Here is a 57,671-nt window from a genome sequence, read left to right as displayed (position 1 = left end):
GAGCACTATCGGCTTTTTTAACTGCCGCTTTAATTTCTTCTTTAGCTTTTTCAATTACTTCGTTTTCTTTTTCTTCATTCCAAATGCCTTTCGCTTCTAAATATTTACGGAAGCGGATAAGCGGATCTTTCTTTTCCCACTCGCTGTCTGTGTCAGAAGTACGGTAGCGAGTCGGGTCATCGCCAGCCATTGTATGCGGGCCATAACGGTAGCAAAGCGTTTCGATCAAGGTCGGACCTTCGCCTCTGATAGCGCGTTCGCGTGCATCGCGTGTTACAGAATAAACTGCTAATGGATCCATTCCGTCAACCAGGACGCCTGGGATTCCGGCAGCTACAGCTTTTTGTGCAATTGTTTTTGCAGAAGTCTGCAATTCACGAGGTGTAGAAATCGCATATTGGTTGTTCTGTACAAAGAAGATGGCAGGCGCACGGAATGAACCGGCAAAGTTGATGCCTTCGTAGAAATCTCCTTGCGAAGAACCGCCGTCGCCTGTGTAAGTGACAGCAACTGCTTCTTTTTTGCGTTTTTGCATACCTAATGCTACACCTGCAGCCTGGATGTACTGTGCCCCGATAATGATTTGCGGCGGCAAGATGTTTAAGCCTTCAGGCATTTGGTTCCCCATGAAATGTCCACGCGAGAACAAGAATGCTTGGTGCAATGGCCAACCATGCCAGATCAATTGCGGAACATCACGATAGCCCGGCAAGATGAAATCTTCTTTTTTAAGGGCAAAATGAGATGCTAATTGAGACGCTTCCTGTCCAGCGGTCGGAGCGTAGAAACCTAAACGGCCTTGGCGGTTCAATGAAATTGAACGCTGATCCAAAATACGTGTATAAACCATGCGGCTCATTAGTTCCTGTAATTCCTCATCGGATAACTTTGGATCTGCCTGTTCGTTGACGATTTCACCTTCTTCGTTCAGAACCTGGACCATTTCAAACTTTTCTTCGATTGCGTGCAGTGTTTCCACTGGATCAAATTGCTGTGATTTTTTCGCAGCCATAAAAGCAACTCTCCTTTTATCTGTATTAAGATTTCTTTATTGATATAGTAATACAATTGCACATTCCTTTTCAGTATACGTTACTTGAATTGCATGGTCAATCATTGCGAACCGTTAGTTATCAAGCCTATCCTATAGAAGGAAATGCTTTGCGCTTAAAAACTGTACTACCGTTTCCAATAGCCCTGTATTATATCACAGGAAGAGTTAATCCTTCCTTTTATAGGACAGAAAAAGAGCTGCCCAAGTCTATAAGGCAGCTCTTTTCGTCTCTCTATTTAGGGTTTCTAAGCATTTCTTCATTTCTCTTCTTTTTCAAGCTCTTCAATCACATTGTCTTTCATCTCATTGAACTGTTCGGTCCGTTCATTGAAAACTGCCACAGTTTCTTGGACCGCTGTGTTTTTCTCATTTACTTCCATCGCTTTTTCCTGCAAAGCTTGAAGTTCTGTTTCTTCGTTCAGGAGCATATCGTAAAGCTCTTTTTGAAGGGCTGTCAGTTCTTCATAAGCTTCTGCAAAATCCGCATGCGCTTCGAAGCGTTCCTGCATTTTCGTTTTCAGCTCCGTTAAATCCGTTTTCAGCGAATCTTCATCGGTTTCTTCGATTACCGTGTCAATTGCCTTAAATTCTTCTTCGGCATTCTGCATCGATTCGTTTTCATTTTTCAGGAGTTCTAAACGCTGATCAGCCGATTCCATCGCCTCCTGCGCTTGGCTGCTTACTTCTTCTTGCTGCTCCTGAGTCAAGCCCATAATGGACTCGAATAATTGCTGTTCGTTCTTTTCCAGCTTTTCCATTTCACTTTGCGTATCCCGGTACTCTTTTTCAGCAGAAAATGTGTCTTGTAATACATTATCCAATTGTTCACCGGCGTTTTGCCCTGAACAAGCACTTAGCAATAAAGCACTCGAAAAAATCGTTGCCATAAAAACTTTTTTCACAAAAAAACCTCCTTATTACATAAATTAACTATAATATTCGTGATAGAAAAGCGCAAGTAGCCGTGTAAGTTCGACGGGCATAAGACGGATTGCCGAAGCGGCGTATTCTGCCGCACAGGTGAGACGGCTTAAGTCCCGAGAACTTGGCTGCTGGAGTCTGGACAATGGAAAAGCGCAAGCGCCCGGAGAGCGCCGGCAGGCTTAAAACAGAGCAGGCAAATTTTTAGCCTATAAAATAGGAGCAAACGCAAATTCACGGGCAGTGTTGCTTTTTTCTTTCCGGCTTTCCCGTTCGTGCGTTATACTTAAGTGTAATGTGTCAGTACGAAAGGATGAATACACTTGATACTCATGAAAGATATAATCCGCGAAGGCCATCCTACGCTCCGTCAACGTTCGGAAGAAGTAAGCTTTCCGCTTTCCGAAGAAGACCGTAAACTTGCCGAGGACCTTTTGCAATATGTCATTAATAGCCAAGACGATGAAATGATCGAAAAATATGATCTGCGCCCAGGTGTTGGGATTGCAGCTCCTCAAGTCAACCAGGCGAAACGGATTTTCGCGCTGCATTTTGATGAAACAAGCGGCGAAAATCTAAGCTTGATTGCCATCAATCCTAAAATCGTCAGCCATTCTGTCGAAAAAGCTTATTTGACTGCTGGCGAAGGCTGTTTATCCGTAGACCGCGCTATTCCGGGATATGTTCCCCGCCATGCCCGCATCACCATCAAAGCTTTCAATCTAGAAGGCGAAGAATACAAAATGCGTTTAAAAGGGCTGCCGGCTATTGCTTTCCAGCATGAGCTCGATCATTTGAATGGCGTTATGTTCTTTGACCACATCAATCCTAAAAACCCGTTTGCCGAAATTGAAAATGCCATGCCAATAGGAAGAGACTCGGATGAATAATCCGAGCCTCTTTTTTTTGCTTATTCTATTTAAATTAGCTTCAAATGTTTGAATGCATTGGCGAGCCCGTCTTCATCCACATGATCCGTTACATGGGTTGCGCGCTTTTTCGTTTCTTCATGGCCGTTTGCCATCGCTACGCTAATGCCTGCCTTCTCCATCATCTGCAAATCATTCAAGCCGTCGCCAAAAGCAATTGTGTCTTCGAGGGTGTGGCCGGTTGCGCGGATTAAATGTTCAATGCCGCTCGCTTTTGTTCCGCCTTTCGGCAAGATGTCGCATGACACGCGGTGCCAACGGACAAATTGCATTTCCTTGAATGTATCATGATATTGCTGCTCTTCGTCTTCCTCACAAAAAACAAGCGCCTGGTAAATGTCATGGTCTTTATGAAAATCTTCCACCATTTCAGGATGAGGGAATTTTAAAGTTTTGATGCTTTCATCGATATCAGGATGGTAGTCAATGGATGAAACCATTTTTTTCTCATTCATGAAAACAATCGGGTGCGCGCGCTTTTCTGCAAATTCAACAATCGATGACAAAAGATCTGTATCTAGCGCTTCCCTGTGGATGCACTCATCTTCATGGACAATGTATTGGCCATTAAAAGTAATATATGTACGAATGCCCGTTTCTTTTAAAACTTTATTAATCATAAAAGGAGCCCGTCCGGTAGCGATAGCCAAATCATGTCCGTTTTCTTTCGCCTGGATCAATGCAGCTTTTGCACTTTCCGGAATTTCTTTTTTCGAATTCATCAATGTTCCATCAATATCCAATAACAATAATTTACTCATGCATCATTCTCCTATCAATTTTTTATTATAAAACAGCCCTCAATCTTTACATTTATCTGAAAATACAGTATAATGCACTTAAGGAGTGAGATAGCCATGCTGAAACTGAAACGTATGAAAAGAAGACTTCTCAGACAGCTAAACGGCATTATGAACAAAAAGAAAATCGCATAATCGGTTTAGCCCTTCTTAATAAATAAGGAGGGCTATTCTTTATTTTAAAACACGGTCATGATAATATAAAGAAAGTGAATTTAATTGAACGTGCAAAAGGAGAGCAAATTATGATTTTTAAAGTATTGTATCAAGAAAACCGTGCAGAGGTCCCAGTTCGCGAAAACACCAAGAGCCTCTACGTAGAAGCATCATCCGAGCGAGAAGTAAGATTCCACTTGAAAGACCGCAACTATAACATCGAATTTATCCAGCTGCTTGAAGGAAGCCATTTGGAATACGAACAAGCCAGCGAAAATTTCGAAGTTGAGAGCTTGGACTGACTATGAAATTTGTTAAGAATGATCAAACAGCTGTATTCGCACTCGGCGGACTAGGCGAAATCGGCAAAAATACGTATGGTGTCCAGTTCCAGGATGAAATCATTCTGATCGATGCGGGCATCAAATTTCCGGAAGACGATTTGCTCGGAATCGATTATGTTATTCCGGATTATACTTATCTCGTAAAAAACGCAGACAAAATCAAAGGCTTGTTCGTGACACACGGACATGAAGACCATATCGGCGGAATCCCTTACCTCTTGAAAAAGATCAACATTCCGGTCTATGGCGGCAAACTGGCTTTAGGCTTGCTGCGCAAGAAATTAGAAGAACATGGTTTGCTTCGCCAAACTAAAATGATTGAAATCGAAGAGGAAGATGTCATCAAATTCCGGAAAACTTCAGTCAGTTTCTTCCGTACGACCCACAGTATACCAGATGCTTTCGGAGTCGTCGTCAAAACGCCTCCCGGCAACATCGTCCATACTGGAGATTTCAAGTTCGATTTCACGCCGGTAGGCGAACCTGCCAACTTGTTGAAAATGGCTCAAATCGGAAGCGAAGGCGTGCTATGCCTGCTTTCTGATAGTACAAATGCTGAAGTTCCCGACTTCACGATGTCTGAACGCAAAGTCGGCGAGTCCATCAAGGACATTATGAGAAAAGTGGATGGCCGCTTAATTTTTGCAACATTCGCATCTAATATTTATCGCCTTCAGCAAGTGACAGACGAAGCTGTGGCTCAAGGCCGCAAAATTGCGGTATTCGGCCGAAGCATGGACAACGCGATAACAATCGGCCGTGAACTTGGCTATATTACCGCACCAGAAGATGCTTTCGTAGATACGCAAACATTGAACCGCCTGCCTGCCAATGAAGTGCTGATTCTATGTACAGGTTCCCAAGGCGAGCCGATGGCAGCTCTTTCAAGAATTGCCAACGGGACGCATCGTCAAATCCAGATCCAGCCGAATGATACGGTCGTTTTCTCGTCTTCCCCGATTCCGGGCAATACGAGCAGCGTCAACCGGACGATCAATTTGCTGTTCCGCGCCGGAGCAGATGTGATCCACGGCTCATTGAACAACGTCCATACTTCTGGACACGGTTCACAGCCGGAAAACAAATTGATGCTTCGTTTGATCAAACCAAAATTCTTTATGCCGATCCACGGCGAACACCGCATGCAAAAAATCCATGCCCAGTTAGCCGTGGATTGCGATGTGCCGCTGGAAAACACGTTCATCATGGAAAACGGCGATGTCTTGGCACTTAGCCAAAATGAAGCTTCTGTTGCCGGACGCATTCCTGCCGGAGATGTTTACATCGACGGAAGCGGCATCGGCGACATCGGCAATATCGTTCTACGCGACCGCCGTGTGCTTTCTGAAGAAGGATTGGTCATCGTTGTAGTCAGCGTTGATATGAAGAAAAACAAAATGGTATCCGGTCCGGACATCATCTCGCGCGGATTTGTCTACATGCGTGAATCCGGAACGATGATCTACGAGGCTCAGCAAATGCTGAACCGCCATTTAAACAAAAAGATCCATGGCAAAAACACTGAATGGGCTGAGCTGAAAAGCGATATCTCAGACGTGTTGGGGCCGTACCTATATGAAAAAACAAAACGCCGCCCAATGATCTTGCCGATCATCATGGAAGTCTAGAAAAGCGGAACCACCTGTTCAGCCCCGACAATCGCTGGAGGTTTTGAAGGCAATGGCATTCTTTGCCATTATCGGCAAGACCGAAGCGTCTCGTGGGGCTAGGTGCTGCAGACTGGACATCAGAAAAAAATTTCAACTATCATCAACTAAAAAAGCGTTCGTGTCAGGAATTCCTGACGCGAACGCTTTTTTTCTATTATCCTCCGTTTTCAGTTGAGGACTTTCTTTTCAAATCGGTTGATATCCGCATCCGACCCGATAATGATCAATACGTCGGCCAATTCGATTTCCATATCGGCCTGCGGCGATACTAAGATTTGGCCTTCTCTTTTAATGGCGACGATATTAATGCCGTATTTTGCGCGTATGTCTAAACCGATCAACGTTCGCCCTGCGAGCTTTTCATTGGCTTGGATCTCGGCAATGGAATGCTCATCCGATAACTCTAAGTAATCCAACACATTATTGGATAACATATTATGGGCGATTCGAATCCCCATATCCCGTTCCGGATGAACGACGTGATCCGCCCCTATTTTGTTCAACACTTTCGCATGATAGTCGTTTTGGGCTTTAACGGTGATCTTTTTGACGCCTATTTCTTTTAGCATTAATGTCGTAAGGATGCTCGCTTGGATATTTTCACCGATGGCGACAATGACATGTTCAAAATTGCGGATGCCGAGAGATTTAAGTACCGCTTCATCTGTCGTATCAGCGACAACTGCCTGCGTCGCGATGCTCGCAAATTCATCAACCCGTTCAGTATCTTTATCAATTGCCATTACATCTGCATCTTGTTCAATCAGTTCGCGGACGATGCTTCCACCGAATCGCCCAAGGCCGATGACTACAAATTCTTTCTTCATATACATCCCCCAAATTCTTTTATAGCCATTAGTTTAGCATATTCCCATCCAAAAATAGCGCTTAAAAAAAATAAACCCCCACTATGTCAGCGGGGATCCAATGGCCGTTTCGGCCGTTTTTCGCAGTATTCACAATGGATGTCGCTGCATTTTTCTTCACGCCACTCATTGCAGCTCGAGCAATAGCTTGCGTCGAATTCGTCGTCGAAAGTCAAAGCAGACAAACACGTATGGCAATAAGTATGGACATCCATCCAATTGATAAATTGTTTATTCGCTACTAGGTAAAGACCTTGCTGGTCCTGTTTATAATTCATGATTGAAGATTTTTGGACAATACGGTTTTTAGGGTCCAGGAAAAAATTCATTTTGCCGTTCAAATTGATCACTCCCGAAAGATAGGTTACACATGGTCATCTTTTAATTATCATATCATCATATTTCAAAGTTAAAAGTGTTTTCTTTGCGTATTCACGTTTTACTCCATTTCTTTATAATAATAAAGTTTTGCGGTAAAAAGCAATGTTTAAGAAAAATTTCTTTTAAATTATTTATTATACTTGAAAAACGAACGGGTTTTTGTATAATGATAATTGCTGTTAGTAAACTTAAAGTATATTTTTAATAAACTTAATTTATTCAAAGTTTACTATTACTATATAAAACGAGGTGAAGCTGCGTGCAAATCGGAATGAAAATAAAGCGGCTGCGGCTAAAAAATGGATTGACGCAGGAAGAACTCGGCGAGCGGACAGATTTGAGCAAAGGCTTCATCTCCCAGTTGGAGCGGGATATGAATTCCCCTTCGATTGAAACGCTATTTTCGCTGCTGGAAGTTCTCGGCACGACGCCGAAGGAATTTTTTGATGACTCCGATAAAGAAGTGAAAGTTGTTTATACACCAAGTGACCATACAATCCACACGGACACGGAATCCGGCTATGAAATTGATTGGCTCATCACCACTTCCAATGAAAAGGAAATGGAGCCTGTCTATCTGACACTGGAAGAGAATGGGCAATTCAAACACTTTGAACCTTCCCTTGCCGAAACCTTCATTTATGTGCTTGAAGGCCGGGTACGCCTCGTCCTTGGAGACAACGAGTATCTTGCAAGTGCTGGAGATTCCCTTTATTATGAAGCTTCTGACCATCATCAGCTTATTAATGCCCATTCTGGAAAATCAGAAATGATCATTGTTGCCACACAATCATATTTGTAAATTTGGAGGGATACCTATTGGATACATCAATTATTCGTTTTGAAAATGTTTCGCAAATCTATGACGGGGCTGGCCCTGTCTTGAACGATGTCAGCTTTGAACTTGAAAAAGGAAAATTCTATACCCTTCTCGGCCCTTCCGGCTGCGGTAAAACGACGATCCTGCGTTTGATCGCCGGGTTTATTACACCGACCAAAGGCGATGTCTATATTGAAGGAAAAAAAGTCAATAACATTCCCGCCAACGAACGCCAAGTAAACACAGTATTCCAGGATTATGCCCTCTTTCCCCACCTTAACGTATTTGAGAATGTGGCTTTCGGGCTCCGCATCAAAAAGTTAAAAAAAGCGGAAGTTGAACGCCGTGTGAAAGAAGCTTTGGAATTCGTGAACTTAAAAGGATATGAAAATCGGGAAATCAGTGAAATGTCCGGCGGGCAGCGCCAACGCGTCGCGATTGCGCGGGCGATTGTCAATGACCCGGAAGTGATTTTGCTTGATGAACCCCTCTCTGCGCTGGATCTGAAATTGCGGACCGAAATGCAGTACGAATTGCGTGAACTTCAGCAGCGCCTTGGCAAAACCTTTATTTTCGTCACACATGACCAGGAAGAAGCACTTGCCATGTCGGATGAAATTTTCGTTATGAAAGCCGGCGAGATCCAGCAAAGCGGTACGCCGATGGACATTTACGATGAGCCGATCAACCGATTCGTGGCGGATTTTATCGGCGAATCCAATATCGTCGCAGGTGAAATGATCGAAGACTACCGTGTCCGTTTTGCCAATAAAGAATTTGAGTGCGTCGACCAAGGGTTAAATCCCAATGAACAGGTTGAAATCGTCATTCGTCCGGAAGACCTTGAAATCACTTCCGTAAGCCAAGGAAAAATGGCCGTCACAGTCGATACCCAGCTATTCCGCGGCGTTCACTTTGAAATTTCCACTATTGATGAAGTCGGGAACGAATGGCTTGTACACTCCACCAAGAAAGCGGAAGTCGGCTCCCTGATCGGCTTGGATTTTGATCCGGAAGCCATTCACGTTATGCGCTTGAACGAATCCGAAGAAGCGTTTGATGCACGTCTCGAATCATATGGAGCAGAAGCCGATGAAAAGTAAAGGAGCACGCAGTTTCTATCTGATCCCCTATTATATTTGGATTGCGCTGTTTGTCATCGCGCCGATTGCATTGGTCGTCTATTACTCGTTCTTTGACCTGCAAGGAAATTTAACGCTCGAGAACTACCAGAATTTCTTTTCATCCGTCTATCTGCGGCTGACGCTGAGCTCGTTCTGGTATGCATTTCTGGTGACCTTCTTTTCGATTCTGATTGCTTACCCGACTGCCTACTGGCTGACGAAAACAAAGCATAAGCAATTGTGGCTGCTGCTGATCATTATCCCTTCATGGATCAATTTACTCTTGAAGACCTACGCCTTTATCGGAATCTTCGGCTTGTACGGCCCGGCCAATAAATTCTTGGCAGCCATCGGCATTGGCGAGCAGCAAATCCTGTTCACGGATTTCAGTTTCATTTTCGTATCGGTTTACATTTTTATTCCGTTCATGATTTTGCCGATCTTCAATTCCTTGGATAAATTGAATCCGGCGCTGATGGATGCATCACGTGACCTTGGCGCCTCATCCTGGATGACATTCAGAAAAGTGATTTTCCCGTTGACCATCAACGGCGTAAAATCCGGCGTCCAAGCCGTTTTCATCCCAGCGCTGTCGCTATTTGTCATTACGCGTTTGATCGCGGGCAATAAAGTCATCACGCTCGGTACAGCCATTGAACAGCAATTCCTGGTGACGCAAAACTGGGGGATGGGTTCAACGATTGCGGTGTTTTTAATACTCTTCATGATCATCATTATGATGCTGACCGGGCAGCGGGAAAAAGGAGGCTCTGCAAATGGGAAAACTAAGTAAAAAAGCAAAAGTCTATTTGGCAGTTGTCTTCTTTATCTTATATGCACCAATTTTTTACTTGATCTTTTATTCATTCAATAGCGGCGGAACGATGTCGAGCTTCGACGGGTTTACGATGGAACATTATGCAGCAGTCTTTAACGACACGCGGCTGCTCATCATTTTGATGAATACGGTCATCATCGCTTTGCTGTCGTCATTGATTTCAACAGCGATTGGTGTTCTTGGGGCCATTGGCATTGTGTTCTTGCGAAATCGTAAAATGCGCAATGCGGTGCTGTCGCTGAACAATATTCTGATTGTCAGCCCGGACGTCATTATCGGTGCATCGTTCCTAATCCTGTTTACAATGATCGGCGTTAAGCTCGGATTCGCTTCTGTCCTGATTTCACATATCGCCTTCAGCATTCCAATCGTCGTCATCATGGTCTTGCCGAAACTGCAGGAAATGAGCAGCACGTTAATTGACGCTGCAGCAGATCTGGGTGCTACGAAACGCGATATTTTGACGCGGGTGATAATTCCCTACATCAAGCCGGGGATTTTCGCAGGATTCTTTTTAGCGTTGACCTATTCATTGGATGACTTTGCGGTTACGTTCTTTGTTACAGGAAACGGATTCTCAACGCTTTCCGTTGAAATCTATTCGATGGCGCGTGCCGGAATCACATTGACGATCAATGCACTTTCCACCTTGATCTTTGTGGTAACACTCGGCCTTGTTGTCGGCTATTACTTCTTTAACCAACGGGCACGGAATAGCATCGGAACAGGAGGCCATTAAGATGAAAAGCATAATTCAAGCTACAGTCGCGATTCTGGTCGCTTCTGCCCTGCTTCTTTACGGCGTATCCGTCCTTGAGAAAAGTTCCGCAACCACTGGCGGAGGATCGATTACCGTCTACAACTGGGGCGAATACATCGACCCGGAATTGGTCCAGCAATTTGAAGATGAAACCAATATCAATGTCGTGTACGAAACCTTCGATTCAAATGAAGCGATGATGACAAAAATCGAGCAAGGCGGTACGTCTTACGATGTCGCAATGCCTTCGGAATATGCCATTGAAAAAATGAAGGAAAATGATTTATTGATCCCGATCGATCACGAAAAAATTCCGAACTTAAAAAACATCGATCCGTATTTCCTTGACCTTCCTTTTGATCCGGGCAATGAATATTCCATCCCTTATTTCTGGGGAACTGTCGGTATCGCTTATAATCCGACTTTGCTGGAAGGCCAAACGTTCGAAAGCTGGGATGATTTATGGGACCCTACGCTGAAACAGGAAGTTATTCTAGTGGACAGTGCACGTGAAATTATCGGAATGGGGTTGAACAGCCTTGGCTACTCCCTGAACTCGACAGATGTTTCAGAGCTCCGGGAAGCCACGGATAAACTGAAAACGCTCGGCCCGAACACAAAAGCCATTATCGGGGATGAAATCGTCGAAATGATGCGGCGCGAAGAAGCGGCTGTTGCTTTGACGTGGTCCGGACAAGCGGCAGATATGATGTGGATCAACGAAAACATCGATTATTCAGTGCCGGAGGAAGGCTCAAACTTATGGTTTGACAATATGGTCATTCCGAAGACTTCCAGCAATGTAGAAGGCGCCCATGCATTCATCAATTTCATGCTGGGAGCGGAAACGGCTGCCCAAAATGCAGATTATGTCGGGTATTCCACACCGAACCAAGCAGCGATTGAAATCATGGATCCGGAAGTGACAGGTGACGAGCGCTTCTATCCGCCTGAAGAACTTCGGGAACACCTGGAAGTGTACGAAAACTTAGGGCTGGAAATGCTCGGCATCTACAATGAATTATTTTTGGAATTCAAAATGGATATGGAAAATTAACAGGCAGCCAGCTGCCTGTTTTTTCTTTTGGCAAAAGGGTATGGTATTGAGTATCTTTGTGATAAAATTTAGGAACACGAAATATATACAGTGAAAGAAGGATACGCTATGGCCGCTAAATCAAATAAATTCGCGTTGTATGTATTGATGTTCAATATGTTTATCGCAATGAGCGGCATCGGCCTCATCATCCCGATCATGCCGGAATACCTGGCCACGTTCGGTGTCGCAGGCCAAGCACTTGGTACATTAATCGCCACTTTCGCTCTTGCCCAATTTCTTTTCTCCCCTTTATCCGGGCAATTGTCCGATAAATACGGACGCAAAAAGCTGATCATTGTCGGTTTGATCATTTTTGGGCTTTCGCAGCTTGTCTTCGGACTCGCTTCGGATTTATGGATCCTGTACTTGGCACGTTTCTTTAGTGGCTTGGGAGCGGCTTTCCTGATTCCTCCGATGATGGCTTTCGTTGCCGATATCACCACTTTCGAAGAACGCGGCAAAGGCATGGGCCTTCTTGGTGCATCCATGTCGCTCGGCTTTATGGTCGGACCCGGCTTTGGGGGATTCCTGGCTGAAGTCAGCCTGCAATTTCCATTTTATGTGGCCACAACCGTCGCGTTACTTGCAGCAGTCATTTCCTTTATCGCATTGCCGAACGTCGCACCGACGATTCCAGCGGCTCCAGCAAAATCGGAGAACCTCTTGCAGCAATTAAAAAGTTCGACCACAACTCCCTACTTCGTCATGCTATTGGTCATGCTGATTTTCGCTTTCGGATTGGCCAACTTCCAATCGACGATCGCTCTATATGTCGACAAGAAATACCAATTCACTCCGAAGGAAATTGCGGTCTTGATCACCATCGGCGGATTTGTCGGCGTCATCGTTCAAACTTTTGTCATCAATAAATTATTCAAGCGCTTCGGTGAAATGAAAGTCATCCTCGTCAACTTGCTCGTTTCTGCTGGAGCGATGATAGGGATTCTTTTTGTCAACACGTTTTGGACGATTCTTTTAGTCGCAGCTGTCTTCTTTACAGCGGCCTCGCTGCTGCGCCCGGCCATCAACACCTTGATATCAAAGCTTGCCGGGAATGAGCAAGGATTTGCCGCTGGCATGAACAATGCGTATATGAGCCTCGGGAACATGTTCGGGCCTGCGATGGCAGGAATTCTCTTTGATATCGACATGAGCTTCCCTTATATTTTCGGAACAGCTATTTTGATTACGTGCTTCTTTATTGCAAGCAACTGGTCAGCGAAAAAACAGCAGCTGCTCGCAACAAGCAGAAGCTAAGAAAAGCGGAAGCGCCCGTATAGATTCGAAAGGCGTAAGACAATCTGGCGAAGCGGCATCTTTTCAGCCGCATAGCCAGAGTGGCTTATGTCCCGAGAATCTGGGCGCTGGGAGTCTTGACAATAGAAAAGCGCAAGCCCATTAAAAAAGCGAAAAAGAGGTCACTCCCTCTTTTTCGCTTTTATTAATTGTTCGATTGTCTGCGGCGGTGCTTCTTGAATTGGCGAAGCGGCCGCTTTTGTTTTTTTCATCGAAGGAATCAATCGAAGGCCGAATCTGCGGATCGTAATATCCGCGAAAAATAGCAGCATCGCAAGCAGCAGCAGGAAATGCTGGATCGGCTGATTCGTCCCGCTTTCGTAGGGGATATCCCGAAGCGACTCTTCCAGCGATTCTAAAACTCTCCCTCCGCTTCTCTCAGCTATTGAAGCAAGCAAAGCGGTGTTCGGTCCACTCAGACGATATTCCTCGCCGTAAGGGATTGTCAGGCCGGTCTTATAAGCTTCCCGGTCTTCATTTCGGATGCTGAAGAAGACCAAGCCCGGATCTGCATCCAGCTTCACTTCCAATTTTCCTGGCGCCACCGGTTCACTTTGCAGAGGGATTTCCATTCCTGTTTCGTCGATAACGGCCACTTCCATAATGGCCGATTGCCGAGTCGGGTCTTCAATGGTGTAGACGCCTTGCTGCTTTCGGGCCACAGTAAAGGGGATTTCATCAAACGACGGCAAAAGTTCAGAAACGGAACGGTTCCAAAACGACGGCCAATTTTTCCAAGCTTGAAAATCTCCGCTCCATGCACTGCTTCCCGACGTATAGGCAATCGTTTTGCCAAGGCCGTAATTCCACGACGCAAGCACCGGGTCCCCTTCCTCACTTTCCAAAGCGACGGAAGCTGATGGCTTAGCCGTTGTGGCAATATATGCATTCATTTGCGGCACGCCATCAGAAAACAAATCACTCCAAGGGCTGTCATAGACGATCGGATAAAACGGTTCATCTACGATATAAGTCCGGGACATCATGATTGTTTCCCTCGAAAGAATGGCCGGAATCGTCGTGGCATCCGCCACTTCATAAAACCGGCCGTTGCCGGTTGCAGCCAATTCTTCGAGCAACCTGCTGTCCGCGTCTTGTCCGATTGAAACCGTCGATAACGTAATATTGTCCTCCTTGCCGCCTTCGATCAAGCTCGTGTAATCACTCGGCGGGGATTGTCCGTCCGTCAGCAAAATAATGTGTTTCCGCTGAAGCTCCAGCCCTTCCAACTGCCCGTAAGCTTCTGACAATGAACGATAGATTTCTGTACCGCCGCCTGGCGTAACAGAAAGAATCTTATCAGCTGCCTCCTTTGGATCCGCCAGTTTTTCCGTGTCGACAATTTGCCAAGGCTGATCGTCAAATGCGATTACGCCGACTGTGTCATCTTTCCGAAGAAGTTCGACAGAACGGGCGGCCGCTTCCTTCGCCAATTCCATTTTCACGCCAGCCATGCTTGCGGAGCGGTCCATAACGATGACGAGCCCAAGAGAAGGCAGTTCGTGTTTGCCTTTGACTTCCATTTCGACCGGCAACAGCCGTTCAATCGGCGATTTAAAATAGCCGCCTAGCCCGTAGCTTTGATCTCCGCCGATCATCATGAATCCGACACCGAATTGTTTGACTGCCTGTTCGATGACTTCCATTTGCTGGCCGCCGACGGAAGTTCCGGAAACGTTGTCAAAGATGATGCCGTCATACTGCAGGATCGAAGAAAGGCTCGTCGGAAGCTCGTTGGAGTCGATAGTTGAAGTCCGGATATTTTCACGATCCAGCAAACCCGGAATCGGACTCGGAGTGCTTCCACTCACGACCAATAATTCAGGCTTCCCTTCTACTTCCGTGACACTCACCAACGAATTATTTTCCAAATAGCGGTCTTCTCCCATTTCCAATCGGGCTTCATATTTCAATAATCCTTCTTCATTTGCAGGATAGCGATAGGCAAACAAATTTTCTCCATCAACTAACTGGATGCGATGCCGGTCAAATTCTTCATCATTTTTGGAAAGAACCAGCTCCGCTTCCCGTTCTCCATCTGACTGGATGTTTAAGGAAAGGGCCTGGGATTCTCCTATAAAGGCCTTCGCAGGCGTCTCAAACGCAGTAATCGCCGCATCTTGTGAACTCGCCTGCTGGATAGGCAAGACATCAATTTGAATCCGATCACTTTGAAGCCGGTTCAGGCTTTCGAGCGCAGATGCTTTCGTTTCATTGCCATCGGAAATCAGCACGAGGCGTGTTGCCAAATCCGTATCGCCGCTATGGGCAGCAAGTTCCAAAGCTTGTGCAATATTTGTATGATCAGCCATTCCCGTACTTTGATCGAGCGGCAATGCACGCTGTTCCGGAGACACCGGCAACAGCGTCTGAAAATCTTCTGCAAACGTATAGACGCCGATATGCTGGGTATCTTTCTTTTCCGCCATGGCTGCTTCGATCGATTCCGCGATCGCCGTTTGCGCTCCTTCCATGGAAGCGGAACGGTCCATCAGGTAAATGATTTGCTGGTGTTCGGCTGGCCGGTAAATCGACGGCACGGCTAAGGCAAAAATCAATGCAGCTACTGCCGCCATGCGCAGAACAAAAACCAGCCGGAATAAAAAACTGCCGAGTTTGAAGTTTCGAAATCCGCTATAGGCAAAGTAAATCAATGCCGGTACAAGCAGCCAAAGAAAGAGAGGTTCATCTAATCGCAATTCCACGGCGGTACACCTCCCATTCGACTAGCAGCAATAATAAGACAATGGCAATAGCCCAAGGAATCAAAGGATAATGAATCGTTTCATCCTCTTCTGATGCTTGGCCGATCGCATAAGATGCACCGGATGCCAATGTTTTTTCTTCTGAACTCAACTGAACAATCATCTGCATGGATCGGCCGTCCCCGTCCACTTCATAAACGCCGGGCTCTGCTGGGGCTATAAAAGGCCCTTCCCCTTCTAAATAAGAGCCGACATATTCTTTGCCTTTGAACAATTCCCATTCTCCTGCATCAGAAGCAAGCGGGACGGAGCGATGCTCATTCGGCTGAAAATAGCCTAAAAAAGCTTCGCTTCCCGTCAATTCATTTGCGGCACTCCATAAGAATAATGGAAAAGAGGGATCCAGCGGCCAATTGGTCGATTGGATATCCGAAAGAATCGCAATATCGCCTTTCGGACTTAGTTGGATAAAAGGTTTTCCATCGATTTCTGCAATCGTTTCATAAGCATCAAATCCCGGGTAAAGCGCTGAAACGTAGACATTTTCCAAATCGGCATAAGTAAACAAAGGATGTGAAGTGGTTTCAATTGCTCCTGAGACTTCTATTGCTTCGGCATCATTTCTGCCGATCAACAGAATCGGTGAATTCAAATCAAGCAGTTCGGTTTGATTGGTTGCAAGCATTGAACCGGTCCGGTCTTTGAACTGCGACGGATCGGCAGCCGCCACCTCCATGCCAATGGATTCAAACCCTTTCGACACCAACGAATGGAGCGACGAATCCACTACCACCCCTGTCGATTCTTGCTGCACAAACGAGAGCATCCTGTTATCTGCCGCATAGTCATCATTGACTTGGATTTCAGCAGTCCATAAATCTTCTGCAGGCAGGTTTTCAAACGGCACCAATCGTTCCTCTCCCGCCTGCAGCTCCAATTCCGCTTCTTTTGAAACGCCGCCAGCAGATAGCGTGACCGTCCCTTTCATCTGTTCTTCGCTTTCATTGACGACTTGCACAATCGCCCGCAGGCCTTTTTCGGATTGGGACAATCCAAATTGCCGGATGGATGCATTAGCCAATTTCTCGCTGCTAGAATGGACGACGAAAGACTGCTCTGTTTTTGACGCTAATGCTTCACGCGCTAATGCATCCGTGAAGATATGGATGACGGTCGATTCATCTTTCACTAAAGATTCCGCAAACAGGATCGTTTGGTCCATCTGGGCTTCTTCATAGTTAACCTCCAGATTTTCGATGCTTGCTAAAAGCTTTTTCTGTTCCCGTTCTTCTCGGACAGCGACTTCCGGTGTTTGGCCGGTCTTAATAACCGTGACGGGTTTCCCGCCTGCTTGGCCGACCAATTCCGCCATGGCGGTTTTCTGCTGATCGAAGCGGCTTGGCGAACCGGCAAGCATAGATGCAGAAGTGTCTACTATAAAAATCAATTCATTGCCTTGGACCGTCTCTGACTCCCAATACGGTTCGATCAATCCGAAAACGCAAAGAAGCAAAGCAGCCATTTGCAGGTAAAACAGCAAATGATGCTGTAATTTTTTCAGATAGGGTGAGGCTTGAATTTCTTTCATCATTTCTTGCCAAAATAGAACAGATGAGACATTTTTATTTTGATATTTTTTCCGGAAAAAATAATAAAGGAACACAGCAAACGGCATGATTGCTGTCCAAATCCAAATCCAATTTGCTATTCCCATGCGCCGCTCCCCCTATTCAATCCATTTTTTCCGAGCCAATTGATGAATCATAACTTGTTGGATGCCGTCTTCAATTAGGATGGGCATATAATGGACGCCGTGTTTTGCACATAGCGCTTCCAAAGCCCTATTGTGCAGTTCCCGCTTCTCCAGATAAGCCTCAATTGCCTGGCGCGTCATCGTTACATTTAAATCTGAACCGGTTTCCTCGTCAATAAGGCGCATATCCCCATCAAAATTCGGAAGCCTTTCTTCAGCAGTGGATAGATGGAGAAAACGGATATCGTGCGCGTATTTCGGCACTTGCTTAAAAAACAGTTGCCATTCTTCCAGCTCTTCCAAACCATCTGAAATAATAAAGAGAACCGTAGAATCTTTCGCACTGTAAAAACTCGCATTTTTTGCAAAAAAATGGCTTTGAGGATCGGGAAGGCTCACCATAAAATGTTCAAAGAGCTTTCTCGCCGACTTGCCTTTTTTCTTAAAAGGCGATGCTGACGCCTCCCCCGCTGAAATGCTCAACCGGTCATCCTTGCTTAATACCATCGCCCCCAATGAAAACGCCAACTGCTTTGAGAAGAGCCATTTTTCTCTCATCGATTTCGAATCATCCATTAAGATATGGACCCGCATTTCCTGTTCATCCAAATACCGTTTGATGTAAACTTTTTCCGTCCGGGCAAAGACATTCCAATCGATATGCCGAACATCGTCTCCAGGATGGTATTCCCGAAAATCCGAGAAATCGAGCGAAGACCCGAATCGGCTGGAACGGTGCGACCCTTTATGATGGCCGCGGATCTTTGCTTTCGTGGCGATGGAGTATCGGCTTAACCGCTTCGCCCAATCCCCTGGCAATTGCAGCCCACTCATTTTAATGCGCCTCTTCCGGCAGTTTCCAAAATTGTTCCGATGAGGTCATCCACCGTTTTTTCAGCCGCTTCTCCTTCATAATTCAACAAAATCCGATGCCTTAATACAGCTGGGGCAACATATTTCAAATCACCGATCGATACATGGAAACGGCCTTCCGCCAGTGCCTTCGCTTTGGCCAGTTTGATTAGGCTTTGAAGGCCCCTTGGCCCGCTGCCATATTGGACAAATTGTTTAATTTCATCAAAATGGGTATACTCCGGATTTGACTGCTGGATGATGTCGACCCCCACCATGAGGATGTCTTCCGCAATCAATACCTCTTTGACCATTTGCTGCGCTTCGATTAAAGAGGCGGTATTCATTTTCTTGACGAGCGAAACCGTTTCGGCCCCGGTTGTTCTTCGGCTAATTTCTGCCAGTTCTTCGCGGTTTGGATATGAGACGAGAATTTTGCAGAGAAAACGGTCCATCTGGGCTTCCGGCAACGGATAAGTCCCTTCCATTTCAATCGGGTTCTGCGTTGCCAAGACGAAAAACGGGCGCGCCATTCTTTTCGTCTCCCCTAAAATCGTCACCGTTTTTTCCCCCATCGCTTCGAGCAGGGCGCTTTGTGTTTTTGGCGTTGCCCGGTTGATTTCATCCGCTAAAACCATCTGATGGAAAATCGGGCCTTCCTTGAATGTGAATTGCTGCCTGCCTTCCGCATCCCTTTCGATAAGGCTCGTGCCAGTAATATCAGAAGGCATTAAATCCGGTGTAAATTGGATGCGGGAAAAACTCAAGTCCATTACGTCTGAAATTGTCCGGATCAGCATCGTCTTCCCAAGTCCAGGCAACCCTTCGAGCAACGCATGGCCATCCGCTAAAATCGCATACAAAGAAAATTCCACCGCTTGATCTTGCCCGACGATAAATTTGCCGATTTCATCCTTGACATCTTGCAGTCTATTGCTCATTTCCTTAAAATCTTCCGGTGTGTACGCCATAAATTCCCCTGCTTTCTATTATTCAGATTCAACTGTTGAGAAATACTGTTCCACGACCTTTTGCAGGTCTGGCGGCAATGCCAAACGATCGGCACTTGTAAAATAAGAATCGGTGTAGTCGCCCACTACTTCAGAATACGGACGGACCGTCCCTTTTGTAGCCGGGACAACTCCTTCTTGTTCTTCTGCAGCATTGCCTTCGCCAAGCTCTCCCTGATCGACAGTCGTTTCACTATCTCCGCCTATCCGAGAAGGGACGGTCAAAAGTTCCCGGCTTCCTTGCCCAACTCCGAATCCGGAACCTCCTTGGCCTTGACCCTGTCCTTGGCCTTGACCTTGTCCTTGACCCTGGCCTTGACCCTGGCCTTGACCTTGGCCTTGACCCTGTCCTTGGCCCTGACCTTGTCCTTGACCCTGGCCTTGGCTTTGCCCTTGTCCTTGGCCCTGGCCTTGTTGCTGACTCTCCCCATTGCTGCCGCTTTGAGATTCAGTATTGGCGTTGCCGCTGCTTCCGCCGGATTTGTTTTCGGATGCTGAAGAACTTTCTGTGCCTTCTGATGCTGCTCCTTCGTTATTGGAAGCTTCTGGATCTGCGGCTCCGGCAATTGTCTGTTGAAGAGGAAAACTTACGGGTTTTCCCATATTGCTTAAAACGGTCTGTGTTTTTCCCGCTTGTTCAGCGAGCTGTTTCGCTGCATTTTCAACATCCGCATGTTCCTGTTCTGCCCTTTTCCCTTCTGCAGCTAATTGCTGTTCCTGCTGGGCCATTTCCTTTTGCTTCTTGACCACTTCTTTCAGGGCTTCTTCAGCAGTTTCGCTTTGTTCCACTTTCTTTAAAACTTCTTGCAATTCCTCTTTGACGATTTCTGTTTGGGCATCCTTTTGCAGATCTGCAATTTTTTCTTTTATTTCTTCGATCACTGCTTGTTCCTTCTCAATATCTTTGGCCTGTTCCTGAAGCGTACTTGGAAACAAAAACGAGATCATCAGCAGCGATCCGGTGATCAGCGAAGCCAGCAGCCATTTTCCCTGAAACCATTGCTGCGGCTCTTTTTTGAATAATTGATAGCTGTAAGGGATGACTTCCGCAGTCTGTCTGGTCAGCGCTTCCGTCAGCTTGTTTTGTTCCTGTATTTTCCAAGAGGTCAATAGAAGATTATGGGGCGTAAAACGATCCAATTGTTCTACTGCTTGGCCGATTTTCGGCATGTCCTTATAGGAAAAAACAAGGCCGCCAATTAAAAAGAGGGAGCCGGCAGCATATGCATAAAATTCATAATAAGGAAGGACGAACAACCGGGAAACGAGAACGAGTAAAAATGCAGATAAAAGCCCTAGGAATAGCGCTATTTGAAAAGACCGGGTCATGTGCACGAGCTTTAACCGAACAGCAGCTTTTTTTACATAGCGGATCAATTCCCGATTGTTCATGAATATCCCTCCTTATTTGTATTTATTCATATTTACGCGCAAACGTTTAACGGCTAGCCATAGCGCGCCGGCTGTCAGCAAACTGTAAAATACCAAATAGCCGACCCATAGCGGCAGTTCGATTGCTGTCATCGTCTGGATTTCCTGGGCAAATCCCGGCTGCAATAGCGTGAGCATCACGATGGCCGGATTGATGCTTGCCCATAAATAGGAAAATGGCGAAAATGTCGGTGTGCCGGTTCCAAGCGTTGAAATTTGAATGGACAGCAGCAGAAAAAATGCTGTCACGACTGATAAAAAAATCATGGTTCCGTACGTGACGATCATCGAGACGATTGTCTTTCGGATGATGGTCGAATACATGACGCCAATGCTTCCGATGGCCAGCAGCGTCAGAAAATAGAAAAGAAAGATGACGACAATCTGGAGCGGATCAACGCCGCCGTACAAGAATACCAAACTATAGATAGGCAGTCCGGATACGATCATCAACAGCAGGAACGCGATCGATGAAGTCATTTTCCCAAAAATGATTTGAAAAGATGTTTGCGCCGTTGTCAATAAAATATTCAAGGTCTGCTTTTCTCTTTCGGTGCTGATTGTCCCTGCTGTTAAGCCGGGGGTGATGAAAAGAATCAATCCGAGCTGGATATAAGTCATCATGCTGAATAAGAGAAAACTTTCATCCGGACGGAAAAATCCGCTGCCGGTCAATGAAGTCGTCAAAAAGATGAAGCCGAAAACAAATATGCTCATCGCCATTAAATAGAAGAGAATGCCGGTGAAGCTCTTCATGCTGCGGAAACGCAATTTCACTTCTTTTATGAGTACAGGATTTGCGAGGAGTGTTTTCATTTAACTTCCACTCCTTTCGTAATGGCCATGAAGACATCTTCCAGATCTGTCTCTTCTTCGGCAAATGACAAAATCGGGAGCGAGCGTTCCATGGCTTGCCGCAGCAAGCGGATTTGGTCTTCTTCGGTTCCCCGGTATAAAAATTCGATGGACTGCTTTTCCGGTTTTTCAACTAATTTTGAAACAAGCGGGTCATTTTCAAAGAAAGCCATCGCTTCTTTTGCCGGCCCGGCCAGTTTTACTTTCAATACCTTTTCGCTTTGCAGATGCGCTTGGATTTCATGCACGGAACCTTGGGCGATCAATTTTCCAGCGTCAATCACGCCAATGCTGTCGCACATTTCGGCAAGTTCCGGCAAGATGTGGGAAGAAATCAGGATGGTTTTGCCCATGGATTTCAATTCCTTTAAAATATCCCGCATTTCGACGCGGGCTCTTGGATCAAGCCCAGAAGCCGGTTCATCCAAAATAAGGATTTTCGGATCGTGGATCAAGGACCGGGCCAGGCATAGCCGCTGTTTCATTCCACGGGACAGCAGGTCAACGTAATCATATCGTTTATGCTCTAAATTGACGAGTTCCAACAGCTTAGGTATAAGGGCTTCACGCTCTTTCGGCGTTAATCCGTAGCTTGCCCCGTAGAAGTCCAAATACTCATTTGCTTTTAACTGATCGTAGACGCCGAAGAAATCCGGCATATAACCAATTTGTTTTCGCACTTCATGCGCATTTTTGGTAACGCTCATCCCATCGATAAAAGCGTCGCCGGCAGTCGGCTGAAGCAAAGTTGCCAAGATGGAAAACGTAGTGGACTTGCCAGCTCCGTTTGCCCCTACAAATCCAAAGACTGTGCCTTCTTCGATCGTTAAATTTAAATCCTGCAGCGCATAAAATGAACCGTATTTTTTTGTTAATCCGACGATTTCAATCACGGAGCAACCACCCCTTTCAACTTGATTTTAGGCAGCGTGATTTCAGGCGCATTGCCGTCAGTATTGGCATCGACAACAAAATTCACTACCCCTTCTTTTGAAATATAGTCGGTTAAGTTTTTTGTCAGGGCGGACTGGTTTTCTTCTATTTTTTCAAGTTCCCCTGTAGAAAGATTGCGAATGGCCACTTCGCCTTTTGTATTGCCTCTCGAAATTTCCAGTGTCTGCCACTCTGTTTTATCGAGCTGCAATGCTTTCGGCGTCTGATAAGTCATTTCAATCTGGCCGCCATCCAAATAATACAGATAAGGGTCAGGAGCAACATTTTCAAAATAAGTCGACGGATTTGCAGCTGCCACTTTTAAAGTCAATGCTTCAGCCGGCAAATCAAGTTCTCCAGTCAAAGTCGTTTCCGGGCTGAAAGGCTGCGCAACCAAATTCATCGCAGAAACGGATGCCCGCTGATCTTTAAGCGAGACCGGAACAATTGCATCTTTCGTATAGGCAATCACATAAGGCGAACTGTCATCTGCCTGCATTTGGTTATATGAGGCGGATAAAATCGTTTGCTTTCTGGCAGTTTCCAATTCCTCTTTGTCTTGGATCTGCTGATATGCGTAATTTGTGGAAATCGGCGAAATGGAGGCCAAAATATCCGATTGGACTTTTGCATTTACCGCCAATTCTTCTCCCGGATTTAAATTGCCTAAAGACATGATTCGGGTTCCTGTCCAAATGGAAACGTCTTCGAGCGCAAATGGGAAGTTATTTTTGACCGTTCCTGTCAATTGTTTGTTCTCCACTTTCAGCTGAACATCAAAATCTCCGGTATTCTCTATATACGATTGGCCTAGAATCGATCCCACTGACCAATAGCGCATATTCCGCATCGTCAATTGGTTGCCTGAAGCTTGACGCTCCAAAATCGCACCGTCTTGCGGCGACGCTTCTGAAAACTGGTTATTCAACAAGCTCGTCATAGAAGTCGAAGAAGGAGCCGTAAATTGATAATTCCCTCCTTTATTTGACAAGAGGGTATTCATGTAATAGCCATTTAATCCGCCGTCCGTGTCGACTTTAAAGAAGCCGGTCTGTTGGATTTGCGGATTGGCGATGCGGTCTTTCGCTCCTACCGCAAACAAGCCGATTGACGTAATTACAGCAATTGCCGGAATAATCACCCATGCAAGTTCACGTTTATCGCGTTTCTTCAAAAGAATATACAGCACCGGGATAATTAATACGATGTAGAAAAACACGATGGCAACTGTCCAAAATTTGGAAACCGCAAAGCTTTCGAACAGTTCATTCACATTGCCAACTTCATACGACATGTATTCCAATGTCGATTGGCCTTGGTTAAATTGTTGGTTGCTGATGGATATCGGCAATAAGCCTTCCATCATTTCCGCATACCCTTGCTGCGAACTCACTTGGCTGTCTCCAAGCGAAAAAGCAGTTTGCGTAATGGAACCTGCCCCCATTTGCTTCTTGGCTGCCAAGACAGCAGAACCTTGGGTCAATAAAGCTTCTGCCCCTTCATTCAATGAAGCTTGGAAAGCAGGAAGCTCTTTTTCAAGTCCAGGAACCGCCAATTGAACCGGCTCTCCAAGGCTCAATGGCAAATCTTCTGAGAGTTCACCCATCGCCGCTTGAATATTTTCTGTTGAACCGACAACTAGACTGCCTCCCTGTCGGACCCACTGCATAATCGCATTGCGATTTGCTTCTGGCAGATCACTGAATGAAAATTCATCAATCAGCAAATGATCAATGGTTTCCCACGCCATCGCTTCTGTCGGCAACGCAAATCGATTCATTTGATTTAAATGAAACACTTGGGTCGACTCGCTGCCCGTCGGCGCTACTTTACTCAACTGCAAAAGCCGGTCCGAGTTTTCCGTCAATGTGGCAAGAAACAGGGAAGAAGGCGAGTAGAAAGAGGGAGTCAGATTTTTATCCCCTTTAACTTCGATTTGTTTTCCATCTTCCCAACTGCCTTCATACAAGAAAATGCTGCGAGAAGCATTTCCCATCGACATCATATCGGATAATCCCGGCACTGCCACTTGGATCGTTTTGGTTTCTCCTTCGGCCAGTTCAACCGGCACGGAAATCCCAGCACCCAGACTGTAAGTTTCGCTGTACCCTAAAACTAAATCTCCTGAAAAATTATCGCCATTGTTAACTAATGTAAATTGGATAGGCACTCCGCTTTCATACTTCACCTTATTGGCAAATCCCGCTTCTGCATCGACGGAAATATTTGCAGCCGCCAAAGCAGTTTGTGGCAGGACAAAAATGAGTAGAATGATTGCGCTGGCACTGATTGCCAGCCATCGCTTGAACATATGAACCCCCCCTATTATTCTCTCTATTAAGTAGTACGCTGTTGAACGGATTTAGTTCCATCTGCATAGAAAAAAAGCGGCCAGCTGCACGCCGGCCACTTTTAAAGTTGCTTGAAAAATTGATGGATAAACTTCGGCAATATTTCCAGCACCGATTCGTTTGGATTCAATCTGGAATGATGCAGCCCAAACTCCGAATCTACTCCAGCCCAAAACATGACACCTGGCAATTCCTCTGTAAAATAACCAAAGTCTTCGCCGGTCATAGCCGCCTCGCTTCTTTTTGCCAAAATGCCAGTATAATTTTCAGCGAATCTTAAGAATGCTTTGGCCAATTCTTCGTTATTGTTCACTTCCAAATAACTTGAACCGTAGTCAATCGATATTTTGCATTGATAGCCTTCTTCAATTGCCCGGCACATCGCTTCTATCCGCTGTTTCACTTTCAGCATCGACGGCAGATTCAAGGTACGGATGGTTCCTTCAAGCCGTGCTTTTTCAGCGATGATATTTTGGACCGTTCCTGCAGTGAACTTCCCGACCGTCAGGACTGCTGAATCCATCGGGTTCACGTTGCGGCTGATAATCGTCTGCAGCTGCATCAGCAGCGCGGCTCCCGCAACGGCCATGTCTTCCGTTAAATGGGGAAACGCCGCATGTCCGCCTTTCCCATGAAGGTCGATAAACAATTCAGAGGTATTCGCAAATAACAGTCCGGGTTTTGTCGCGACCGTTCCAACCGGCAACTCAGGAGCAATATGCAAAGCATAAATTTGGTCCGGCAAAAACGAAGGCTGTTCGTTTTTTAGCCATTCCCGGAAAGGCAAGGCACCCCCCGGCCCTTCTTCTGCAGGTTGAAATAAAATCACGGCATCATCAGCAATCGGATCTTCTATCAGCCTCTCAAGAAGCCCGATGGCATTGGCCATATGGATATCGTGTCCGCAGGCATGCATAAATCCAGGATGAGTGGATTGAAAATCATGGCCTGTTTCTTCTTGTATCGGAAGGCCGTCAATATCGGTGCGCCAACCAATAAGCTTTGTTGGATTCAAGCCCCGGACTTTAACAGCCAGTCCGGTTTTCCATTGGATGATTTCCAGGCGCTCCTGTGGAAAAGCCGATAGAATATCCTTTAAATACGATTGCGTCTTCACTTCCTGAAAACCGATTTCCGGAATTTGATGCAGTTCTCTTCTGATTTTCACTAAATCCATCTGTGTTCCCCGATTACAACTGGCGAAGTTCGTGTTTGATTTCCGTTTTCGCCCGTGTTTTTTCATCCATCAATTTTAAAACGCGCGCCGGCGTGCCGCCAACCACTGCATTTTCAGGAACATCTTCAATAACGATTGCGCCTGCTGCGACAACTGCGCCTTTTCCGATGCGAACGCCTTCGAGTACCACAGCGTTTGCGCCGATCATGACATTATCTTCCACAATTACCGGTGTTGCAGATGCCGGCTCAATAACGCCCGCTAGTACTGCCCCCGCGCCAATATGGCAATTCTTCCCTACCGTTGCACGGCCGCCAAGGATAACGCCCATGTCAATCATTGTGCCATCGCCGATGACTGCACCAATATTGATCACAGCACCCATCATGATGATGCAATTATTGCCGATTTCAACATTCTCACGGATAAAGGCACCTGGTTCGATGCGGCTGTTGATGTTTTTCATATCCACTAACGGAATCGCTGAATTTCTGCGGTCATTTTCAACTACTGAATCTTCAATAACTGCCGCGTGCTCTTCTAGCGCTTTCTGGACGTCAGCCCATTCACCGAAAACAACTGCGTTATTGCCTTCGCCAAACACTTTAGCTTCTTTTCCAAAATCCAAGGCCGCTACGTTCTGGCCTTTTATGTAAACTTTCACAGGTGTTGATTTTTTTGCGTTCTGTATGTACGAAATAATTTGTTCTGCATTCATTTGTTCCATTATTCTACCTCTTTCCATAAGTTATGCTGTAATTATAACGGACATAGCGATTAAATTCATTACTTTAGCTTAATAAAGCGGCATGTTTTTTGACTATATCGACAAATGCCTCAACTTGGCGAAGTTGAAATGCAGCATCATAGCCGATCAGCCACGTATCCCTTGTCAATTCCAACTCTTCTGCACTGCTCGAAAGCGGCATCATATGGACGCCTTCTGTCCCGCTTAAGGTAATCGACGGCAAAATTGCATAGCCGATGCCGTTGACGGCCATCTGCTTGCACGTTTCAATCTGGTCAACTGTAATTTGGCGTTTGGGATTGGATGAGAAATGCTTTTGCCACCATTGCTGGATTTCTTCATAGTAATTCGAATCGCTTTTAAATTGGATAAACGGCCTTTCCGTTTTTACAACTTCATCAAGCGACTGGATCTCCTTATCAACCAAATACAGCGTATCTTTGAACAAATGGATTTTCGGCCCTTTCCAGTCCGTATGCCCTCGCACAATCCCGATATGGGCTTCGCCTTCATAAAGCGCACGGACAATTTCTGAGCTCCATCCGGTGATCAGCTGTATTTTCGCCTCCGGATAGAGCGTCACGAAATCTTTTAAGACTTTCGGCAGCCAATTTTGTCCGATGATCGTGGCACAAGCGATTTTTAAAGTCCCGTGGACTTTTGACGTCAAGGTGTGAAGAATTTCAAAAACTTCTTCTTTGCGCTGAATCATTTCATTCGCATATTCAATGACCAGCTCGCCCGCAGGCGTCGGGGTCAGCCCTTTTTGTGAGCGGATGAACAGTTGCTCACCCCAATCTTTTTCGATCGTCTGAAGCCTTTGGGAAAGCGCCGGCTGTGAGAGAAACAACCGTTCCGCCGCTTTTCGCATATTCCCTTCTTCCGCTAAAATTTTCAGGATCAATTCTTCATTCGACATCAGCGCCTACTCCTTTCTTTCTTGGCAAGCCGAAGATTAGCAGGAAACTGATGCCGGCAAATAGAGCCGTCACGGCATAGACATTATGCAGCGCACCGCCGAGAGCTTCCTGCAAATAAACCATAGATTCGGCGGGTATCATTTCCCTTCCTTTTTGAGTCAGCAATTCGTTCACTGAATTTAAATTCAAATCCAGGTTATGCTCCTTGAAATACTTCAAAAGAGATGAATTCAACAGGCTTCCAAGCAAAGCTACTCCGATGGTACTTCCCAAATTCCGCATGAATACATTGGAAGCTGTTGCCGACCCGCGCTGCTCGTATGAAACGGCTGCTTGGATGGAAACGATAAACGAAGTGCTTGTCAGCCCCATCCCGACACCTACAAAGAAACTCGACATTGCCGCCCATAACGGGCCAAATCCCGGTTCCATGAAGACAAAGAGAAGTGTGCCAATGACGAGAAAGACACCCCCAGCCAAGGAAGTTTTAAAATAGCCGAACTTGATCAGCAGCCTTCCTGAAAAGAATGAGGCAATCGGCCAGCCAATCGACATCGCAGTCAAAGTGAATCCAGCCACTGTCGCCGACTGCTCCATCACTCCTGTGACATATGTAGGCAGATAACTCGATACCGCTATTAAAATTATGCCGGTAAAGAGCGAAACAAGATTCGCATATAAAATGGAGCGGTTCCGCCAAATATCGAACGGCATCATCGGATCCGCTGCTTTTCGCTCAACAAGAATGAAGAAAGCAAAGGCGATCAATGCCCCGCCGCAAAGGGCTGCGGACTGAACCGACACCCATGGAAATCCGACGCCGCCTTCTACAAGCCAATATAAAAAGGCCGTCAAGGAAACCGTTAAAAGAAACGCCCCCATATAGTCGATTGAAGGCTTCGACTTTTTAGCCGGCTCTACCAAAAACAGCATGACGCCAAGCAAAGCCAGGATGCCTAAAGGAATATTCACCCAGAAGACATATTCCCATCCGATGGTTGCTACGAGAACTCCGCCGATCGCGGGACCCGTAACAGCCGAAATGCCCCAGACACTTGATAGATACCCTTGGATTTTCGCCCGCTCTTCCGCCGGATAGATATCGCCGACAATCGTGGTAGCAATCGGCAAAACGGCACCCGCACCAATTCCTTGGATAAAACGATAAAATATCAGCACTTCCATTGAATCAGCTAATCCGCAGAGCAAAGAACCGAACAGGAAAAGCAGAACGCCGATGGCAAAAATCGGCTTTCGCCCGAATATATCCGATAATTTCCCGTATAACAGGACAGTAACGGTACTCATGAGCAAATAAGAAGAAAAGACCCAGCTGTATTTTGCAAAACCGCCCAAATCGGCGGAAATGCTCGGCATAGCGGTTGAAACGATGGTTGCCTCTACTGCCCCGATAAACATGGCAAGCATGACGGCCGCAAGCACCAATGGCCTATTTGTTTTTTTCATTTCTATGACCCTTCCTTCAATTGACAGAAAAAAGGCCTCAAAATGAGACCTTCTTAACACTTCAACATTATTTTCTTAATTGATAGATCTGCTTTTTTAATTGCTTTAAGATAACGCGGCGCGTAAGAATCCCCATAAACATGCCTTCAGCATCCACTACACATAGAAAGTTTTGGTCAATCAACAAATCCAAAGCGCGTTGAAAACGTTCCGTGATATTGATCAGCGGCAAATCTGTCTGCATAATTTCGTCGACTTTTATATCGGGCAAACGTTCATATTCAATGTGTTCCAAGCCTAAAATCGCATCCGTAATCCGCTGGGCATTGATCAAACCGCAAAAACGGTATTTAGGATCCAATACAGGAATAGCGGAGTAGCCTGTTTTTGTTAAGACAAGCAATGCATGTTCGGCGCTATTGCCAAGCTGCACATGTGCGACTTTTTCCGATGAAATGATAAATTCTTCAATTGGTGTATCTAAAAAATCTCTGCTAGGTAATGAAATCATGTACTCTTCTCCTTTTGCATCCTAAACGAGTCACACTATTTTCTTAGATTTCATCATAACATCTTTAGTCGAACTATTCTATTTTGTTCTTTCGCTTTCCGTATTAAAATGGAAATTTATTTAACCATTGACCGCCGTCCAACGTAACAATTTCGCCGTTCATATAAGATGCTTTGTCTGACATCATGAAAGCCGCCAGTTCTGCCACTTCTTCCGGTTTGCCCAGACGGCCGATCGGAATCGACTCCAATGTCCGCTTCGCCGCTTTTTCGGATTCCCATAATTTGTCCGCTCCGCCTGTACGTTCAATCGGGCCAGGGGCAATGCCGTTTACCCGAATGCCGAACTGCGTTCCCCACTCTACAGCCAGCGTCCGGGTCAACGACATGACGCCGGCTTTTGCTGCAGCGGAATGGGCCACGCCAGCGCCTGCATTCCAGGCATACGTTGCCAGCATATTGATGATGTTTCCTTTGATGCCGTTCTCGATCCAATAATTGCCGACCGCATGCGAACAGAAGAATGTCCCGTTCAGCACAATATCTATGACGGACCGCCAGCCATTCGGCGTCAGCTTTTCAGCGTGGACAATGAAATTTCCGGCGGCGTTATTGACCAGGCCGTCAATACTGCCGAACGTTTCATGCGTGAATTTCACCATCGCCTTCGCATGCTCCGGTTCCCGGACATCCATTTGAAAAGCTTCCACCGACCCCTTCTGTGCAGCAATCGTTTTAACCGCTTCATTCAGTTTTTCCATATCGCGTCCTGTAATGACAACATTGGCGCCTTCTGCTGCAAATTTTTGTGCCATATGCAGCCCCATTCCGCTTGAACCGCCTGTTACGATGATCGTTTTTCCCGTTAGCATGATCCATTTCCCCTTTTCATTAGTTTCCCCATCCTACTGACTCGCAAAGAAATTGATTTTTGTAAATTCACTCTTTGCGTCGGTATACACCCGTACCGATTTTTGATATGATGAATCTGTATTGCACTGTAAAAGAATTGCCAAAGAAAGGAATGAGTCCATGTCCATAAAGAAAACAGATTCTGATATCGCCCAAGCCATTTTCACGGTGAACAGGCACGCGAAAACCGCGCCGGACAATCAATATCTGTATGCATTGAAAAAAGAAGCACTTTCCATGATGATTCTTCAAGAACGTGCCCAAAAGATCGGGCTTCACTTCAGCAAAAACCCCCGGAAAAGTCAACAGCAATCTTCAGTCCTCGTAAAATGCGGAGATTATTATTTCCACATGCTTCCGAAAAAAGAAGACTTTGAAAATCTTGAACATTTGGGCCAGCTCGATGAATCTTACCGCAATCCGCCTAGCCGCATGAACTTAAAGATGGCGAAAGAATTATTGAGTGAATTGACCGGCCTGACGCCGAAGAAAAAAGAAGAACCGAAAAAGCCATTCACGAAATCCTATCAGCCCCGGCAGCTGGATCGATTCTATACGCCGAAAAAATCCTATTTCGATTGATTTACACACCGAAAGCCTTAACGGCTTTCGGTGTTTTATTTTTTTACCGTTTTTAGGATTCTTTATAGTAGTGGATCAAAGCCTGCGTGCCGTTTTCTTCAAAGCCTTGACCGGCCAGCTCTTCATACATCCCCAGAGAAAGGCGCAGCCCCGGCAGGTCTAAGCCCATCCCTTCCGCTTCTTCTGACGCGATTTTCATGTCTTTTATAAAATGCTTAATATAGAAGCCCGGCGCAAAATCTTCGGCAATCATTCGAGGAGCCAAATTGGATAAGGACCAGGAACCTGCTGCTCCCGATGAAATCGACCGCAAAACGGTTTCAGGATCAAGGCCTGCTTTTTTGGCATAAATCAATGATTCACAGACACCGATCATATTCGTTGCAATATTGATCTGGTTGCACATCTTCGTATGCTGGCCAGCGCCTGCAGGCCCTTGATAGACAATATTCTCACCAAATAATTGCAGCAGCGGCAGCGATTTTCTAAAAACCGCCTCATCCCCTCCGACCATAATCGAAAGAACCGCATTCTGCGCTCCAATGTCACCGCCTGATACCGGCGCGTCCAAAGCTTCGATGCCTTTTGCTTTCGCTTCTTCGAAAATGCGCTTCGCAAGATTCGGTTTCGAAGTGGTCATATCTACAAGCGTACTCCCTGCTCTTGCGTTCTCGAGCAGCCCATTTTCACCGAAATACACTTCCTCAACATCCGCCGGGTAGCCGACCATTGTAAATACGACCTCTGACCGTTCTGCCACTTGTTTCGGCGACTCCACCAAAATTGCGCCTTTCTCCACCAGTTCTTCCGCTTTTTTAGCGGTGCGCGTATAGATCGATACTTGATGCCCCGCTCCGAGTAAATGCTCGACCAAACTTTTTCCCATGACTCCGGTTCCGATAAAGCCTATTTCCATATGTAACATCTCCTTCAAGTTGTATATTCAGTTTAGCAAAAATCTTCAGATCATTCATCCCTATTTCTTAGTTTGCACGCTTTCCCTTTCAGCATAAATTTCAAAATGGCAAGCCTGCCTAAAAAAAGGCAAAAAAAGAAGCCGACCCGTATACCGGACCGACCACAAAAGGGGGAAATGAGAATGTTGCTGTGTTCAAGTATACTATGCCCGCTGCTAACTCCTTTTAAACATTTTTTTCAAAAAAATTTTCTTTCAATTTTTGGATTTCATTTATAAACGGACAGGCATCTTTTTCGGATATCGCCCCTTCGCCATAGCGGACCAAATCATAGGTTTCGAGAAACTCTTCAGAAACCGGCCACGCCATACGGTTTGCCCACTCTTTGACCGTTTCAAACTCTTCCCGTCCTTTGCCTGCTGCTGCAGCTTCCTTCGCAAAAGTACGGAACGCTTCTCGGACTGCTTGAAGATCCACTTCACCATAAACCACTTGGCTCTTCGATTCAGTTTCTACGGTTTCAGGAATGGTTGCAAAACGTTCGACCGTCACTTCGTTTTCAGGTTTTTCGCTTCCTTTTTCCACGGTCACTTTCTTTAGCCAAAAGATCAACGCAATAATCGCCGCTGCACCCCCTACAGCCAAAAAGATTTCAGACGGAAAATCAAAACTGCCGGACGCGATCATTTCCTGCGCCTGTTCTTCGCTTTCCTCCGGCCCCAACTTTTCTAAAGTCGCTTTCATTTCGGATTCGGTAGACAAACCGGACAGGTAGTCGGTCAGTTTTTCCATAAGTCCCGCAAACGGCCATAGAATGACACGAAGGATTCCGGCAAGAGCCATCGCCGCCCCTTGCCGTACCTCATCCCCCAAAAGCCAGACAAGCAAAGAGGATCCTCCAGACAGCCCAAGTACCGCCAACACAGTACCAACTGCCTGAACTGGTTTTGCCCCTTGCGTTCTCGCTTCCAAATAGCGATAAGCCATCCGGAACAGCACGTAAAACACAAGAGCACCTGCAACGATGGCGAAAATGGTCGTTGAAGAATTTGCTAATGGGCTGAACAAGTCGACAACCAGGCTCGCTGAAAAGAGGAGAACGAAAACAAGCAGAAATTTTCCATCTGCATTTGTTCCATCATCATAAATGGAGAATCGGGCATGCAGCCGGTAAAGAGTTAAGAGGCCCATGAAAACGGCCATCCAACCGGATGCGCCCAGCAAAACAGCGATTGGTATCACAGCCGCAGATAGGGCAATTATAACTCCTACCTGATATGGTCTTTTTGCAAAAAAGATGAAACTTAGAATGGCAGCCGTAAAGCTTAACACGAGCCAAATGAAAGCGAGCGGCAAGTCCGCTTCATTTCTTAGAAAAACGAGGAGGAGCGAAATGGCGAATGCATCGAGCATATAGTTGCCCGCCGAAAGGAAACGTGCGTTCATCATGCACTTTCACTTCCTTTAGCGCCATTCAGCATTTTCAAGTCTGTCCTCTTGCTCCATCTGGAAGCAAACTCCATTGCATCTGTCGGATCTTCCAACAGAAAATAGGTCGTAAATGGGAGCTCTGTATGGATATCCAAATGCGCCAGCATCGAACGGAACGGCATGGTGGAATGGTTCTTCGAGATCAATGAAAGAACATCCAACGCTTTTTGGCGCTGCGTCTGCCCTTCGCCGGAAGCCAGATACAGATACGGTGTTTTTCCGGCGGAACGGATATTAATCGCTAACGAATACGGAATGCCTTCTCTATAGCAATGTTCTATATAGGAAGCCACTTCTTCAATTCGCTCTTCTAAATTGGTGATGGTTGCATAACGGGAAGCGACATTCATGACAAACAAGATCGACTCATTCGCCACACGTTCAACGATTCTCGTTTGATAAGTCTGCATTCTCGCACTGGCTTTCCAATGGATTTGATTGAATTGATCCGACGGCACGTAGTCTCTTGTGCCGATCGGCTGGAACGGATCTTCAAACAGCGAATGCTTTAAATTGAATTGGCCAGGCCGTTGATGGGAAGGCGCATAATGGAAGCGATTCTTTCCGAGTTTTGGGTAGACGAGCTGCTCCTGCAAAATCATCGGTTTGTATTCCAGTACAACATTTCCTTCGCCGAAGGGATGCGGGACGCTGAGCTCCATCTTTTTCAAGCGAGCTAAACCGCGCTGCTTTGCGATCAAAGGCACATTTAACACAACTGTCTCATTGTGCCCCACCGTTAAAGGCAAATCCATTTCGACGAGCTCCCCGTAATTCACCAACCCATCGCTCTTGGGCTGAACAGCGTCAGAAAACCAGATTTTCAAGTTGCCGCCCCAAATCGGCAATCCTTTATTCGCAAACACCAAATCCCAGGAAGTTTCACTTCCGTTCAGCACCCGCTTCCGCGTCTTGTCGTTTTTAAATTCCAGCCTACTGCCGACTTTTGTAAAATACAGCCATTGAAGACCCACAATCGCAGCGATAAAGGCAATAACGGCAGCAGCCCTGAATTGCAGAAAAACCAATGACAGGAATAAAAACACCAGCAAGAAGCCGAAAATCCATTTTGTGTTTTTGGCATGATCGTCATGACGGGTCCACATCATGTCAGATCGCCTCAACAGGCAAAGGAATGGATTCTGAAATTTCCTGAAGCACATCAGCCGGCTTTAAAACCAGCATGCCTTCTGCTGAAAGGAGCAGACGGTGCAAAGCGACTGGCTCAAGCACATATTTCACATCGTCAGGCGTAACATAATTCCGGCCATCGATAAACGCTTTTCCTTGGGCCGCATGGACAAGAGCCAGTGCTGCACGCGAGCTCAAGCCCAATTCGATCATTGAATGCTCGCGTGTAGCGCGGACCAGGTTAAGGATGTATTTTTCAACATCTTCGTGGATTTTCACTTTTTTCGCTTCCTCTGACCAGCGGTGCACGTCTTCAATCGAGGCTACTGCCTGGATCGCTTTCTTATGGGAGGCATTGTCCCGGAAGTTTCGGATGATTTTCATTTCTTCCTCTAAGGTTGGATAGCCGATCTCCAGCCGAAAGAGAAAACGGTCCAATTGAGCGGCTGGCAACGGGAATGTGCCTTGCTGCGACTCTACCGGATTTTGGGTAGCGATCACAATGAAAGGGTTGGGCAGCTGCAGCGTCTCTCCATCAATTGTAGCCTGCTTTTCTTCCATAGCTTCCAGCAGACTCGATTGGGTTCTTGGAGTCGCCCGGTTAATTTCATCTGCCAATAAAAGATTTGTCAAAACGGCTCCCGGCCGCAATTGGAATTCCTGGATCTTCGGATTAAAGAAACGGATGCCTGTCACGTCGGATGGCAAGACGTCCGGAGTAAACTGCAAACGCCGAAAGCCGCCGGTAAACGATCCAGCGAATGCTTTCGCCATCCAGGTTTTCCCCGAACCCGGCACACTTTCCAGCAGGACATGCCCTTCCTGGATCAGCGCAATCAACATAAAATCGATTTCTTTCTCTCTGCCGACAATCAAGCCGTTCAAATGATTTTTAACTTCTCTCACTGTCCCCATAGTGCTCCCCCTTGTATGTAAAGCTGCTTATTTCGATGGTTCTTCTGTATAAGTATAAACCGTGATGCCGTGATGATAAGCTACCCCGCGAAAATGCTTAAAATCCGGCCGTTCAATTAATATTTTGCGGAATTCCAAAAAGTTTTCCTTTTCAATGGTGATGGATTCCAATTCGCCATTTTTTAGCTGCTCGAGCATTTCTTCATAATTGGTCATAGAATATTCTCCTTTCGCCCCCAAATGATGGGTTGTCGTCTGTTATAATAATTATTGGATATCTTAAGCTTTCATGTGTAATATAGGCAGCTCTATCCTTTGGATCGAATCGTTTTAAAAAATTGGTCTTATTTAACAGTATACAACATTAACATAACTTACACAGTCTCAGCCAAGCCGTTCTGGATTTTTAAAGACGGCTTTTCATTTTTAGGAGGATTTTTCATGTTCACTTTTTTAAAAAATCATAAATTGATTTTATTTATCCCGGTAGCCCTGTTTTTATATGACTTGGCTTTTCAGGATACTGCCATTTTTTGGTATATGTACACTTTTTCCATTTTGGTCTTGATGTCTATCGCGATGCTCTATACAAAAATATTGGATGAAATGCCGACATGGAAGTCTTTGATCTATGGCATAGTATTCGGCAGTTTAATCTATGGCTTAATCGCAGGCGGATTTCAACTGATGCACTGGTCTCCGCTGCCAGTGGAAAGATCCGTGCAATCGTTTCTCAACACGTATGCTCCTACCTCAATTTGGCATTATTTGCTGCTGATGTTTCTTATCGTGCCGGGAGAAGAAATTTTCTGGAGAGGATTTGTCCAGCAGGAGCTGAAGAAATACGTATCCGGGAAATGGACGATCTTCCTTTCAAGTGCCCTATTCGCGCTAGCGATCGGCATCAGCGGTTTCTGGCTTGGCGCCCTTGCAGGCTTCGCTGCCGGCCTTGTTCTTGGCGGCTTATACGAATGGAAGCGCAGCATGCCTTTGCTTATCATCACTCATCTCGTTATGATAGTATTATTGTTTCTTATAGCGCCATTGGCTGCCTAAAATGAAACATATTGGCAGGCTGATGCGTCAACTAGAGTAAAGGGAGGAATTTTTTATGAAAAAGAATTTATTATTTGCGGCATCTATTCTAGCAATCGGCGGTTTCTTGGCTGCATGCGGGTCGGAAGAAACCGCTGATGAAAATACCGGCTCATCTCCGGATCAGGCAACGGAAGAAGTGGTAGACAACGAAACTGCTGAAGAAACGCCGGCAGAAGAGGCTGCTGAGGATTCAGAAGCCGTTGAAGAAACGGACGAAGCAAATTCTGAAGAAACAGAAGCTCCTTCTGACGCTGACAGCGATACAGAAGAAGCGGCCGAAACGGATGAAGCAGCCGAAGAGCCGGAAGCAGAAGGCACCGTTATCCAAAGCCCTGAACAGGCATACGAAATGACGGTATTGCCAGCTTACGAGCTGACTTCTGAAGAGCCTGGAAAAGATTCTCTTTTCCTTACTTCCGATTCTTCCGTCTTCATGCGTGTTGAAACTTTTTCCCCTGAAGATATCGACTTTGCTTATGCTGAAGACATTATGAAACAAACCGTCCAAGCTTCAAGCAGCGAAGGCGAATTGACTGAAGGTGCAGCACTTCAAGGAAACGATTTCATCAACTCCTCGGTTTATGAAATTCCGGGCGAAGAAGGAAAAGTGACAGGCGTCGTCTTTGAAAAAGAGGACCTCATTGTCCGCCTGACAATTTTCGATAAAACTGCGGTTGATGCAACGCCTGACTTTATAAAATGGGCCAAACCATCGACTCAACCAACTAAACAGCAAAAAAGCAGCCCTTGCAGGCTGCTTTTTTTGGTGCCAAATATGGGTTTAGACTCAAAGCTGTAAAAAGCTCCGCTTTTATTAATAAGACAAATCCTTGATGGACAATCCAAGTTTCTTCATCAATTCAATCGCCTGCTCTTTTTCTTCGCTCGACAAGGCATTTGTCAGCTCATGAAGATGCTTTTCATGTTCCGGGAAAATCCGGCTCATAAATTCATTTCCGGCTTCAGAGATTTCCGCATAAGTGACGCGGCGGTCTGACGGGCAATTGACGCGCGTAATATAGCCTCTTTTTTCCAGCTTATCAATTACATACGTGATGGACCCGCTCGCTAACAGAATCTTTCCGCCAATTTTCTGCAATGGCTGTTTGCCTTTATGGTAAAGAAGCTCCAACACCGCAAACTCGGTTGGGTTCACGCCATTTGCTTGGAAAAATTGATTGGTCTGTTCAGAAATCGCTTTATGGGCTCGCGACATCACGATAAATAATTTCAACGATTGCTTGATATCTTCATTCATTCTTTTCACTCATCTCCGATTAAAAATCTATTATACCAATTATAATGGTTAAATCGAAAAAAGGCACGGTTTATAGTCTTTTTGTGGCTTTTCTGTATATAAAGGCAGCAAATCATTACCCGATGATCACGCGCTCTTTAGGATAATGGAACTTTGTTGGATCCGTCTTTCCACCTATCGTGAAGAGGAACGATATCAAACCGACACGCCCGATAAACATCAAGGCCATGATGATGAATTTACCGGGACCTGACAAGTCTTCGGTAATGCCAAGCGACATACCGCAAGTCCCAAACGCTGAAGTGATCTCAAAAACAATTTCAATCAGGCTGGCTTCTGGTTCTGTTAAGATCAACGCCATGGTAGCTACCAAAACCATGAATCCTGCCAGAATAATCACGGCATAGGAGCGAAATACATCGATCAGTTGAATTTCTCTCTTAAAGATTTGAATCGTGTTCTTTCCTCGCGCAAAATTGATCAGGAACAATATCGCAATTGCAAAAGTCGTTGTCCGAATACCGCCGCCGGCTGAACTTGGCGATGCCCCAATAAACATCAAGGCACTCATGAACAGATTGGTCGCTTCACTAAATTGTGTAATATCCATCGTTGTCATTCCGCCAGAGCGGGAAGAAACGGAATGGAACATCGCAGCAAAAAGAGTTTCATGCCAAGAGTAGGCTTTGAAAGCTTTAAACGATTCGAAAGCCAACAAGACAAGGGTCCCGATCACGAGTAAGGCTCCGAACGTCGCAGTCGTAATTTTAGTGAACAAAGAAAAGCGGAATTTCTTGTTTTTATGGGATAAAAATTCTTTCAGCTCGATCAATACCGGGAATCCGATTGCCCCTAAGATGATCAGGATCATATTAATGATCTGCACAAAATAATCATTGAAGTAAGGAGTCATCGACTGGCCAGTAATATCGAATCCGCCGTTGGTTGTGGCACTGACGGAAGCAAAAATTCCGTGAAGCAGAGCCTCGTCGAATCCATCAAAATACTGGGTGAAATACAACGTAAAAATTACGGCTCCAACTGCTTCGATCAGCAGAAGGATTTTAATGATTTCGCGGATCAGCTTGACCGCTCCGGACATATTGAATTGATTGTGGTCTACCATGATCAATTGGCGTTCTCTAAGCCCGATTCGTTTCCCCACCAATAGCCAGAAAAACGTTCCAATGGACATGATGCCGATTCCGCCTAATTGCAGGATGAACAGCAATACCGCAATGCCAAAAATCGAATAGGTTTCCGAAATATTGATGACCGTTAATCCGGTTACGCTAACTGCACTTACAGCTGTGAATAATGTATCAATCCAACTGATTTTAATCCCGGGCAAATGCACATTCGGCAAGCTGAGCAGCAAAAAGGAAAAGGCAATCGCTACGAAATAATACGAAACGATTACCTGTGCAGGCGTCAAAGACTTTATTTTTTGAAGCGTTTTATTCATAGATTTTAATTCCCTTCGGCCTTATCTTCTTTCCTTATTCTATGAAAAGAATGTTAAAAAAGAAAGGGGAAAATAAATTACTTTTCTTATCCGAACAAAAAGAGCAGAAGCTGAGCTTCTACTCTTTTCCGTTTTTCCCTTTATGATTTCCAGGCGGTCCATTTTGATCCTTTTTTTCCTGTCCCGGCGGTGCTTGTTTTTTCTCTTGGCCAGGCGGACTCTCTTTTTTCTTTTCCTGCCCTGGCGGTGCCTGCTTTTTCTCTTGGCCCGGTGGAGTCGCTTTTTTCTTTTCCTGCCCTGGCGGTGCCTGCTTTTTCTCTTGGCCCGGTGGAGCCGCTTTTTTCTTTTCCTGCCCTGGCGGTGCCTGCTTTTTCTCTTGGCCCGGCGGAGTCGCTTTTTTCTTCTCCTGCCCTGGCGGTGTTTGCTTTTTCTCTTGCCCCGGCGGAGTCGCTTTTTTCTTCTCCTGTCCCGGTGGTGCCTGCTTTTTCTCTTGCTCTGGCGCCGGTGCTTCTTTAGGCTGCACAGGGGACTGAGGAGCTGCTTTCACGGGATCTTTCCGGCTGTCTTTCTGCTCGCTCTTCTCTTTTACAGTGGGCTTCTTGTCCGCCGGAATTTCTTTCGCTTTTGAAGTTTCCTTGAAAACTTTAAAATCTTCTACTTTTTGGCCTACCGGCACATTGTCCTTAACCGCTTTTCTCCATTGGGCTGGACTTGCTTCTTTTAAATGGACTTCTAATTTTTCTTTTGCCACTTTGGCTGAAACAGCCATTACTGCCGCTTCAAGGCCTTCCGAATGCTCCTTTTCATCGCCCGTCACTACCGTCGTAATGGTCACTTCTTCGGTCGATTCCCGCAATGATAAACGGATGGCTTTTTCCAGCACTTCATCCAGCGAGAGATTCTCCCAATCCTTTATCTTTGAAACGACTTCCATTCCGTCTTTATTCAATTCCCTTAAAGACACGACTTGGAAATTATCGTCTATCCCTATTTCAATACTTGGGTTCACTTCGATCTGTACATACGCATAGGCTTCTTGAGATGGAAGCAACGCCGATAAAACTAACATAAGGATTGCAGCTGCCAATACAACAGGAGCCGCAATGGACTTCAGGCGGCTTTTGGTTCTTTTAACTTTCGGAAAGAAATACACTTCTTCTCCGACAGCCGCTCCATCTGCCGGGCGCCCTTCTACAAATCTGCCGTCCTTCAGGATGAACACGGAGCGGTCATTATTCAATTCCAGACAAATTCCTTTTTGCATTTGCATTAAAGCAACCGCTCCTTTAAATAATCTTTTAAGTAATACAAATCGCTTTTCAGCAGGATGGCTAGGGCAATGATGTACTTCCGATTCCGCTCAAGCGTTTTACGCGATACTTTGACATGCTGTTCGATTTCTTTGATCGGCAACTTCTTTTTTTCTTGCAAATAGCCAAAATACTCTTCTGTCTCAGTAATCATCTGGGCAATTTGCACAGCTGTTTTTCTGGCATCTTCGTGAGCTGGCGATATTTTAGCCAATTGTTGAAAATCGAGTTTGTATATAGCAAGCATCTTCTCATATAAGCCAATTTCTTCTCTGCGGATCTCAGCTTCCTTTTTTGCATCGTAATGCTGAATAGCTGAAGTCGCTTCGATCCAGTGGTTTGGCTCATCCTCATCTGTCGGCGCTTGAAAGTCATGTGTGAATTCAGAACGGGTGCTTTCTTTTCGAATAAAATCGATCATTCTTCGGCGAATGATCAAATGGGCAAATGTGAGGAAGGAAGCATTTTTCTCTTTTTCATATCCTTTGACCGCTTCATGAAACGCTGACAATGCAATGCTCCATTCGTCATCGTGATGATCGATGAATCGTTTGCATACTTGTGCTGCAGTTTTTTTGACAAAAGGGGCGTAGGATTGGAGCAATTCCGTTAACGCTTCTTCATCCCCGCTCTTGGCGAGCAGTGCTAATTCTTCAGCAGAAAATTTGCTGTCTCGACCAAATAACCCTGTAATTGCAGACAATAGCATGACCATTCACCTCTTTTCATTTCTTTGCTACTCTTGATTGTAACGGCAGCATATCGAAATGAAAAGGAAGAGGTAGCCAGTTCCTTATATATATTCGGAGAATTTTACGTCTTTATGTCCGCATCTTAAGAATAATTTTCCATAAGAAAAAGCCTCCCGAAGGAAGCTTTCGATTAAGCATTTTCTTGTTTGTTTTTGCGGACCCCTAAAATGGCACTTACTACAACAATACCAATCAGTACTGTCCAGAAGACAAGTGTCCATGGAGTGGAGTGCGGGAAATCATGCGGCAAAATGCCAACTTTTTCGTGCGCCAAAGTCATGACTAAAAGTTTTACCCCTACCCATCCTACGATGACAAATGCACCGGTTTCGAGCTGTGGGTATTTTTCAAGAAGCTGGACAAATTTATGAGCTGCAAATCGCATAATGATTACACCGATTAAACCACCCATCAGCATTACGACGAATTGACCGGAGTTAATGCCTCCGATATCTTCGAGTCCAAAAAGGTCCAAATGCGGCAACGTAACGGCTAGGGCAACGGCTGCTAGCATAGAATCAATTGCAAACGCAATATCCGCCAGCTCTACTTTTAAAACCGTCATCCAGAAACTAGAACCTTTTTTCTCCACTTTATCGCCATTGTCATCAAGAATATGATCATCTTCGCCTTTACGCTGTTCGTAAATACTTTTGATCGAGATGAACAAGAGATAAGCTGCTCCGATGGCTTGAATTTGCCAAATATTCACAAGCAATGTAATCATGAATAGTGCTGCAAAGCGGAAGACGAAAGCTCCCACTAAACCGTAAAATAAAGCTTTTTTCTGTTGATCTTTTGGCAAATGTTTTACCATTACCGCCATTACGACTGCGTTATCCGCAGCAAGCAGCCCTTCAAGACCCACTAAAACCAGCAGGACCCAGGCATACTCCAATAATATTGCTTCCATTCTCTTTCTCCTCCTAATTTTTGCCAGCAAAAAAGACCCCTGCCTAATAAAAGGCAAAGGTCTCGCTAAGCAATTAAAATCGCTATCATAACCGATGGTTACTAACCATGTATTGACGATTATGAAATAGGTTTCCCTAAAGCTACTCCCCCTTGACTGAAAGCCAAAGTGTATTGAGTTGTACTATCATTATAGCACCTTTTAGGATGAAGTAAACTTCTAACCTATCGTCACATGAAAATTTTTGTTAAATTTATGAAGTTCGTAAAATCGGACCATGGCCGGTATCGTTTCCAAAAAATCAGCGCAAACGATATCGGATCCTTCGAGGAGCCGCTGTGCGATTGCGGTATCAAAATGGGCGTTCCAGGTTAAATAATCCAACGTTTCTGCTTCCACTCCTAAAAAACGCTGCAAAGAAACACTTTTCAAAGACAAGGCTGCCACTGCATGCGGCAGGCGAAGTTTAGGCGTCTTACCGGTTATTTCTTGAACCATTTTTCTGTAGACTTCTTCAACCGGATGCGGACTTGGATCCGTCAAATGGACGGTCTTTCCTTCTGCTTCCTTGTGATTGCTCAAATAGACCGAGGCTTTCAATATGTAATCGACCGGAACGACATTGATAAAAGCAGTAGACCTTCCGATATAAGGGATAATGGGCAGTTTTCGAAGCCGGTCAATCATATTCAAAAAGAAATAAGGGCCATCGAATTTGATGGTTTCGCCGGTTTCGGAATTCCCTCGGACAATTCCCGGCCGGATGATGGTTACAGGATACGCTTTTTTCATGGCTTCAACTAAAAGCTCCGCTTCAAATTTCGTCTCTTCATAGAAGTTCTTGAAATTTTTTGGCCGGATCAATTCGTTTTCATACAAAGTTCCTTCTCTGTCACCTGCCACATATGCCGTGCTGAAATACATATAGCGCTTTAGCCGAGGCAGTTCCGAAACAAACCGATTTACATTTTTCGTCCCTTCCACATTTACTTTCCATGCGATTTCACGGGGAACAGCGAGGTCATAAATCGCTGCAAGATGCCAGAATACCACTTCTTTTTCTTTTAAAAAGGCCGCATCTGCATCGTTCAACCCCAGTCCTTCTTTTGTAATATCCCCTTGCATCAACCGGATGGGCTCGCAACGGGTCAGGCGCTGAATTTCAATCGCCTCCTTTTTGGCTTTCTCCATTTCTGTCGGCAAAACGATGGCTGCTGCACTCGTTTCTTTTTTAAGGACCGTGCGGATTAATTGGCTTGCAATAAATCCAGGAAAACCTGTGAAAACGATCTCTTCCATGAACCCAACTCCTCTCACCCCAAACATGCCAATCATTTGAAGTTGATTTTCATTGATTATACTAAATATTCCAAATAAAAAATGCAAAAAAAATAAAAAGCAGGGAGTTATCCCTGCTTTTTGTTCATCTTTCTGGTGTTGCGGTCGAATAAGCTGTAGACAATCGGCACGATGTAGAGCGAAAGGAATGTGGAACTGACCATTCCTCCGATAACGGTAATCGCCATCGGCTGATTGATTTCTGTGCCTTCTCCGATGCCGATCGCCAGCGGAACCAATCCTAAAATCGTGGTGAGGGCTGTCATCAATATCGGACGGAGACGGTCTTTTACTGAAACGATAATGGCTTCATACGATTCCAGTCCAGAAGCTTTTCGCTGATTGATATAATCGACCAAAACGATTCCGTTATTGACAACAATTCCGACCAGCACTAGCAATCCGATTACCGCAGTAATGCTGACTGGAGTTTGTGTAACGAAAAGTGCGATGGCCACCCCAATAAACATCAACGGAACGGTGAACATAATCACGAGCGGATATTTGAAAGACTCGAACTGGGCCGCCATGACAATATAAACCAGGACGACTGCCAGAATGACAGCCAATAGCATATCGTTTATCGCATTCTCGAACAATTCCCGGTCACCGCCAAAGGTGATGACCGTATTTTCATCGAGATCTAATTCTTCTATCACTTTATCCACTTTATCAGACATATCACCTAAGCTAATGTCCGACTTATATTGCAAGGTAATCGAAACACTTTCAGCTTGGTCCACACGCTGAATGCTTACCGGACCTTGTTCGATGCTGATATCAGCTAGTTCCTGCAATTCAACGAATTGCCCAGCCGGTGTACGCAATTTAAGCGTGCGCAATTTATCAACACTATTTTTGTATTCTTCATCAAACTTCACGAATACACTATATACTTCATCGTTTTCGGCAAGTATTTGAGAAGCTTGCACCCCTCGTGTCGTATTATTGACTGTTTGTGCAATTTGGACAGGCGCAAGCCCGTATTCTGTTGCTGCTTCTTTATTGATCACCATTTGAAGTTCATCAATCGTTTCTTCCCGATCGCTTGTCAGTTCCGTGACATCCGAAAGTTTGCGAATCTCTTCGCTCAGGCGGCTGATGGCTTCGTCTAATCTGGCTTTATCTGTATCAGTAACTGTAAAAGTTAAACTATTCGGGGTGGAACCGGCAGCTGTCTGCAAATTAAAGCTGACTTCAGCTTGTTCCCCTATTGTATCAAGAACCCGCGGCTGGACTTCGTCAACGAATTCAAATACCGAACGATCCCGCTCATCCAAAGGAATCATTTTTACATAAATTTCTGCCGTATTCGTTGCCGAGGTTCCCTGCGATTGCCCTTGTTGAGTGGTTCCGATCAGGCTCACAAAAACATCTATATCTTTTTCTTTTTTCAGTTCCTCTTCTATCTGATTGACAACTTCATCTGTGGCTGACCGGGAGGCTCCATTTTCCAGCTCAACGGACACACTGACAAATCCTTCATCGGTAGCTGGAAGGAATTCTGTACCTACTTGCAGGATCCCCAAAGTTCCAATGCCTAGAAGCACCAATGCAGCTAAAATTACGGCTAATCGATGAGCCAGAGCCCATTTAACGGACCGTTCAAATTTTTTCAATCCCTTCGAACGCCGTTTTCTGGCCTCGATGTTCCCTTTTGGCTTGCTTAACATGCGGGAAGCAAGCATAGGGATTACGGTCAAAGCGACAGCTAAACTGGCAAAAAGACTGAATGAAATCGTCAAGGCAAATTCGGTGAAGATTTCGCCGATCAAGCCCGTAATAAAGATGACTGGTACAAATACGGCAATGGTCGTTAAAGTCGAGGCAATGATAGCTGTTGAAACTTCTTTGGCACCGTCAGAAGCAGCTTGCCGTGAAGTTTTGCCCATGGCCAAATGGCGCTCAATATTTTCGATAACGACAATCGCATTATCGACGAGCATCCCGATGCCGAGTGCCAGCGCTCCAAGCGTCATGATATTCAAAGCAAAATCTGAGAAATACATTAATACAAACGTAACAATCACGGAATAAGGAATCGCTACTCCGATAATGATCGGGCTCTTGATCCCACGGAGGAAAAAGAACAACACAAGCATGGCAAAAATACCGCCAAATATTAACGTTTGCCCTATATTGCCAACTGCCAATTGGACGTAATCGCCTTGGTCAAATAAGATATCCGCTTCTACTCCGGCAAACCTTTCTTCTTTAAGAAGTTCATCCAATCTTTCTTGAAACGCATTGGAAACATCCGCTGTATTCGCGCCGGATTCCTGAAGTGCTGATAATAGGACAGCAGGTGCTTCATTTGCCCGTGTTTCTGAAGTTCTTTCCCGTTCTCCGAGTGTGACTTCTGCTACATCACCGATGGTAACATTTTCTCCATCTAACGGATTGACAGTAACTACAAGGTTCTGGATATCTTCAACACTTGTCAAAGTACTGACTATCCGGGTAGTTAAATTTCGTCCATCTTCCGTTTCAATCGGTTCACCAGGCAAAGAAATATTATTTGCTTGGATTAACTGGACAATATCCGATTGCTGCAGCCCTTTTTCTTCCAAAGTTTCCGGATTTAACGCAACATTGATTTCCTCAATTAATGAACCCGAAATATTAACATTGGCGACTCCATCTGTCTGCAATAATTCGGTTTCCAATTCTTCTGCTAAAATCCGCACATCTTCATCAGCTTCAGTTGCACGCAAAGATAATTGAAGGATCGGGAATTGAGCCGGGTCAAATTTCAAAAACCGTGGCGGGTTTGAGTCATCGGGAATCGGTGTTAAATCGATTCGCTGCGTAATGTCTGCCTGAACATCATCCATATCTGTGGACCAGTCAAATTCAAGCAAGATAAAGTTGGATCCTTCCTGGGACGAGCTTTGGATGGATTCAATTCCTGGTAATGTAGACAAATTCGCCTCTAGCGGCTTTGTCACTTTTTCGCTGACCTCAGTCGGGCTCGCACCCGGGTAGTTCGTTACGACCACTCCGATGGGAGGGTTTAATTCCGGTATTAAGGTAACAGGAATCTTAAAGAAAGATACCGCACCAAGAATAATCACCAACAGCATGATGACAATCGTAAAAACAGGTCTCTTAATTGAAAAATCGCTTAATCTCATCTATTCAAAACCCTCTCTTAGTCTCATTCTTTTATCATATGTAAAATCACTTCGAACCGCAAATTTAAGTACCTTCTTTTCGCATCATTTTCAAAGAAAAAAGCCTGCAACAGCAGGCTTTATAAAAGGCTATACAATTTGATTTCAGGATTTTTGTCCTGGAACCAGCGCGTCGCAAATTCATTTTCAAATAAGAAGACCAGATTGTCATGGCGGTCTTTCACTAACATGGAACGGCTGCTGGACATCGATTCTTTTACATCTTCTTCATTTTCAATCCAACGGGCAATTTTATTGCCGACCGGCTCCATGCGGACATCCACATTGTATTCATTTTTCATGCGGTGTTCGAACACTTCAAATTGCAGTTGGCCAACCGCTCCAAGAATAACTTCTTCGAGATGAAGCGTTTTGTAATACTGGATGGCGCCTTCTTGGACCAATTGCAAAATCCCTTTATGGAAATGTTTTTGTTTCATGACGTTTTTCGCCGTTACTTTCATAAACAGTTCCGGCGTGAACTGCGGCAGGCTTTCGAACTGGAACTTCTTGCCGCTCGTGATCGTATCGCCGATTTGGTAGTTGCCGACATCGTGCAAGCCGATGATGTCTCCTGCTACTGCTTCCGTGACCGTTTCACGGTCATCCGCTAAGAATTGAGTGGTTTGGGATAATTTAAATGATTTTCCGGTTCTTGCAAGGGTAACATTCATACCTCTTTCGAATTTTCCTGAGACGATGCGGACAAAGGCAATGCGGTCCCGGTGAGCCGGATTCATATTGGCCTGGATTTTAAAGACAAAGCCAGAAAACGGCATTTCAACAGGGCTGATTTCTTCTTTCTCCTGCGTTTCGCGCGCCTGGGGCGGCGGAGCAAATTGAAGATACGTTTCCAGGAACGTTTCGACGCCGAAATTCCCTAAAGCAGACCCGAAAAACACTGGCGTCAATTCGCCTTTTTTCACACGGTCGATGGAAAATTCGTTGCCGGCTTCTTCCAGCAATTCAATGTCTTCCATCGCTTGAGTATAATAAGACGTTTTCGTCATTTCATGTTCTTCAGCTAATTGGCCATTTTCATCCAACGCCAAAAAGCGGTTGCCTTGTGAACGGAATGGCTCGATCCGCTTGTTGAAACGGTCGTAAATTCCAAGGAATTCTTTCCCCATGCCGATTGGCCAGTTCATTGCATATGACTGGATGCCCAATACTTCTTCCAGTTCTTCCATCAATTCAAGGGGTTCTTTCCCTTGGCGGTCCATTTTATTGATGAACGTGAAAATCGGAATGCCGCGCATTTTGCAGACTTTGAATAATTTCACTGTCTGAGCTTCGATCCCCTTTGCTACATCGATAATCATGACCGCACTATCCACCGCCATCAGCGTACGATAAGTATCTTCACTGAAATCTTGGTGTCCAGGGGTATCCAGGATATTGACGCGGTGTCCGTCATAATCGAATTGCATAACGGAAGAAGTTACGGAAATTCCGCGCTGCTTCTCAATTTCCATCCAGTCGGAAGTCGCAAATTTACCGGACTTCTTTCCTTTTACTGTTCCGGCATCGCGGATCGCGCCACCGAATAAGAGCAATTTCTCCGTTAATGTCGTTTTCCCGGCATCCGGGTGGGAGATGATTGCAAAAGTTCTTCTATTTAATATTTCATTTTTTAATTGGTCTGACATCATATACGCTCCTTTAATTCTACTCTATTCATATTAGAGAAGCCGAAGGAAAAAGACAAGGATATTTCACCGCCTCTCCAGAAAAAAAGAAGCCATGTTAGGCTTCTTTTCAGCTGAATTTCTTTAGAGCTTCTTTTACGGCAATTTCTTTATCGCTATGCGGATATTTGGTTGATCCGATAATTTGGTAATCCTCATGGCCTTTGCCGGCCAAAATGATAATATCGCCTGGCTGTGCCTCGGCAACTGCGTGCTTCACCGCTTCTGCACGGTCTCCGATGCAAGCAAATCCGTCATGTTTCATCCCCACTTTTAAATCATTCAAGATGCTGTCATTTTCCTCAAAACGCGGATCGTCTGTTGTGAGGACCACGTACTCGGCAGCAGAGGCTTTCTCTGCCATGATCGGGCGCTTCGTCTTATCCCGGTTGCCGCCGGTGCCTACAAGGAAAATAATTCGATTCGTCTTAAAATCTTTTACGGCATCAATTGCTTTTTCAATTGCATCCGGTGTGTGTGCATAGTCGATGAATATGGAAATCGGTGCTTCCAGCTCCACTTTTTGCATCCGCCCTTCAACCGGCTGGATCCGAGACAGTGCCGCAATGATTTCTTCCAACGGATAATTTTCAGCAGCTAATGCCGTAATCGCTGCTAGTGCATTCGAAACATTGAAGCGGCCGAGCAATTTCATTGAAACGTTGAATTCACCTTGAGGGCTCGTCAATTTAAAACGCGTCCCTTGATGGTCCATCTCAATATCGCTCGCTTTAAACTGGGCAGGCTGCTCAATGCCATATGTATAAACTGGATGAGCTGTCATGGCTGCGTATTTTTCAGACCACGGATCATCTGCATTCAATACCGCCTGCTTTTTCTCCTGCAAATTTTGTCCGAGTTGAGAAAATAGCAGCCCTTTCGCATGTCCGTATTCTTCCATTGTACCGTGGAAATCCAGATGGTCGTGGGTCAGATTCGTAAAAATGGCTGTATTGAATTCCACGCCTGCAAGCCTTCCGAGCACTAAACCATGAGAAGAAACTTCCATCGTCATATGGGAACACCCTGCCTCTCGTGCGCGGGATATCATCGCTTGGGTCGTCAAGGCATCGCTTGTCGTATTCGCTGATTGATGGAGTTCGCCGTTTAAATTAAACCCGATCGTCCCGGTCAATGCCGATTTTTCATTCAGCTCCATCAACATCGAATGAATCATTCCAGCAACACTTGTTTTTCCGTTTGTACCGGTGACACCGATCATTTGAAGCGATTTTGAAGGATAGCCGTAAAATTTCGCTGAAAGCAATCCCAGTGCCCGGTCAGTATTTTCCACAATCACAGTAGCTGCCCCTTCAATGTCCAAAGGTTTTTCAGCCACAAAAAGCACTGCACCCTGGGCAGCCGCTTGAGCAGCAAAATCATGCCCATCCACGGTATAGCCTTTGATGCAGATAAATAACGACCCTCTTCTCACTTCCCGGGAATCCATCGTTAAATGTTCAACCGTTTCCGGTAGCGCGCCGATTATTTTGGTATACGGCACACTTGTGAGCAATTCTTCTGTTTTCATGATTTTCCTCCTACTCTGTAACCATCGGTGAAAAGACGTAGGCATGCAGCAAGCCAGCCGCCGCTTTCAGCGAATCAATATGGGTCCGTTCATAGGAATGGGAAGCTTCGATTCCTGGACCGAATAAAGCATGTTTAATATCATGGCCAGCACTGACCGCAGCAGAAGCATCCGATCCATAGTACGGATAAATATCGACTTTATAGTCAATTTGATGCTCTTTCGCTAAAGCGATCAAATGGCGCGTCAAGCCATAGTGATAAGGTCCGCTTGAATCTTTAGCGCAAATGGATACCGTGTATTCATCCGACGCCTGGCCGTCTCCGATGGCTCCCATATCCACTGCAATATATTCAACCGTTTCAGGCGTGATATTGGAATTGCCGCCATAGCCGATTTCTTCATTATTCGATATGTAAAAATGAGTGGTATACGGCAATTGCTCATCCGTATCGTTTAAATGCTTCACTAGTTGAAGCAAGAGTGCCGTACTGGCTTTATCGTCCAAATGCCGCGATTTGACATAACCCGATTCCGTTTCAGTGTAGCGCGGGTGGAAAGAAACAAAATCGCCGACTTCAATGCCCAGATTCCGGACCTCTTCTGCTGAAAAAGCTTTTTCATCCAATCGGACTTCCATATTGTTTTCATCGCGATCCGCAGACCCCGCGTCTTTATATACATGGACCGTCGTTTGATGCATTAAAATAGTGCCGGATACAACCGAACCATCCGCTTTGTGGACCAGGCAATTTTCGCCTTCGATTGCGTTGAAACGGAACCCGCCGACTAGCGAAAGCTTCAATCGGCCGCTTGGCTTAATGTCTTTGACCATCGCTCCAAGCGTATCGACATGCGCCGTCAATAACCGATGGCGCGAGTCGTCTTTTCCGCGCACTGTTGCAATCACGCTGCCTTTATTGGTCGTCGTGTATTCAATATTCCATAAGTCGAATCTTTTTTTAACTGCTTTCATCACTTCCATCGTGTATCCGGAAGGACTTGGAATTTCTACTAGCTCCTTTAAAACACTGAGCGTTTCCTGTTTATTCCATTGGTATGCCATAATAAACGCCTCCTGTCTATTTATCATATCAAAATCAACCATGTTCTGACAGGGAATTATATAGTAATATTGAGACTAATCCCATAGACGGAGGTGTAGCATGGAACCTTTATCATCCAATATTAAGAGAAATCAGCTCTTTATTTATCTATACGGCTGCGCGGCACTCCTGCATCTTTTCGGCAGGTGGCTATTCACTCCGGAAACCGGGTACGCTTCTCCTATTTTTGGTCTGCTGACTTTTGGCATCCTCTGGATGCTGCATACCCTCCAATTAAATGTTCGGCTGATCCAAATCCTGATTCTTGCAAGCATGAACATTTACGTTTTCATGTTGAATTTTGAGTCGCTGTCAGCCGTCACCGTGATTTATTTTGTCATCCCGATCATTGCTTCTGCCTTATATTACGATACTTTTCCAAACATCGTTTTCGGTTTTATCACTTTTACAGAGATCCTCCTTTTAGCATTTGTTTTCAATGAGCTGGACGGCAGAGCTTCCATTACCTACATCCATGTGTCGCTTTTCACTTTTGTTTCGAGCGTCCTTATTTTGACGACGATCCATTCCATTTATTTCAGCCGAATTTGGTCTCAGCTGGAACAAAAGAACAAAACGATGGAAAAGGCCTTGATTTCCAAAGAAGGCTATCTTCAATTATTTTTTGAAACAGCGAAAGACGCCATCGCGGTCTATGATTCAAACAATCGGATCATTGCCATCAATCCGGCGTTTGAAAAATTATACGGCTGGACTTCCGAAGAATGCATCGGAGAACCGCTCAGATTATATCCATTGGAAAATGCCGAGAATGCTGAATACCGTACACGGCATGTCCAGGAAGGCGGCAGCTACTCGCTGCTTGAAACGGAAGATGTGAAAAAAGACGGCACCCGCTTTCTTGCTCAAATCACGTTGTCTCCCATCACTGACCAAAATGGCAATGTGGTAGCAACATCCGTCATTTCACGCGATATTTCCTATCAAAAAGAAGCGGAAAAACTCATTCTGCAATCTGAAAAATTAAAGCTAGCCGGCGAAATTGCAGCGGGGGTAGCCCATGAAATCCGAAATCCGATGACCGTCATTTCCGGCTTTGTCCAAATGATGCAAAGCGATCCAGACTACCCTTACAAAGAATATACGAAATTGATCCGTTCCGAGCTGGACCGCATCAATCTCATCATCAGCGAATTTTTAGTGTTGGCAAAACCGCAAGCCTCCTCTTTTAAAAAGGTCAGTTTGCGAAAGATCCTGGACGAGACCATCGCCTTATTCGGGCCGGAATTGAATTTGCATGGCATCCTTTTCGATTATTGCTGGGAGCTGGAAGACTTTATCATTGAAGGAGAAGAGCACCGCATCAAGCAAGTTCTCATCAACTTAATGAAAAATGCAATAGAAGCTAGCCAAAATCCTGGGGAAATTTCGTTGATCGTGGAACTGCGGGATGAAAACTCGGTGGCCATCCAATTGCAGGACCACGGCAAAGGCATTTCAAAAGAAGAGTTTGGCCAGATTTTCGAACCTTTTTATACAACAAAAGAAACAGGAACGGGCCTCGGTTTAATCGTGTCCCAAAAAATTATTCAAGAGCACGGAGGCACACTGACCATTGAAAGCGAGCCGGGATGCGGCACATTAGTTACGGTCATCTTGCCGATAAAGTAAAAAGGAGCCCACGCGGCTCCTTTTTTCATTGAATCTCTATTAATCTCTATCGTCATCGTCGTCTGTTTCATGACCTACAATGCTTCCATCCACTGCATTGACATAGATTTCGTGCTCGGTTCTGCCGTCTTCAATTTCAACTTCGTAGTAAACCATCCCGTCTTCGCGGTCCAACTCGACTTTGTCGACCGTACCTTTCGCGACGGCCTGTGCCGCTTTAATGGCTTCGTCTGAGCTGATCAAGTTTTCATCCGCTGCGCCGACTTCTTTGTCATCGAAATCGTCGTCACGGTCTTCTCTTTCTTTTTTCTGTTCCAGCACTTCTCCGGTTACCGCATCAAATTTCAAATCGTACTCATAGCCATCGGCCCAAATGTCTACTTCATAGTGAGGCGTTCTCGCTGTTTGATCCAATTCAATATCTGTGATCGTTCCGTTTGCGATCCCAAGCGCTTTTGATGATACTTCATCGAAAGACAGGAAATTCTCCTGCACGCTGTTGCTGCTCGTTTGATTTTCCACCTCGTTTGTTGTTGGGTTCGTCGCCGGCACCTCCGAGTTTTGCGTGTTTGCAAAGACGACTCCGCCAAATGCCAAGGCCCCAATCGCTGCTGGAATGTAGATAATTTTTTTCATGTTCTTTTCTCCTCCTCATTTGTTCTATCTTTACTATAGCCTCCGCTTCTGAGAGGACTGTGAGAGCAAAATGAGAATTTGATGAGAACTGCATGAAATCCTGTTAATCTTCCCATTCGACCGTTAAGGTTTCCCCCCGGACAGCATGGATTCGGACTGTCACTTCCCTGTCCGTTTCGTCATTTTCGATTTCGATCAAATAAAAGCCGCCGTCCTCGGTCTCTGTAAACTCCAGATCCTGAACTTCGCCGTCCAATGTTTGTTTAGCGATGGCGATGGCCTCCGCCTCCGTGATTACCCTGTTGCGAAGCGTTTCATCTTTTGGAATCGCTTCTTTTTTGACATCCAGGACTTCCCCGCCCTCCGCATCAATCAGAATGGCGGCTCGTTCCCGTTCATTTTCGATTACGATTTCGTATTGATTCCGTGTTTTTGAGAAAGTCGATTTCACAATTTCTCCGTCTAGTTGCTTGAACGCCAATTCACTCGCTTCTTTTTCGGTAATAACGGGATCAGACACCGCTTTTTCCAGCAAAATCAGCGATTCGATGCGCCCTGTCGATTGGTCGACTTCTGCCGCATACTTTCTATTCTCCCGATTGAAAACGATCGTGTAGCCGTCTTTTGCTCGCTCTGTGCTTTCGATTTCTCCGCCGTACAAATCAATGACAGCCGCACTCGCTTCTGTTTCGGTAACCGGATTTTCATCCGGGCCAAAAATCAGCACGAAAGCGAAGGCAAGCAGTCCAAGCAGAATGGTAGCGCCGGCCATCATCAGCTTTTTACTCATGACCATCCCTCCTGCTTTGATTGTACTTCCTGGACATTAAAATCCGCTGAGAAAACGATGGAAATTGTCGTACCTACGTCTTCCTCACTTTCAATTTCCAAGCTCACGCCCATCGCATCCGCCAATTGTTTGGCCAGTGATAAGCCTAAACCAAAGCCCCCCGTTTCTCGGCTTCTCGCCTTATCCACCCGGTAAAACCGGTCAAATACATAGGGAATCGATTCTTTCGGAATGCCAATACCGTAGTCGCGGATTTGCAGCATCGGAATATTGCCGTTTTTGACAATCAACTCAATCCGGTCCGAACTGTATTTTCTCGCATTGTCCAAAAGGATGTACATAATTTGTTTGATTTTGGCGAGATCGGTTGTTACCAATACGGAGGTTGCGGATGAAACGAGCTGAAAATCCCGGTTGTAGGAAGTGGACATCGCAGCAGCTGTCTGCCTGGCCAATTCGATTAGATCGACAGGTTCCCACACCAATTGGGTTTCGCTTCGCCTTGCAATATGAAGCAATTGTTCAATCAATGCTTTCATCCGGTCCGTCTCTGTCCGGATCGCTAAAAGCCCTTCTTCTGCAAGCTTTGGATCTTCCATTCCTTGGCGCTCCAGTAATTTTGCGTAGCTGCCGATCACCGTCAAAGGTGTTTTCAATTCGTGCGAAGCATTGGAAACGAATTCTTCCTGTTTTGTATAGTTTTCCTCGAGCAGCTCCATCATGCTGTTGAAAGTGCTCCCCATCTGGCCGACTTCATCTTTTGAGGAATCCGTGGCCGGCAGCTTTTCAAACTGGCCGCTCTTTTGGATCCGGGTCATTGTTTTGGTCAAATCGGTTATGGGTTTTGTCACGACTCTGCCCAAAACGACACTGGAGACGAAAATCGGAATCATCGCGAGCAAACTGACGGTTACAAGCACAAGCCCAAGCGTCCGCGCATTATTGACCACTTCTTCCAAAGACTGCGCCACAACCAATTCTGCAATTTCCCCGTCTGTCCAAATGATCGGCGCTGTGACATAGGCAAACAAATCGTCTTCCACTTTCAACGTACCTGATTGTTCCGGCAGCTCTTCTGGAAAGTCGTCGGCAATATCCGGGTCCTGGATAGACGGAATCAGATCCGTTCCTTCCCGCTTTGCCTGGATCAAACCGTTCGGCGGAACATAGCCCCTCAAAACGTCACTTGGGTCCGCTGGGTCGCTTGTATTAAAAGTCGACACCAGGGCATCGACATCCGCCTGAAGCTGGCTGACTTCAGTCGAATAGACGAGCCGGCTGAACGAAACATAAATGATGGTCATCAAAACGAGCAAAATGAGCAGCATCATCCCTGTCGACCAGATATTGATCTTTGTTTTAAGCTTCATTCGCATGCTCCTTCAGGACATATCCGACTCCCCGCACCGTCTGGATATATGTTGTTCCCTCGCCTGCATCGATTTTCTTTCGCAGGTAGCGGATATAGACATCGATGACGTTTGTATCCCCGTAATAATCATAGCCCCAAACCGCATTCAGCACTTGTTCCCGGCTAAGTACTTGCTGGGGATTCTGCATTAAATACAAAAGAAGGTCGAATTCGCGCGGCGTTAATTCGATTTGGCGGTTTTTTCTCACCACTTCTCTTGTTGCCGTATTTAATTGAAGCTCGTGGAACACAAGGAGATCCGTGTTTTTCTTGCCTGTCGAAAGCCTCAAACAGGCACGGATTCTGGCCAGCAATTCTTCAATTTCAAAAGGCTTCGTCACGTAGTCATTCGCACCTAAGTCCAATCCTGCCACTTTATCTTTCACATCATCTTTTGCTGTCAGCAAAATGACCGGTATCTCGCTTCCAGCGGAACGGATCCGCTTCAGTACATCTAAACCGTGGATTTCCGGAAGCATCAAATCCAGCAGGACCAAATCCCATTCGTGCTCCCTGAACTGGATCAATCCTTCAGCGCCGGTCAGCGCGACTCCGGTTTGATACCCTTCAAAAGTCAATTCAAGTTCCAAAACGCGGGCAATGCTTTTTTCATCTTCGACGATTAAAATCCGTTCTTCCATTCGCCTCACCTCTTCTTTTCATCATAGCAGGAGTAAAATGAAAAAAGCGACCCAATGGCCGCTTATTTCATGATCGTTTTCACAAATTTCACTTTTTGTTTATAGGGAGGATATAACACATTCGTTGACAGTTTAGTCGACCTTTTCAAAATCGATTTGGCATGCGTGAACGTTTCGAAGCTGTGTTTGCCGTGATAAGAATTGACGCCGGAAGTTCCAATGCCGCCAAATGGCAAATACGAGCTGCCGACATGCGACACCGTGTCATTGATGCAGCCACCGCCAAACGGAATTTCTTCAAGGAAGAACTCGATGGCGCGGTCATTTTCTGAGAAGAAGTATGCGGATAACGGCTTGGGCAATTTACGGATTTGGCGAAGCAGCGCCGGCAAATCCGTATACGTAATCACCGGCAAAATCGGCCCAAAAATCTCATCTTCCATGGACGGGCTTTCCCAATTGATGTTGTCGAGAATGACCGGTTCAATGTAAAGGTCATCGCGGTCTCTTTGGCCGCCGTACACAATTTGGCTTTGTTCCCGGTCGATAATAGTGGATAAGCGGTCAAAATGCTGCGTGCTGACAATGCGGCCGTAATCGGGACTCTTCTGTGCGTCTTTGCCGTAGAAATTCCGGACGGTCTTTTTCAGCTTTTTCATAAATTCGTCTTTAACGGATTCATGGACGCAAATATAATCCGGCGCTACGCATGTTTGGCCCGTATTCATCAATTTGCCCCAAGCAATGCGCTTCGCAGCCAAATCCAGATTGGCTGTCTGGTCGACGATTGCCGGGCTTTTTCCGCCAAGTTCCAAGGTGATCGGCGTTAACCGTTCAGAAGCGGCTTTCATGATGACTTTTCCGACATTGACGCTTCCGGTAAAGAAGATGTAGTCGAAGCTGGCATGGATCAATGCCGTCACTTCCTCTCTTTCCCCTTCCACTACGCGAATATAATAAGGAGGAAATACGTCTTCGATAATCGTTTTGATGATGGCCGTCACATTCGGCGTCGTCTCCGATGGTTTGACGATGGCGCAGTTTCCGCCGATAATTGCCCCGATTAGCGGCTCCATGATCAATTGGAACGGATAATTGAACGGTCCAATGATCAGGACGGAACCGTATGGCTCACGCATCACAAAACTTTTAGCCGGCTGCAGATAGATCGGCGTTTTTACGGGTTCCGACTCCATCCATTCGTCCAAGTT

Annotated in this window: 52 protein-coding genes (2 of these 52 running past the window's edge); 13 read left to right on the top strand and 39 right to left on the bottom strand. The window is 45.6% G+C overall.

All coding sequences use genetic code 11. The features are described from left to right. Together pdhA and BN1080_RS06130 are read right to left on the bottom strand one after the other, a co-directional pair. A protein-coding gene (gene pdhA / locus BN1080_RS06135) for a pyruvate dehydrogenase (acetyl-transferring) E1 component subunit alpha (protein ID WP_052651046.1) crosses the window boundary here: on the bottom strand, nt 1-1,012 show its 5' portion. 101 nt of this gene lie to the left of the window's left edge; only the first 1,012 of its 1,113 coding nucleotides appear in the window; its start codon is at nt 1,010-1,012; its stop codon lies off the left edge, out of view. A gap of 299 nt (nt 1,013-1,311) precedes the next feature. Beyond that, the gene (locus BN1080_RS06130) at nt 1,312-1,956 is read right to left on the bottom strand and encodes a YkyA family protein (protein ID WP_052651045.1); all 645 of its coding nucleotides are present in this window, start codon (nt 1,954-1,956) and stop codon (nt 1,312-1,314) included. Between the two features lie 342 nt (nt 1,957-2,298). Here BN1080_RS06130 and def point away from each other — a divergent pair, with 342 nt between their 5' ends. Beyond that, the gene (def, locus tag BN1080_RS06125) at nt 2,299-2,865 is read left to right on the top strand and encodes a peptide deformylase (RefSeq protein WP_052651044.1); all 567 of its coding nucleotides are present in this window, start codon (nt 2,299-2,301) and stop codon (nt 2,863-2,865) included. Nucleotides 2,866-2,894: 29 nt separating this feature from the next. Here the strand turns inward: def and BN1080_RS06120 are convergent, their stop codons facing one another. Next, nucleotides 2,895-3,665, bottom strand: coding sequence for a Cof-type HAD-IIB family hydrolase (locus BN1080_RS06120; protein WP_052651043.1), 771 nt, complete (start codon nt 3,663-3,665; stop codon nt 2,895-2,897). 284 nt (nt 3,666-3,949) lie between these two features. Here BN1080_RS06120 and BN1080_RS06115 point away from each other — a divergent pair, with 284 nt between their 5' ends. Beyond that, complete coding sequence (locus tag BN1080_RS06115; RefSeq protein WP_052651042.1) at nt 3,950-4,162, top strand: DNA-dependent RNA polymerase subunit epsilon; 213 nt, start codon at nt 3,950-3,952, stop codon at nt 4,160-4,162. A gap of 2 nt (nt 4,163-4,164) precedes the next feature. After that, nucleotides 4,165-5,832, top strand: coding sequence for a ribonuclease J1 (gene rnjA / locus BN1080_RS06110; RefSeq protein ID WP_052651041.1), 1,668 nt, complete (start codon nt 4,165-4,167; stop codon nt 5,830-5,832). Between the two features lie 209 nt (nt 5,833-6,041). On the opposite strand, the gene BN1080_RS06105 is transcribed toward rnjA, so the two are convergent. Together BN1080_RS06105 and BN1080_RS06100 are read right to left on the bottom strand one after the other, a co-directional pair. Then, a complete protein-coding gene (locus BN1080_RS06105) occupies nt 6,042-6,701 on the bottom strand; it encodes a potassium channel family protein (RefSeq protein WP_052651040.1) in 660 nt (219 codons plus the stop codon). An 86-nt stretch (nt 6,702-6,787) separates the two neighbouring features. Continuing rightward, nucleotides 6,788-7,081, bottom strand: coding sequence for a hypothetical protein (locus tag BN1080_RS06100; protein ID WP_052651039.1), 294 nt, complete (start codon nt 7,079-7,081; stop codon nt 6,788-6,790). A gap of 299 nt (nt 7,082-7,380) precedes the next feature. Here BN1080_RS06100 and BN1080_RS06095 point away from each other — a divergent pair, with 299 nt between their 5' ends. From BN1080_RS06095 to BN1080_RS06070, 6 genes are all read left to right on the top strand, one after another. Continuing rightward, nucleotides 7,381-7,923, top strand: a complete 543-nt coding sequence (locus BN1080_RS06095; RefSeq protein ID WP_052651038.1) for a helix-turn-helix domain-containing protein — start codon at nt 7,381-7,383, stop codon at nt 7,921-7,923. Between the two features lie 17 nt (nt 7,924-7,940). Beyond that, nucleotides 7,941-9,044 (top strand): ABC transporter ATP-binding protein, encoded by a 1,104-nt coding sequence (locus BN1080_RS06090; RefSeq protein WP_052651037.1) that lies wholly within the window; start codon nt 7,941-7,943, stop codon nt 9,042-9,044. Continuing rightward, nucleotides 9,034-9,858, top strand: coding sequence for an ABC transporter permease (locus BN1080_RS06085; RefSeq protein WP_052651036.1), 825 nt, complete (start codon nt 9,034-9,036; stop codon nt 9,856-9,858). Before BN1080_RS06090 ends, BN1080_RS06085 begins: the two co-directional genes overlap by 11 nt. After that, nucleotides 9,842-10,642: an ABC transporter permease gene (locus tag BN1080_RS06080; RefSeq protein ID WP_052651035.1), complete on the top strand. Its 801-nt coding sequence runs from the start codon at nt 9,842-9,844 to the stop codon at nt 10,640-10,642. Before BN1080_RS06085 ends, BN1080_RS06080 begins: the two co-directional genes overlap by 17 nt. 1 nt (nt 10,643) lies before the next feature. Further along, nucleotides 10,644-11,720 (top strand): ABC transporter substrate-binding protein, encoded by a 1,077-nt coding sequence (locus BN1080_RS06075; RefSeq protein WP_052651034.1) that lies wholly within the window; start codon nt 10,644-10,646, stop codon nt 11,718-11,720. Nucleotides 11,721-11,828: 108 nt separating this feature from the next. Next, entirely contained in the window at nt 11,829-13,019 is a 1,191-nt protein-coding gene (locus BN1080_RS06070; RefSeq protein ID WP_052651033.1) for an MFS transporter, read from the top strand. A 161-nt stretch (nt 13,020-13,180) separates the two neighbouring features. Here the strand turns inward: BN1080_RS06070 and BN1080_RS06065 are convergent, their stop codons facing one another. The 14 genes from BN1080_RS06065 to fadH form a co-directional block, all read right to left on the bottom strand. After that, nucleotides 13,181-15,763 (bottom strand): VWA domain-containing protein, encoded by a 2,583-nt coding sequence (locus BN1080_RS06065; RefSeq protein WP_052651032.1) that lies wholly within the window; start codon nt 15,761-15,763, stop codon nt 13,181-13,183. Further along, nucleotides 15,744-17,477, bottom strand: coding sequence for a vWA domain-containing protein (locus tag BN1080_RS06060; RefSeq protein ID WP_052651031.1), 1,734 nt, complete (start codon nt 17,475-17,477; stop codon nt 15,744-15,746). The genes BN1080_RS06065 and BN1080_RS06060 overlap by 20 nt, the downstream gene beginning before the upstream one ends. 12 nt (nt 17,478-17,489) lie before the next feature. Further along, the gene (locus tag BN1080_RS06055; RefSeq protein ID WP_052651030.1) at nt 17,490-18,350 is read right to left on the bottom strand and encodes a DUF58 domain-containing protein; all 861 of its coding nucleotides are present in this window, start codon (nt 18,348-18,350) and stop codon (nt 17,490-17,492) included. Further along, on the bottom strand, nt 18,347-19,339 hold the full coding sequence (locus BN1080_RS06050) for an AAA family ATPase (protein ID WP_052651029.1): 993 nt from the start codon (nt 19,337-19,339) through the stop codon (nt 18,347-18,349). The genes BN1080_RS06055 and BN1080_RS06050 overlap by 4 nt, the downstream gene beginning before the upstream one ends. An 18-nt stretch (nt 19,340-19,357) precedes the next feature. Next, the gene (locus tag BN1080_RS06045) at nt 19,358-20,770 is read right to left on the bottom strand and encodes a hypothetical protein (RefSeq protein ID WP_052651028.1); all 1,413 of its coding nucleotides are present in this window, start codon (nt 20,768-20,770) and stop codon (nt 19,358-19,360) included. A gap of 12 nt (nt 20,771-20,782) precedes the next feature. Further along, entirely contained in the window at nt 20,783-21,625 is an 843-nt protein-coding gene (locus BN1080_RS06040; RefSeq protein ID WP_052651027.1) for an ABC transporter permease, read from the bottom strand. Continuing rightward, entirely contained in the window at nt 21,622-22,557 is a 936-nt protein-coding gene (locus tag BN1080_RS06035; protein ID WP_052651026.1) for an ABC transporter ATP-binding protein, read from the bottom strand. The genes BN1080_RS06040 and BN1080_RS06035 overlap by 4 nt, the downstream gene beginning before the upstream one ends. Beyond that, nucleotides 22,554-24,908 carry a nitroreductase family protein gene (locus BN1080_RS06030; protein ID WP_052651025.1) on the bottom strand — a complete coding sequence of 785 codons (2,355 nt, stop codon included), beginning with the start codon at nt 24,906-24,908 and terminating at the stop codon, nt 22,554-22,556. Before BN1080_RS06030 ends, BN1080_RS06035 begins: the two co-directional genes overlap by 4 nt. 101 nt (nt 24,909-25,009) lie before the next feature. Continuing rightward, a complete protein-coding gene (locus BN1080_RS06025; RefSeq protein WP_052651024.1) occupies nt 25,010-26,125 on the bottom strand; it encodes an N-acetyldiaminopimelate deacetylase in 1,116 nt (371 codons plus the stop codon). Nucleotides 26,126-26,138: 13 nt separating this feature from the next. Beyond that, complete coding sequence (dapD, locus tag BN1080_RS06020) at nt 26,139-26,852, bottom strand: 2,3,4,5-tetrahydropyridine-2,6-dicarboxylate N-acetyltransferase (protein ID WP_052651023.1); 714 nt, start codon at nt 26,850-26,852, stop codon at nt 26,139-26,141. A 64-nt stretch (nt 26,853-26,916) separates the two neighbouring features. Next, entirely contained in the window at nt 26,917-27,792 is an 876-nt protein-coding gene (locus BN1080_RS06015; protein WP_052651022.1) for a LysR family transcriptional regulator, read from the bottom strand. Then, on the bottom strand, nt 27,782-29,260 hold the full coding sequence (locus BN1080_RS06010) for an MDR family MFS transporter (protein ID WP_052651021.1): 1,479 nt from the start codon (nt 29,258-29,260) through the stop codon (nt 27,782-27,784). Before BN1080_RS06010 ends, BN1080_RS06015 begins: the two co-directional genes overlap by 11 nt. Before the next feature lie 67 nt (nt 29,261-29,327). Beyond that, a complete protein-coding gene (gene cbpB / locus BN1080_RS06005; protein ID WP_052651020.1) occupies nt 29,328-29,771 on the bottom strand; it encodes a cyclic-di-AMP-binding protein CbpB in 444 nt (147 codons plus the stop codon). Nucleotides 29,772-29,874: 103 nt separating this feature from the next. After that, nucleotides 29,875-30,642: a 2,4-dienoyl-CoA reductase gene (gene fadH / locus BN1080_RS06000; RefSeq protein ID WP_052651019.1), complete on the bottom strand. Its 768-nt coding sequence runs from the start codon at nt 30,640-30,642 to the stop codon at nt 29,875-29,877. Between the two features lie 160 nt (nt 30,643-30,802). Here fadH and BN1080_RS05995 point away from each other — a divergent pair, with 160 nt between their 5' ends. Continuing rightward, on the top strand, nt 30,803-31,264 hold the full coding sequence (locus BN1080_RS05995) for a YkyB family protein (protein WP_052651018.1): 462 nt from the start codon (nt 30,803-30,805) through the stop codon (nt 31,262-31,264). Between the two features lie 52 nt (nt 31,265-31,316). On the opposite strand, the gene BN1080_RS05990 is transcribed toward BN1080_RS05995, so the two are convergent. The 5 genes from BN1080_RS05990 to BN1080_RS05970 all read right to left on the bottom strand — a co-directional run bounded on the left by BN1080_RS05990 (nt 31,317) and on the right by BN1080_RS05970 (nt 35,934). Continuing rightward, nucleotides 31,317-32,180 carry an NAD(P)-dependent oxidoreductase gene (locus tag BN1080_RS05990; RefSeq protein ID WP_052651017.1) on the bottom strand — a complete coding sequence of 288 codons (864 nt, stop codon included), beginning with the start codon at nt 32,178-32,180 and terminating at the stop codon, nt 31,317-31,319. Between the two features lie 226 nt (nt 32,181-32,406). Beyond that, nucleotides 32,407-33,630 carry a hypothetical protein gene (locus BN1080_RS05985; RefSeq protein WP_052651016.1) on the bottom strand — a complete coding sequence of 408 codons (1,224 nt, stop codon included), beginning with the start codon at nt 33,628-33,630 and terminating at the stop codon, nt 32,407-32,409. Continuing rightward, entirely contained in the window at nt 33,627-34,781 is a 1,155-nt protein-coding gene (locus BN1080_RS05980) for a DUF58 domain-containing protein (RefSeq protein ID WP_052651015.1), read from the bottom strand. The genes BN1080_RS05985 and BN1080_RS05980 overlap by 4 nt, the downstream gene beginning before the upstream one ends. Nucleotide 34,782: 1 nt before the next feature. Next, entirely contained in the window at nt 34,783-35,718 is a 936-nt protein-coding gene (locus BN1080_RS05975; protein ID WP_052651014.1) for an AAA family ATPase, read from the bottom strand. A 27-nt stretch (nt 35,719-35,745) separates the two neighbouring features. Continuing rightward, the gene (locus BN1080_RS05970; RefSeq protein ID WP_052651013.1) at nt 35,746-35,934 is read right to left on the bottom strand and encodes a hypothetical protein; all 189 of its coding nucleotides are present in this window, start codon (nt 35,932-35,934) and stop codon (nt 35,746-35,748) included. A 225-nt stretch (nt 35,935-36,159) separates the two neighbouring features. Here BN1080_RS05970 and BN1080_RS05965 point away from each other — a divergent pair, with 225 nt between their 5' ends. Together BN1080_RS05965 and BN1080_RS05960 are read left to right on the top strand one after the other, a co-directional pair. Further along, complete coding sequence (locus BN1080_RS05965; protein WP_052651012.1) at nt 36,160-36,774, top strand: CPBP family intramembrane glutamic endopeptidase; 615 nt, start codon at nt 36,160-36,162, stop codon at nt 36,772-36,774. Between the two features lie 55 nt (nt 36,775-36,829). Then, entirely contained in the window at nt 36,830-37,615 is a 786-nt protein-coding gene (locus tag BN1080_RS05960; RefSeq protein ID WP_052651011.1) for a hypothetical protein, read from the top strand. 15 nt (nt 37,616-37,630) lie between these two features. Here BN1080_RS05960 and BN1080_RS05955 read toward each other — a convergent pair whose 3' ends face one another. From BN1080_RS05955 to BN1080_RS05910, 10 genes are all read right to left on the bottom strand, one after another. Then, the gene (locus BN1080_RS05955) at nt 37,631-38,074 is read right to left on the bottom strand and encodes a MarR family winged helix-turn-helix transcriptional regulator (protein ID WP_052651010.1); all 444 of its coding nucleotides are present in this window, start codon (nt 38,072-38,074) and stop codon (nt 37,631-37,633) included. Between the two features lie 115 nt (nt 38,075-38,189). Continuing rightward, nucleotides 38,190-39,539 carry a TrkH family potassium uptake protein gene (locus tag BN1080_RS05950; protein ID WP_052651009.1) on the bottom strand — a complete coding sequence of 450 codons (1,350 nt, stop codon included), beginning with the start codon at nt 39,537-39,539 and terminating at the stop codon, nt 38,190-38,192. Between the two features lie 118 nt (nt 39,540-39,657). Next, the gene (locus BN1080_RS05945; RefSeq protein ID WP_052651008.1) at nt 39,658-40,809 is read right to left on the bottom strand and encodes an anti-sigma factor domain-containing protein; all 1,152 of its coding nucleotides are present in this window, start codon (nt 40,807-40,809) and stop codon (nt 39,658-39,660) included. After that, nucleotides 40,809-41,558: an RNA polymerase sigma-I factor gene (gene sigI / locus BN1080_RS05940; protein ID WP_052651007.1), complete on the bottom strand. Its 750-nt coding sequence runs from the start codon at nt 41,556-41,558 to the stop codon at nt 40,809-40,811. The genes BN1080_RS05945 and sigI overlap by 1 nt, the downstream gene beginning before the upstream one ends. A 173-nt stretch (nt 41,559-41,731) precedes the next feature. Next, entirely contained in the window at nt 41,732-42,514 is a 783-nt protein-coding gene (locus tag BN1080_RS05935) for a TerC family protein (RefSeq protein WP_052651006.1), read from the bottom strand. A gap of 219 nt (nt 42,515-42,733) precedes the next feature. Beyond that, nucleotides 42,734-43,813 (bottom strand): SDR family oxidoreductase, encoded by a 1,080-nt coding sequence (locus BN1080_RS05930; protein ID WP_052651005.1) that lies wholly within the window; start codon nt 43,811-43,813, stop codon nt 42,734-42,736. Nucleotides 43,814-43,920: 107 nt separating this feature from the next. Next, the gene (locus tag BN1080_RS05925) at nt 43,921-46,986 is read right to left on the bottom strand and encodes an efflux RND transporter permease subunit (protein WP_052651004.1); all 3,066 of its coding nucleotides are present in this window, start codon (nt 46,984-46,986) and stop codon (nt 43,921-43,923) included. 119 nt (nt 46,987-47,105) lie between these two features. After that, nucleotides 47,106-48,674 (bottom strand): peptide chain release factor 3, encoded by a 1,569-nt coding sequence (locus BN1080_RS05920; protein ID WP_052651003.1) that lies wholly within the window; start codon nt 48,672-48,674, stop codon nt 47,106-47,108. A 109-nt stretch (nt 48,675-48,783) separates the two neighbouring features. Further along, on the bottom strand, nt 48,784-50,244 hold the full coding sequence (locus BN1080_RS05915) for a UDP-N-acetylmuramoyl-L-alanyl-D-glutamate--2,6-diaminopimelate ligase (RefSeq protein ID WP_052651002.1): 1,461 nt from the start codon (nt 50,242-50,244) through the stop codon (nt 48,784-48,786). Between the two features lie 10 nt (nt 50,245-50,254). Next, entirely contained in the window at nt 50,255-51,310 is a 1,056-nt protein-coding gene (locus BN1080_RS05910; RefSeq protein ID WP_052651001.1) for a M42 family metallopeptidase, read from the bottom strand. Between the two features lie 100 nt (nt 51,311-51,410). On the opposite strand from BN1080_RS05910, the gene BN1080_RS05905 reads away from it, so the two are divergent. Beyond that, nucleotides 51,411-52,982, top strand: coding sequence for an ATP-binding protein (locus tag BN1080_RS05905; RefSeq protein WP_052651000.1), 1,572 nt, complete (start codon nt 51,411-51,413; stop codon nt 52,980-52,982). A gap of 39 nt (nt 52,983-53,021) precedes the next feature. Here the strand turns inward: BN1080_RS05905 and BN1080_RS05900 are convergent, their stop codons facing one another. The 5 genes from BN1080_RS05900 to BN1080_RS05880 form a co-directional block, all read right to left on the bottom strand. Continuing rightward, nucleotides 53,022-53,618, bottom strand: coding sequence for a PepSY domain-containing protein (locus BN1080_RS05900; RefSeq protein WP_052650999.1), 597 nt, complete (start codon nt 53,616-53,618; stop codon nt 53,022-53,024). A 103-nt stretch (nt 53,619-53,721) separates the two neighbouring features. Next, on the bottom strand, nt 53,722-54,408 hold the full coding sequence (locus tag BN1080_RS05895) for a PepSY domain-containing protein (RefSeq protein ID WP_052650998.1): 687 nt from the start codon (nt 54,406-54,408) through the stop codon (nt 53,722-53,724). Further along, nucleotides 54,405-55,778 carry a sensor histidine kinase gene (locus BN1080_RS05890; protein ID WP_052650997.1) on the bottom strand — a complete coding sequence of 458 codons (1,374 nt, stop codon included), beginning with the start codon at nt 55,776-55,778 and terminating at the stop codon, nt 54,405-54,407. The genes BN1080_RS05895 and BN1080_RS05890 overlap by 4 nt, the downstream gene beginning before the upstream one ends. Further along, nucleotides 55,768-56,460, bottom strand: coding sequence for a response regulator transcription factor (locus tag BN1080_RS05885; RefSeq protein ID WP_052650996.1), 693 nt, complete (start codon nt 56,458-56,460; stop codon nt 55,768-55,770). Before BN1080_RS05885 ends, BN1080_RS05890 begins: the two co-directional genes overlap by 11 nt. A gap of 62 nt (nt 56,461-56,522) precedes the next feature. Further along, a protein-coding gene (locus BN1080_RS05880) for an aldehyde dehydrogenase (RefSeq protein ID WP_052650995.1) crosses the window boundary here: on the bottom strand, nt 56,523-57,671 show its 3' portion. 240 nt of this gene lie beyond the right edge of the window; the window shows 1,149 of its 1,389 coding nt (coding positions 241-1,389); its start codon lies off the right edge, out of view; the stop codon is at nt 56,523-56,525.

The organism is Planococcus massiliensis (assembly GCF_000821325.1).
Lineage (GTDB): Bacteria > Bacillota > Bacilli > Bacillales_A > Planococcaceae > Planococcus > Planococcus ruber.
Note: the sequence above shows the minus strand (reverse complement) of the source record. Positions and strands in the feature narration are given on the sequence as shown.

Coding starts and splice junctions, on each gene's coding strand:
- BN1080_RS05910 (WP_052651001.1), bottom strand. CDS start 51,310: ATGGCATACCAATGGAATAAACAGGAAACGCTCAGTGTTTTAAAGGAG.
- BN1080_RS05945 (WP_052651008.1), bottom strand. CDS start 40,809: ATGCAAATGCAAAAAGGAATTTGTCTGGAATTGAATAATGACCGCTCC.
- BN1080_RS05915 (WP_052651002.1), bottom strand. CDS start 50,244: ATGAAAACAGAAGAATTGCTCACAAGTGTGCCGTATACCAAAATAATC.
- cbpB (WP_052651020.1), bottom strand. CDS start 29,771: ATGATTTCATTACCTAGCAGAGATTTTTTAGATACACCAATTGAAGAA.
- BN1080_RS06070 (WP_052651033.1), top strand. CDS start 11,829: ATGGCCGCTAAATCAAATAAATTCGCGTTGTATGTATTGATGTTCAAT.
- BN1080_RS06030 (WP_052651025.1), bottom strand. CDS start 24,908: ATGTTCAAGCGATGGCTGGCAATCAGTGCCAGCGCAATCATTCTACTC.
- BN1080_RS05925 (WP_052651004.1), bottom strand. CDS start 46,986: ATGAGATTAAGCGATTTTTCAATTAAGAGACCTGTTTTTACGATTGTC.
- BN1080_RS05970 (WP_052651013.1), bottom strand. CDS start 35,934: ATGACCAATTATGAAGAAATGCTCGAGCAGCTAAAAAATGGCGAATTG.
- BN1080_RS05960 (WP_052651011.1), top strand. CDS start 36,830: ATGAAAAAGAATTTATTATTTGCGGCATCTATTCTAGCAATCGGCGGT.
- BN1080_RS05935 (WP_052651006.1), bottom strand. CDS start 42,514: ATGGAAGCAATATTATTGGAGTATGCCTGGGTCCTGCTGGTTTTAGTG.
- BN1080_RS06045 (WP_052651028.1), bottom strand. CDS start 20,770: ATGAACAATCGGGAATTGATCCGCTATGTAAAAAAAGCTGCTGTTCGG.
- BN1080_RS05920 (WP_052651003.1), bottom strand. CDS start 48,674: ATGTCAGACCAATTAAAAAATGAAATATTAAATAGAAGAACTTTTGCA.
- BN1080_RS05995 (WP_052651018.1), top strand. CDS start 30,803: ATGTCCATAAAGAAAACAGATTCTGATATCGCCCAAGCCATTTTCACG.
- BN1080_RS06115 (WP_052651042.1), top strand. CDS start 3,950: ATGATTTTTAAAGTATTGTATCAAGAAAACCGTGCAGAGGTCCCAGTT.
- BN1080_RS06075 (WP_052651034.1), top strand. CDS start 10,644: ATGAAAAGCATAATTCAAGCTACAGTCGCGATTCTGGTCGCTTCTGCC.
- BN1080_RS06060 (WP_052651031.1), bottom strand. CDS start 17,477: ATGGGAATAGCAAATTGGATTTGGATTTGGACAGCAATCATGCCGTTT.
- BN1080_RS05975 (WP_052651014.1), bottom strand. CDS start 35,718: ATGGGGACAGTGAGAGAAGTTAAAAATCATTTGAACGGCTTGATTGTC.
- BN1080_RS06120 (WP_052651043.1), bottom strand. CDS start 3,665: ATGAGTAAATTATTGTTATTGGATATTGATGGAACATTGATGAATTCG.
- BN1080_RS05985 (WP_052651016.1), bottom strand. CDS start 33,630: ATGATGAACGCACGTTTCCTTTCGGCGGGCAACTATATGCTCGATGCA.
- BN1080_RS06040 (WP_052651027.1), bottom strand. CDS start 21,625: ATGAAAACACTCCTCGCAAATCCTGTACTCATAAAAGAAGTGAAATTG.
- BN1080_RS06025 (WP_052651024.1), bottom strand. CDS start 26,125: ATGGATTTAGTGAAAATCAGAAGAGAACTGCATCAAATTCCGGAAATC.
- rnjA (WP_052651041.1), top strand. CDS start 4,165: ATGAAATTTGTTAAGAATGATCAAACAGCTGTATTCGCACTCGGCGGA.
- sigI (WP_052651007.1), bottom strand. CDS start 41,558: ATGCTATTGTCTGCAATTACAGGGTTATTTGGTCGAGACAGCAAATTT.
- BN1080_RS05885 (WP_052650996.1), bottom strand. CDS start 56,460: ATGGAAGAACGGATTTTAATCGTCGAAGATGAAAAAAGCATTGCCCGC.
- fadH (WP_052651019.1), bottom strand. CDS start 30,642: ATGCTAACGGGAAAAACGATCATCGTAACAGGCGGTTCAAGCGGAATG.
- BN1080_RS06080 (WP_052651035.1), top strand. CDS start 9,842: ATGGGAAAACTAAGTAAAAAAGCAAAAGTCTATTTGGCAGTTGTCTTC.
- BN1080_RS06050 (WP_052651029.1), bottom strand. CDS start 19,339: ATGGCGTACACACCGGAAGATTTTAAGGAAATGAGCAATAGACTGCAA.
- BN1080_RS06105 (WP_052651040.1), bottom strand. CDS start 6,701: ATGAAGAAAGAATTTGTAGTCATCGGCCTTGGGCGATTCGGTGGAAGC.
- BN1080_RS05965 (WP_052651012.1), top strand. CDS start 36,160: ATGTTCACTTTTTTAAAAAATCATAAATTGATTTTATTTATCCCGGTA.
- BN1080_RS05955 (WP_052651010.1), bottom strand. CDS start 38,074: ATGAATGAAGATATCAAGCAATCGTTGAAATTATTTATCGTGATGTCG.
- BN1080_RS05930 (WP_052651005.1), bottom strand. CDS start 43,813: ATGGAAGAGATCGTTTTCACAGGTTTTCCTGGATTTATTGCAAGCCAA.
- dapD (WP_052651023.1), bottom strand. CDS start 26,852: ATGGAACAAATGAATGCAGAACAAATTATTTCGTACATACAGAACGCA.
- BN1080_RS06085 (WP_052651036.1), top strand. CDS start 9,034: ATGAAAAGTAAAGGAGCACGCAGTTTCTATCTGATCCCCTATTATATT.
- BN1080_RS06055 (WP_052651030.1), bottom strand. CDS start 18,350: ATGAGTGGGCTGCAATTGCCAGGGGATTGGGCGAAGCGGTTAAGCCGA.
- BN1080_RS06010 (WP_052651021.1), bottom strand. CDS start 29,260: ATGAAAAAAACAAATAGGCCATTGGTGCTTGCGGCCGTCATGCTTGCC.
- BN1080_RS05950 (WP_052651009.1), bottom strand. CDS start 39,539: ATGAATAAAACGCTTCAAAAAATAAAGTCTTTGACGCCTGCACAGGTA.
- BN1080_RS05905 (WP_052651000.1), top strand. CDS start 51,411: ATGGAACCTTTATCATCCAATATTAAGAGAAATCAGCTCTTTATTTAT.
- BN1080_RS05980 (WP_052651015.1), bottom strand. CDS start 34,781: ATGATGTGGACCCGTCATGACGATCATGCCAAAAACACAAAATGGATT.
- BN1080_RS05990 (WP_052651017.1), bottom strand. CDS start 32,180: ATGGAAATAGGCTTTATCGGAACCGGAGTCATGGGAAAAAGTTTGGTC.
- BN1080_RS05895 (WP_052650998.1), bottom strand. CDS start 54,408: ATGAGTAAAAAGCTGATGATGGCCGGCGCTACCATTCTGCTTGGACTG.
- BN1080_RS06015 (WP_052651022.1), bottom strand. CDS start 27,792: ATGTCGAATGAAGAATTGATCCTGAAAATTTTAGCGGAAGAAGGGAAT.
- BN1080_RS05900 (WP_052650999.1), bottom strand. CDS start 53,618: ATGAAAAAAATTATCTACATTCCAGCAGCGATTGGGGCCTTGGCATTT.
- BN1080_RS05890 (WP_052650997.1), bottom strand. CDS start 55,778: ATGAAGCTTAAAACAAAGATCAATATCTGGTCGACAGGGATGATGCTG.